The sequence below is a fragment of the Corynebacterium stercoris genome (assembly GCF_024160105.1).
GTDB classification, from domain to species: Bacteria; Actinomycetota; Actinomycetes; order Mycobacteriales; family Mycobacteriaceae; genus Corynebacterium; species Corynebacterium stercoris.
Genome location: NZ_JAMFTQ010000016.1, coordinates 1 through 50,876 on the forward strand (window position 1 = coordinate 1; position 50,876 = coordinate 50,876).

Genomic DNA, 50,876 nt, shown 5'->3' on the forward strand with positions numbered 1-50,876 from the left:
AACACGTGGCCTGGGTGCAAAACGAGCTCAATGAAACACCCCGCCAAATCCTCAACGGCGCAACCCCACGTGAGATACTCCACGAAGTATTCAAACGTGGCGCAAACACCGCATGACACCGCCATCGCCTTCTTCGTCTTGTTGGACTCCCACTTCAGCTCCTGGACCTTTTCGCGGGCCTCCTGGATGTCCTCGCGCAGCGCAGCGAGGTCGGTGCGACGGGCTGCTTCGTCGCCGTTCTCGACGGCGAAGAGGCGGTCGATGTTGTCCTCCGCGTTGGAGGTGTGCTCGACGGTCTCCGCGGCGTCGGCAAGCTGCTTGCGATGGGCGCGGACGGCGTTGTCGTCGCTCATGTCGATCGTCGACAAGCCCTGCGCTCCGTGGACCAGCTCGTTGAGGTCGAGGAAGCGGTCGCGCACCTCGACCCACTGCTTGCGCAGCTCGGCGTCGGCGAAAGCGGAGGAGAGCGAGTGCGCGCGGATGTCCACCTCGTCGAGGCGCTGGGCGAGGCGGACGTACTCGCCGGTGACCAGCTCGTAGTCCTCGCGGCCCTTCACCAGCTGGTTGCGGCGGCGGCCCTGGGCGCTGGCGAGGAGCATGCCGCCGGCCGTGGTGAGGCCAAAGCCGGCGCCGAGGCCGGCAATGGTCTTGGCAACGCGGTCGCCCTCCGCGTAATCCACTTGGTACTGGCCGATGGCGTCGGCGTCGAGCGCGAGGTGGGCGGACTTCATCAGGCCCGCGGGGATGTCGCCGGCCTTCACATCCGGTTTCATGGCGTCGAGGATGTCGTTCAGGCGGCCGTCGTCGGTAAACCCGAGTTCGTCGCCGATGTCGAAGCCGCTGTAGGCGAACGCCTGGCGGGGGTCGAGGCCAACGCCGATGATCACCACTCCCTCGCGGAACTCGCCGTCCGTGCCCTTGGATTGGTCGATCAGGTCGGGGTAGTGGTCGCGCGTGTACTCCTCGACGGTGTCCAGGATGTTCTCGTGGTTGGTGGCGAAGACCATGTAGTGGAAATCCGTGACGTACTCGGGCGCGTTGATGGTCTTGGCGTCGTCGATGAGGCGCTGGCGGTCGGCGCTGGAAAGCACCTCGTGCGGGTCGTCGATGGTGACCTGCGGCGCGGCCAGCTGCTGCGGCGTGGACTCGGCGAGGGTGGGGATCTCGGAGCTGACCCACCCGAGACCGCCGAAGGCGAGGCCGACCGCCGCGGCGATGGCCAGAATCGGCTTCACCTGCTTCTTGGTGACGGTGGCGGGTTCCTTCTTCGGATCCGTTGTGCTCAGCTCGCGTGCCATACCTCCAGCGTAGGCCTCTGGAGGGGGCGGTGGCGAGGGGAATTGCGCTGATGTTTCACGTGAAACATCGTGGGCAGGGAACGGCGAAGGCCGCCTCCCGGGGAAGGGAAGCGGCCTTGTGGGTTGCGGGGGAAGTGCGTTACTTCACCACGGTCGAGCCGGCGGTCTCGACCGATGTTTCACGTGAAACATTGGCGTTGTCGAGAGTGGCGTCGTCAAGCGAGGAGCCCTTGATCTTGCCGGCCGCGAACTTGTTCAGCATGAGGGCGATTGCGCCGTCGCCGGTCACGTTCGCCGCGGTGCCGAAGCTGTCCACAACGATGTAGGCCGCGATCATGAGGGAGACCATAGATTCATCGAAGCCCAGGTTGGCCTGCAGCAGGCCGACGGCAGCCATGATCGCGCCGCCCGGCACGCCCGGCGCGGCGATCATCATGATGCCCAGCAGGAGGATGAAGCCGAGGACCTGGCCGGCGGCGATGTCCAGGTTGCCCATGAACACGATCGCGAGGGCGTAGAGGGTGATCTTCATCATCGAGCCGGAGAGGTGGATCGTGGCGCAGAGCGGCACCACGAAGCCGGCGACATCCTCGTCGACCTTGTTTTTCAGGGTGGAGGCGTAGGTTACCGGGATGGTCGCTGCGGAGGAGGAGGTGCCCAGCGCGGTGAAGTACGCGGGCAGCATGTTCTTCAGCGCGACGAACGGGTTCACGCCCGCCACGACACCGGCGACGAGGTACTGGATCAGGATGATCACAATCGTCATTACGATGGAGAGCACCAGCACCGTGCCGAAAGCCGCCATGGTGGAGCCGAAGTTCTCGTTCATGCCCAGGTTGAGGAAGGTGCCGAAGATGTAGATCGGCAACAGCGGGATGACAAAGCTCGTGACCACCTTGAGGATGACTCCGTTGAGCTCATCCAGCACCGCCTTCATGTTGCGCGACGGCACCGCCGTCATGGCCACGCCGATTACGAATGCGAGCAGCAGTGCGGACATCACGGCGAACGGCGCGGGCATCTCGACGGTGAAGTACGGGCTCAAGCCGCCTTCCTCCGGGTTGTCCACGTTGGTGATCAAGCTCTTGCCGGCCAGCAGGGTGGGGTAGAGCAGCGAGGCGGTACCCCAGGCGATGAGGCCGGAGATGATGGTGGAGCCGTAGGCCACGCCGGCGGTGATGCCCAACCACTTGCCCGCGCCCTGGCCCAGCGACGCAATCGCGGGCGCGATGAGCGCGAAGATGAGCACCGGCACGAAGAAGCCGAGGAAGTTGGAGAACAGCCCGTTGAAGGTGACAAAGACCCGCGCGAGCCAGACGGGGAAGAACAGGCTGCAGACCCAGCCGGCGATGATCGCCAGCACGATCCAGAACAGCAGCGAGTTCAGGAATTTCGATTTCATGAGACGTACTTTCGGTGAACACAGGTGACAGGCAGCACGGCATAGACCAAGCCGTTCGCCTCATCTTTTCACTTCCGCACCAGGATGTGCGAACTTGATCCCATTAACACGCTGACGCGCAACACATCACATTTTTTACCCACCCGAGAGTATCGTTGGCATTGCCCATTTTTTTCCACTACGGATCGTTCGGCACGTTCCTGCCGATGGAGGAGACACCATGGCTCCGGTGACCTATGACCACGCAACGCGCATTTACCCAGGTGCGACGAACCCCAGCGTGAACAAACTCAACCTTGATATCGCGGACGGCGAGTTCTTAGTCCTCGTCGGACCCTCGGGTTCCGGAAAGTCCACGGCGCTGCGCATGCTCGCAGGTCTGGAGGACACAAATGAGGGCCGAATCCTCATCGGCGACAAGGACGTGACCAATGTCTCGCCGAAGGAGCGCGACATTGCCATGGTGTTTCAGAACTACGCCTTGTACCCGCACATGACGGTGCGAGAGAACATCGGCTTCGCGCTCAAGATCGCGGGAGTGGACAAAGCGGAGATTAACAAGCGCGTCGAGGAAGCGGCCCGCACGCTCGACCTCACTGAGTACCTGGACCGCAAGCCCAAGGCGCTTTCCGGCGGCCAGCGCCAGCGTGTGGCCATGGGCCGCGCCATTGTGCGCGAACCGCAGGTGTTCCTCATGGATGAGCCGCTGTCCAACCTGGACGCCAAGCTGCGCGTGCAGACCCGTACGCAGATTGCCAACCTGCAGCGTCGCATGGGCGTGACCACCGTCTACGTCACCCACGACCAGACCGAGGCACTGACCATGGGCGACCGCATCGCGGTGCTGAACTTCGGTGTCCTGCAGCAGGTAGGTACGCCGCGCGAGCTGTACGAGCACCCCAACAACGTCTTCGTCGCGGGCTTCATCGGCTCCCCGGCGATGAACCTATCCACCTTCGACATTGACCCGGTCTCCCGCACCGCGCGTACCGGCCAGGCAAGCATCCCCCTGGACGACGCCACGCTCGCCGCAGTCGCCCCGGAGGACAACGGCCAGATCGTGCTCGGCTTCCGCCCCGAGGCCCTAGAGATCGTCGACGCGAACACGGAGCACACCATCCCGGTGGAAGTTGACTTCGTGGAGGAGTTGGGCTCTGACTCCTACGTCTACGGGCACCTTGCCGGTGGCGGCTGGCACGAGGCCGGGGCAGACGAAGGCTCCGCCGGGCAGATCGTGGTTCGCACCCCACCGCTATCCGGAGTGCGCGAAGGCGAGGTCATTCACGTGCGCATCAAGGAGGGCGGCCTGCACGCCTTCTCCAAGGCCAGCGGGCAACGCATCTAGGTGCGCTAGCGCCCCCGGGGGACCACAAGTGGTTCACTAGCGAGGCCGGCATCGACGGGGGAGTTCGCATTCTGATCCAGGGGCTCACGCTGGCCGCCATCTTCATCATCGCCGGCATCGCCGTGTGGTTCTACGGGTGGGCGGGCAGCGCCGCCAAGCAGGGCGCCCCCTTCAGCGAGCTGGCGAGCGCGGCCGTGACCTCGACGTTCAGCTTCCTGCCGCGCACGATTGCAGCGGTGGCGATCGCCGCGGCCGGGTTCTTCGCGGCGACGCTGCCGCCGATCCAGTGGGCCGTGCCGCTCACACTGATCATCGTGCCGGCGCTGTGCATTTACCTGATCCGCATGGTCCTGGCGGGTGCCGTCGGGGACTCCCTCGGGGCGTAAGCTGGCACCCATGTCCCCGTTTGCAGTCATGAGCACCCTCAACATTGTCATCGGCATCCTCTTCCTCCTCGGTGCCGCAGTGTTTATCGCAATCGGTGTCTCCGCAGCCGTCGGCAAGCTGCCGGGCAATTCCGTGGTTGGCCTGCGGGTTCCCGAGGTACGCAAGCACGAATCGACGTGGGTGCAGGCCCACAGGGTGGTCGGCCCGTTCTGGATTCTCACCGGCTTCGCGTTGGCGCTCGGCGGCGCGTTCGCGTTCATCTCCCATGGCTGGCTCTGGGTCGCGCCCGTGATTGCCTTCGTCGCCGCGGTGGTGGCACTCTCCGTGGGCGGCAACTTCGGGGCGCGGGCTGCCGCGCTTGTCGACGAAGCAATTGAGGCCCAGGACGCCGACACCGCCGACGCGCAGCAGGCGCCACAGCCGCAGGTGAACCTGGACGCGCTGCGCAAGGCCGCCGGCAAGGCGGACGAGCAGCAGGGCGGAGCATAAATTTGCCCGACCGCTTGCACGCCCCCGCCGCTTGTCTTAGCGTTGTGGGCGTGACTTACTCTTCGACCCAGCACAGCAACTGGTGGTGGCGCGCGTAAACGGCGTGCCAGGTTAAGTCGACTTCACACAACCGGCCCGCCGGCTTGGAACAAACCCCAAGCACCGCGGGCCTTTTTGCTGGCAGTACCCTCGGTGCAGAACCTCAAACGAAGGACACCAAGGACAGCAGCGATGAGCAAACCCCCACCTCGCTTCACGCGCCACCAGGTGCGCTATCACGAGAACGCCTCCAGCCTCTTCGCCCACCTCGGCGGCACCGCCGCCCAGGACGCGGTGCTGCTGGAATCGGCCGACATCACCACCCGTTCCGGCCTGCAATCCGTCGCTGTCCTGCGCTCCTCCCTGCGCGTGACCTGCAACGGCAACCGCGTCACCATCGAGCCGCTCACCGCCTCCGGCGAGGTGCTCGCCACAGACGTCGCTACCCAGCTCGCCGAGTACGCGGTGGGGGAGCACGTCTACGAGTTCCCGGCACCCGTGCTTGCCGACGAACGCGAGCGCCTCACCGCCACGTCCACCGTCGAGGTGCTGCGAGCACTGACCACCAAGGCCGGCTACGGCAGCGCGGTTGGTGAGGACGCGGACTTCCCGATGCTGGCCGGCGGCTTCGCTTTCGACTACCTCGAGACGTTTGAGACCCTCCCGCAGGTTGCCGAGGGTCGCAACACCTACCCGGACTACCAGTTCGTGCTGGCGGAGGTGCTGCTGCGCATTGACCACCAGACGCAGACGGCGTACCTCGCGGGTGTGGATGCCGCGGGCGAGGGCATCGACCTTTCCGAGCTCGCGGCCGCCATCGAGGCCGCGGACCCGGACAACACCCACGCCTATGCGCCCGCTGACCACCCCGAGGCCACGCTCACGGCGGCGGCTGATGTGGACGACGCGGCGTTTCGGACGGACGTCGAAAAGCTCAAAAGCTCCATCACCAACGGCGACATCTACCAAGTGGTGCCGGCGCGCAGCTTCACTGCGGCGTGCCCGGACGCGTTCGCCGCGTACCAGCGCCTGCGCGAGACCAACCCTTCGCCGTACATGTTCTACGTGCGCGGCGTGGATCGCGAGGGTGAAGCGTACGAGCTGTTCGGCGCCTCGCCGGAGTCGAACCTGAAGTTCGACCATGACACGCGCGAGGTGCAGCTGTACCCGATCGCCGGCACGCGCCCGCGCGGCCTGAACCCGGACGGCAGCGTGAACCACGAGCTGGATACCCGCATGGAGCTGCAGCTGCGCACCGACGCGAAGGAGGTTGCGGAGCACACCATGCTGGTGGATCTGGCCCGCAACGACATGGCCCGGGTGGCCGAGCCCGGCACCCGCAAAGTCGCGGAACTGCTGCAGGTGGACCGCTACTCCCGCGTGATGCACCTGGTCAGCCGCGTGACCGCCACGCTGGCGGCGGACCTGGATGCGCTGGATGCGTACCGCGCGTGCATGAACATGGGCACGCTCACCGGCGCGCCGAAGCTGCGCGCCACCGAGCTACTGCGCGAACAGGAGGGCGTGCGCCGCGGCTCCTACGGCGGGGCGGTGGGCTACCTCACCGGCACCGGCGACTTTGATACCTGCATTGTGATCCGCTCCGCGTACGTCACCGGCGGCACCGCCACCGTGCAGGCGGGCGCGGGCGTGGTGCGGGATTCCAACCCGCAGGCGGAGGCGGATGAGACCCTGCACAAGGCCTACGCGGTGCTCAATGCCATCGCGTCCGCCGCAGGCAGCGAACTGGAGGTTGCGCGATGATTGTGCTGCTGGATAACCAGGATTCCTTTGTGTACAACCTGGTCGACGCGCTGCGCGGGTTCCGCGCGGCAGACAACGACATGGTGGTGTACCGCAACACCGTCACCGCCGACACCATCTTTGACGCCGACCCGGAGCTCATCGTGCTCTCCCCGGGCCCCGGCTACCCGGCCGAGGCAGGCTGCATGATGGAAGTCATCGAGCGCGCCCAGGGGCGCATCCCGCTGCTGGGCATTTGCCTCGGCTACCAGGCGCTCATCGAGTACTTCGGGGGCCGGGTGCGGCCGTGCGGGCCGGTGCACGGAGCGTCGGTAAGCATGCAGCTCTCCGACGCCGGCGTTGCCTCCCCGCTGTTCACCGGGCTCACGGAAGGCGGGGTGCCCGGTGTGCCCGGCCGCGACGTGCCGGTGGCGCGCTACCACTCCCTCGGCGCGACCGAGGTGCCGGAGGGCATGGAGGCGCTGGCCTGGACCGAAACTGAGATCGGCGAGGTGATCATGGCCGCGCGCAGTGCCGACGGCATGTCCATCGGCCTGCAGTTCCACCCCGAATCCATCCTGACCCCAGGCGGCCCGCTCATCCTCGAGCGCTGCGTAGATGAACTTCTTACGATGAACGCGAAGAAAGGCACCGACAATGGCGAGCGATAAATCCCTCGAGATCCTCCGACGCTTCCTGGACAACCCCGAGCCCACCCTCGAGGAGGCGGTGGAGGCGTTCACCCCGCTCACGGTGGGCGATTACGACGACGTGCACATCGCGGCGCTGTTGGCCACCATCCGCACCCGCGGCGAGACCTTCGCCGACATCGCCGGCGCCGCGCGCGCGTTCCTCAACGCGGGCCGTCCGTTCCCGGTGACGGGGGAGGGGATCATGGATTCCGCCGGCACGGGCGGCGACGGCGCGAACACCATCAACATCACCACCGCCGCCTCCCTCGTCGCGGCGGCGGGCGGGGTGAAGATGGTCAAGCACGGCAACCGCTCCGTGAGCTCCAAATCCGGGTCCGCCGACGTACTCGAAGCGCTGAACATCCCGCTGGACCTCGACCCGGACCGCGCGGTGCGCCAGTTCGAGTCCTCCAACTTCACCTTCCTCTTCGCCCCGGCGTACAACCCGGCGATCGCGTTTGTGCAGCCGGTGCGCAAGGCGCTCGGCGTGTCCACCCTGTTCAACACCATGGGCCCGCTGCTCTCCCCGGGCCGCCCGGAGCTGCAGATCATGGGCATTGCCAACCCGGCGCTCGGCCCGATGATCGCGGAGACCATGCGGGAACTCGGCCGCGGCCGTGCGCTGGTGGTGCACGGCGCGGGCACCGACGAGATCGCCGTCCACGGCGAGACCCTCGTCTGGGAGCTGGACCGCGAGGGCAACATCGAGCACTACACGCTGACGCCCGAGGAACTCGGCGTGGGCCGGCACTCGCTCGAGGACCTCCGCGGCGGCGACGGCACCGAGAACGCCGCGATGATGCGCGCCACCTTCGCGGGCGAGGGGCCGGACGCGCACCGCGACGCGATCACCGCCGCCGCCGGCGCCATGTTCTACCTCAACGGCACGACCGAGACCATCGCGGAGGGCGTGACGCACGCACGCTCGCTTCTCGACGACGGCACCGTGGCCAACTGGCTGCGCACCCACGAGGAGGCCGACTACAGTGCCTAACGCAACAGACGCATCTCGCTTGCCGACAGTTCTCGAGGGCATCGTCGAAGGCCGAAAGCGTCACATTGACGAAATCCGCCAGAGGGTCGCGCACGTGGATTTCGCCACGTTACCTAAATCGGAGCGGTCGCTGTACGACAACCTGGCGCGCCCGGGCACGAGCTTCATCATGGAATGCAAGTCCTCCTCGCCGTCGCTCGGCCTGATTCGGGAGCACTACGAACCCGGCGCGATCGCGCGCGTCTACTCCCGCTACGCCGCGGGCATCTCGGTGCTGTGCGAGCCGGACAAGTTCGGCGGCGATTACGACCACCTCGCCACCGTCGCCGCGTCCACGCACCTGCCGGTGCTGTGCAAGGACTTCATCATCGACGAGGTTCAGGTGTGCGCCGCGCGCTACTTCGGCGCGGACGCGATCCTGCTTATGCTGTCCGTGCTCGACGACGACGAGTACGCGCGCTTATCAGCATTGGCGGGGGAGTTGGGCATGGACGTGCTCACCGAAGTGATCGACGAGGATGAGGCCCGCCGCGCCACCGCGTTGGGCGCGAAGATTTTCGGTGTGAACCACCGCAACCTCCACGATCTCACGATTGACCTGGACCGCTCGGCGCGCCTCGCGGCGCTCGCGCCCGAGGGCGCCGTTGTGGTGTCGGAGTCCGGCATCCGTGACGTGCAAACGGTGCGCCGCCTCGGCGGGCACTCGGACGCGTTCCTCGTCGGCTCGCAGCTCACGAGCCAGCCGGACATTGACCGCGCCGCCCGCGAGCTGGTCTACGGCCCGAACAAGGTGTGCGGATTGACCAGCGTGAGCGCTGCCCAGGCCGCCAAGGCGGCGGGCGCGGTCTACGGCGGCCTCATCTTCGAGGAGGCGAGCCCGCGCAATGTTTCACGTGAAACATCGCGAAACATCATCGCCCACGAGCCGGGCTTGGCGTACGTGGCGGTCTCGCGCCGCACCGAAGGGTACTCGGAACTTTGCCTGCCGGGCGTCGAGGCCGTGCAGGTGCACGCTCCGTACCAGGGCAGCCTGAAGGCGGAGCTTGACCTTGTCGCGCGCGTGCGCACCGAACTCGCCGAGGCCGGTCTCGCCCACATCGAGGTGTGGCGCGCCGTGTCCATGACGCACCCTGACGGCCCGGTTGTGGCTGAGGGGCTGGTTGGAAGCGTCGACAAGCTTGTGCTCGATGCCCACGACGGCGGGTCCGGAAGCGCCTTCGAGTGGTCCGCGGTGCCGGAAGCGGTGAAGCGGCACGCGCTGCTCGCCGGCGGCATCGGCCCGGACAACGTCGCGGACGCGCTCGCCGTGGGCTGCCTCGGCGTGGACCTGAACTCCGGCGTGGAGTATCCCGCCGGCGCAGGCGTGTGGGCGGGTCGTAAGAACGCGGCCGCGATCAACCAAACCTTTACGATTATTGGCAACTACCACGAGTAACCACGACGGAGAACCCTGATGACCGACACCCCCGGCACCCAGGCGCAGCGCGGCAAGTTCCCGCTGCTGCCGGCCTACTACGGCGAGTTCGGCGGCCAGTTCGTCGCCGAAGCGCTGCTGCCAGCCCTCGACCAGCTGGAGCAGGCGTTTGTGGACGCGCTCGCCGATGAGGAGTTCATGGCGGAGTACCGCCGCCTCCTGCGCGACTACCTCGGCCGCCCCACCCCGCTCACCGAGTGCATGAACTTGCCGACGGACGGCGCCAACGCCCGCATCTTCCTCAAGCGCGAGGACCTCGTCCACGGCGGCGCGCACAAGACCAACCAGGTCATCGGCCAGGCGCTGTTGGCGAAGCAGATGGGCAAGACCCGCATCGTCGCAGAGACCGGAGCCGGCCAGCACGGCACCGCCACCGCGCTTGCCTGCGCGCTGCTGGACTTGGAGTGCGTGATCTACATGGGCAAGAAGGACATGGAGCGCCAGGAGCCCAACGTGTACCGCATGCGCCTCATGGGCGCGGAGGTCGTGGGCGTGGAGTCCGGCGCAGGCACGCTCAAGGACGCAGTAAACGAGGCGCTGCGCGACTGGACCGCGACCTTCCACACCACCCACTACCTGCTCGGCACCGCGGCGGGCCCGCACCCGTTCCCGGTGGTGCTCAAGGAGTTCCACCGCATAATCTCCACCGAGGCGCGCGCCCAGATGCTGGAGCGCACCGGCAGGCTGCCGGACGTCGTCGCTGCGTGTGTCGGCGGCGGCTCGAACGCCATCGGCATGTTCGCGGACTTCATCGACGACGAAGGCGTAGAGCTGGTCGGCGCGGAACCGGGCGGCGAGGGATTCGGCGTCGGCAAGCATGGTGCCGCGGTGAACGCCGGCACGGTGGGCATCCTGCACGGCACGAAGAGCTACGTCATGCGCGACACGGACGGCCAGGTGGAGGAGTCCTACTCCATCTCCGCCGGCCTGGATTACCCGGCGGTGGGCCCGGAGCACTCCTACCTGGCCAAGAGCGGCCGCGCGACATACGTGGCCGTGACGGATGAGGACGCGATCCGCGCGTTCCAGATGCTCAGCCGTTACGAGGGCATCATCCCGGCGTTGGAGTCCTCCCACGCGCTGGCGTACGCGCTCAAGCGCGCCGCCGAGCACCCCAAGGACGCGGAGCCGCTGCACATCCTCGTCTCCCTGTCCGGCCGCGGCGACAAGGACGTCGCGCACATCCGCCGCACGCTGGAGGAGAACCCGGACTGGGTGGTCCAGGATGACCGCCCGAACCACCGCGGCAACGTCACCGACGGCGCGGCCCCGGGCGGCGAAGAACCGCACGATGCCGAAATCACCGACGAAACCCTGCACGCCGAGGAGGCGAAGTAATGAGCCGTTTTGCCAGCCTGTTCCAGCGCCTCGAGGAGCGCGGCGAGGGCGCGTTCGTGCCCTTCCTCATGCTCTCCGACCCGTCCCCGGAGGACGCGCTGGAGATCATCACCACCGTCGTCGACGCCGGCGCCGACGCCCTGGAACTCGGCGTGCCGTTCTCCGACCCGGTCGCGGACGGCCCCTCGATCCAGCTCTCGCACGTGCGCGCCCTCGACGGCGGTGCGACGGTGGATAAGGCGCTGGAGCAGCTCCGCGTGCTGCGTGAGCGCTATCCGGACCTGCCGATCGGCCTGCTCAACTACGCCAACATGGCCTACGTGCGCGGCCTGGACCGCTTCTACGCAGAGTTCGCCGCAGCCGGCGTCGACGCTATTTTGCTTCCCGACGTTCCCGTCCGCGAAGCCGCGCCGTTCTCCGCCGCCGCGGAAGCCAACGGCATCGAGCCCGTGTACATCGCCCCGCACAAGGCCGCAGAGGCGACGCTCAAGGCCGTCGCCGAGCACTCCCGCGGCTACATCTACGCCGTCTCCCGCGACGGCGTGACCGGCAGCGAGAAGCAAGCGACCGTGGACGGCCTGCGCGAGGTGGTGGACGGCATCCGCACCTTCGGCGGCCCGCCGGTGATGCTCGGCTTCGGCATTTCCACCCCCAAGCACGTGTCCGACGCGATCGCCGCCGGCGCGGTCGGTGCCATCACCGGCTCCGCAATCAATAACATTGTGTCCAAGTACATCGAGTACACCCACCCGAACCCGGGCCGCGTCACCGACTGGGACGGTTTGAAGGCGGAGCTCACCGCCTACGTCCAGGAGATGAAGGCCGCGACCCGTAACCAGGAGGCTTAACACAATGACCTGCTCCCGCCGACTCTTCCTCGTCGGATCCGCCACCACCTTCGCCGGTGCCTTCCTCGCCGCCTGCGGGCAGGCGCCGAACGATGAGGTTGCCAAAACCGAGGTGCCGGTGGGCAGCGCCGTGATCCTGGACCGCGTCATCATCGCCCAGCCCACCGAGGGCAACTTCGTGGCCTACTCCGCGCAGTGCCCGCACCAGGCATCCAAGATCACCGTGGTCAAGGGCGACGTGGTGCGCTGCACCAAGCACGGGTCCGAGTTCAGCATTGTCGACGGCTCCGTCCTCCAGGGTCCCGCCGTGAACCCGATGATGGAGCTTAAACTTGTCGACGAAGGGGACACCGTCGCCGCCGCTACGAGCTAAGCCTCGCCTCTCTAAACCGCGCCTGACCTGCGGTAAGTGTGCGCTTCCTTGCTTGCGCACATGTCCACTACTCGCGTTTGATGAGATTTTATGAACGCGAATGAAACCATTGCAGTACCCACCCACGTGGACTTCCACGACGTTGAAGTAGAAACGCACGGCATGGGGGAGCGGCTCAACCGCCTCCGCGCCGCGGTCTTAGGCGCGAACGACGGCATCGTCTCCACCGCGGCGGTGGTGGTCGGTGTCGCCGGTGCCACCACCAACTCCCGCGAGATCATCACCGCCGGTGTGGCTGCACTCGTCGGCGGCGCCGTCTCGATGGCGCTCGGCGAGTACGTCTCGGTCTCCTCGCAGCGCGATGCCGAGAACGCCGCCATCGGCACAGAGCGCAAGCTCCACGCAGAGGATCCCGCCGCCGAGCTCAACCACCTCGTGCAGGCGTACAAGAACTCCGGCCTGAGCGAGGAGACCGCCATCGCAGTCGCCCGCGAGCGCACCGCGATCGACCCGCTGGCCGCCCACCTCGAGGTGCACTACGGCATCGACGAGGAAGATCTGGTCAGCCCGTGGTCCGCGGCGATCGCGTCCTTCCTCGCCTTCTTCGCGGGTGCGCTCATCCCGCTCATCACCATCATCCTGGCCCCGGCTGCGGCCCGGGTGCTCGTCACAGTCGTCATCACGCTCATTGCGCTCGCGGTGACGGGTTACATCTCCGCGAAGCTGGGCAACGCAAAACCGTGGCGCGCGGTGCTGCGCCTCGTCGTCGGCGGCGGGCTGGCGCTCGCGGTGACGTTCGGCGTGGGTTCCCTGCTGGGCACGAGCGTGGCGTAGCGGTCTTAGACTGGGCGCCATGCCGGGATTTCTCAAGAAGGTCGACCCGCTGCTCATCGGCATCATCGCGGCGACCATCATTGCGTTCATCGTCCCCGCGCGCGGCACGTTCGCGGACGTGTTCAGCGTGGCGACGAAACTCGCCATCGCGCTGCTGTTCTTCCTCTACGGCGCCCGCTTATCGACGAAAGAAGCCCTGCGCGGCCTCACCAACTGGCGGCTGCACCTCACCATCGTAGTGTTCACCTTCGTGGTGTATCCGCTCATCGGCCTGGGTATGCGGCCGTCGACCGCGATCATCTCGTCGGAGCTGTACCAGGGCATTCTCTTCCTCACGCTGGTGCCGTCGACGGTGCAATCCTCTGTGGCGCTGACCGGCATCGCCCGCGGCAACGTGCCGGGCGCGGTCGTCGCCGCCAGTATGTCGTCCCTACTCGGCGTGCTGCTCACGCCGCTGCTGGTAATGCTGCTGATGGGCGCGGGCGACGGCATCCACGTGGATACCTCAGTATTCATCGACATCTCCCTGCAGTTGCTGCTGCCGTTCGTCCTCGGCCAGCTGGCGCACAACTTCATCCCGCCGGTGCGAGACATTGCGAAGTCGAAGGCCACCAAGATCGTGGACCGAGGGTCTATCTGGATGGTCGTGTACTCCGCGTTCTCCCAAGGCATCGTCGCCGGCGTGTGGGGGGACGTCTCCGTGTGGGAGATTGTGTTCCTTGTCGTCTTCTCTGGCGTGCTGGTCGCAGCGATGTTGTGGGTGACTAAGTGGGTGCCGGAACGCCTCGGCTTCTCCTACGAGGACCGCGTGGCCATCCAGATGTGCGGCACGCAGAAGTCGCTCGCAACTGGCCTGCCAATGGCATCGGTGATCTTCGGCGGCGCCACCCTGGGCCTGCTCATCATCCCGCTCATGATCTACCACCTGGTGCAGCTGGTCATGTGCTCCGCTTACGTCTCCCGCCTCGCCGCGGCACCGCAGTAGGGTGTTTCACGTGAAACATTTCATCCGTCTCCACTACAGCGTCCCCGAGCTCGGCGGCGAGTTGCTGAACATCGCCGAGCTCGAGGAAGTCTCTGCGACCGAATGCACCATGGTGCGCATGATCGAGCTCGACCCGAACGAGACGATCACCGGCATCTACGCCGACGGCAAGGTTATCGGCCAAGCAAACGAACCGATGGGCAGCGTCCCGCATCCCGACATGTACGCCCAGTTCGAAGGAATCACAGCCACGCGCCTCAGCGAGGCCGAGTTCGAGGGCCTCTGGGAGGAAGCCCGCGCGAAGTTCCCGAGGTAGGTCTAGTCGCGCTAGAGCACCGCGTTCACTAGCAGCACGTAGAGTGCGGTGCCGCCGAGGATGGAAACGTCGGCACGCTTGCGCCACCACTGCAGTAGCAGCGTGAAAGCGAGCGATACCAGTGCCGCCGCGAGGCGGGCGGGGTCGGCGGCGGAGCTGACCAGGGTGTAGATCACCAGGACTGTCATCACGCCGACGGGCATGAGCATGCCGAGGAATTCAATGAACGGACTGCCTTTGAGCACGCGCAGCAGCGAGAAGGGAAGTGCGCGCAAAAGCACCGTGACAATGCAGGCGGGCACCAGGACGGCCAGCACCATGCCCAGGGTCACGCCCGCCGGCAAGCCGTAGGCGCCGGGAGTGGTGAGCACGCTCATCGGCGATGCCTCCACGTGAGCAGGCTATCCAGCTTCGGGGACCAGAAGCGCGCCAGCAGCACGGCGAAGTATGCGAGCAGGGCGACGATCACCATTTGGCCCGGGACCAGCACTGCCGCGATGAGCGCGAGCATTCCGGCGATCAGCGGGGCGGAGTAGTCGTTGGCGGACTGGAAGGAATCCCACGCCAGCCCCGCGAAGAGCGCGGTGAGGGCGAAGTCGAGCCCCTCTAAATCGGGTGGGAGCACGTATCCGGCGACCGCACCCACGATGCCGGCGAGGATCCAGGAGATCTGGATGAACCCGATGATCGTGAGCAGCCGCGGCGGCGTGAGCTTCACGCGGGCGTGGGCGGCCGAGCCGACGGCGTAGGCCTCATCAGTGAGCGCGTAGGTGGCGTAGGCCTCATCAGTGAGCGCGTAGGTGGCGTAGGCCGTCTGCAGGCCGGGACGCAGGATGTGGCGGGGGAACGTCAAGCCGTAGAAGATGTGACGGAAGTTCACCATGAAGGTGGTGAGCGCCGCCGTCCACACGCTCGCACCGGCGAGCACAAGGTCGAGTGCCAGGAACTCCATCGATCCGGCGAAAATCACCGTGGAGAAGATCGGTGTCCACCACCAGGCGAATCCGGCCTGCGTCATCAACAGGCCGAACGCCAAGCCCAGGGGTACCAGCCCGAGGCTGACCACCCACGCGTCCTGCAATCCCAGGCGTACTTCCGCCAATGTTTCACGTGAAACGGACACTTTTACGTCCCGCTAGTTGTCTTCGAGGTCCGCGGGGAACGTCGCGAAGAGCGGCAGGGGCATTGCTTGCCGACGCATCACCTCACCCCACAAGTCCGCCCCGCCCGGCGCGATCACGTCCGACGGCAGGGCAGGGGTGACGTACCAGTCGCCGCGGCGGATTTCCTCGTCGAGCTGGCCCGCCTCCCATCCGGCGTACCCGGCGAAGACGCGCATGCTTTCCAGATCGTCGGCAAGCTCGAAGGGCTCGGCGCCGAGGTCGATGTGGACGAGTTTGTTGGCCAGGCGCGTGAAGTACGGGTGGTTCGAAATGTCCACACCGAGCTTGGTCACGCCGACGCCGATGCCGGATTGCGGCGAGACCGGTCCGCCGACGTAGAGCGCCTGCGGGGAGGCGGCAAGGTCGGCCCACTGCGGCATGACGTTGAAGAGCGCGACTTCGCTGCGGCGGTTGAGCACCACGCCGATCGTGCCATCCACGTCGTGCTCAAGCACCAGTACGACGGTGCGGGCGAAGTCGGGCGCGAGCATGCCAGGTGCAGCGAGGAGCAGCATGCCGGGTGCGGGTTCCTCCCGCTCAAGGGCGTTGAAGAGCCGGTCCGCGTAGAAGTACTCAGGCATCTGCGTTCTCCTCCTTGGTCTCGGTGCCCGGGTGCTCCGCGCCTGGGCGCTCGGCGGCCCACCAGGCCTTGAGCTCGGCCACGGCTTCATCGTGGTCCAGCTCGCCGCGCTCCAGGCGCAGCTCCTTCATGTACTTCCACGCCTTGCCCACCTCGGGGCCGGGGGAGAGGCCCAGGATCTCCATGATCTCGTTGCCGTCCAGGTCCGGGCGCACGCGCGCGAGGTCCTCCTGGGCGGCGAGCTCCGCGATGCGCTCCTCCAAGTGGTCGTAGGTGCGCTGCAGGCGGCGCGCCTTCTTCGGGTTGCGGGTGGTGCAGTCGGCGCGCACGAGCTTGTGCAGCTGGGGGAGCAGGTCACCGGCGTCGGTGACGTAGCGGCGCACGGCGGAGTCGGTCCACTGGCCTTCGCCGAAGCCGTGGAAGCGCATGTGCAGGTACACCAGCTGGCCGATGTCCTCGATCATGTGCTTCGGGTACTTCAGGGCGCGCAGGCGCTTGCGGGCCATCTTCGCGCCCACCACCTCGTGGTGGTGGAAGCTCACGCCGCCGCCTTCCTTCACCGCGCGGGTGTCCGGCTTGCCGATGTCGTGGAGCAGCGCCGCCCAGCGCAGCTTCAGGTCGGGCTCCGCGCCAGGCTCCTCGAGCTCGGTGGCCTGGCGCAGCACCGTCAGGGAGTGGCGGTAGACGTCCTTGTGTTGCATGTGCTCGTCCTGCTCGAGCTGCAGCGCAGGCACCTCCGGCAGCACATGCTGAGCGAGCCCCGTCTGCACCAGCAGGTCGATGCCCTCCCACGGGCGCGCGCCGGCCATGAGCTTGTTCAGCTCCACCTGCACGCGCTCCACGGTGATGCGGTTGATCTCGTCCGCCATGTCCCGCATCGCGTCGAACACGCGCGGGGCCACCTCGAAGCCGAGCTGGGAGACGAAGCGGGCGGCGCGCAGCATGCGCAGCGGGTCGTCGCGGAAGCTCAGCTCAGGAGCCTGCGGGGTGTCCAGGCGCCGGTCGAGTACGTCCTCCAACCCGCCGACTGGATCGTGGAAGACGGGCTGCAACGCGCCGTCGGCAAGCGAAAGCTCCACCGCCATGGCGTTGCAGGCGAAATCGCGGCGCACCAGGTCGCCCTCGAGCGTGTCGCCGAAGGTGACCTCGGGGTTGCGCGTCACGCCGTCGTACAGGTCGGCGCGGAAGGTGGTGATCTCCACCTGCTGGCCCTGCTTCACCGCGCTGACCGTGCCGTATTCAATGCCCGTGTCCCAGGTCTTCTCGCCCCAGTCGTCGAGAATCTCGCGGATCGTCTCCGGCCGCGCCGAGGTGGTGAAGTCGAGGTCGTGCCCGATCTTGCCCAGCATCGCGTCGCGCACCGGCCCGCCGACCAGGTGCAGCGATTCCCCGCGCGCGGCGAAGGCGGCGGCGAGCGGCTCCAGGAAGGACTGGTGCTTTTCGACGTTCGCAGCCACCCGCGCCATCAACACAGCAGCCGCAATCGGATCGTCCGGCTGCGGAAGGTCGAAGACATCAGGGTAGGTCTCAGGCGTTGTCACGCGTCACACGATACCCGCCCGATTCGCGCCGGTTAAATACCACAACCGCACCCGAGCCGGATACGATAAGGCGAATGACGGACAACACACGGCCCGTTCCGGGCGCCTCTGCACCCCGGGACGCATCCCAGGGCGAGCAGAAGCGCCAGGGGGGCGGTGGCTCCGGGCGCTCCAGGCGGCGTCGCGGCGGGTCCGGCGGCGCGGGCCGCGGCGGCAGTAGCCGCGGCGGCAGTAGCGGTGGCGGCAACGCCGAGCGCACTGAGCGATCCGAGCGCTCCGAACATTCCAGCCAATCGAGCCACACCGGCGGCAATGGCGGCGGGTCCAAGCGTCGTCGCCGCCGCGGGCGCGGCAAGGGCCGCGGCCAGCAGGGCGCGAATCAGCATCAGTCGGGGAACTCCTCGCAGGCGTCGGCACGCAGCGGCAACCACCCCAACCGGCGCGGGAATAAGCCCACGCCGCGGCCGGCGCCGTCGTCGCGCCCCGGCTACCAGCACCGCCGCCCGGCGCAGTACGAGGACCAGTACGACTCCTCCATCGAAACCCGCGACGAGACATCCGCCGGCGGCCTCGTGGTCTCCGGCATGGCGGAGGCCGTGTCGCCCAGCGGGGACGTGGACCTCTCCCAGATCTACGCTGCGCTGATCGGCCGCCTGGACCGCCGCGGCCGCTTGCTTTGGTCGATGCCGAAGGGGCACGTCGAGGACGGGGAGCACCAGTGGCGCACCGCGGAGCGCGAGGTGTGGGAGGAAACCGGCATCCGCGGCGAGGCCTTCGACACGCTCGGCACCATTGATTACTGGTTCGTGTCGGACGGCGTGCGCATTCACAAGACGGTGCACCACAACCTGCTGCGCTACGTCGACGGCGTGCTCAACGACGAAGATCCCGAGGTCACGGAGGTGTCCTGGGTGCCCATGAGCGAGCTCATCGAGCGCCTCGCGTACGCCGACGAGCGCAAACTGGCCCGCATCGCCGTGGACCGCATGCCCGATTTGGCCAGAAAGGAAGCCGCAGCCGGAAGGGCCACCCCGCGATGATGGGCCACGCCCGCCGGGCGCTCACCGCCGCTGCCGCGCTCTGCGCCGCGGCCGGTCTCACCACCGCGCTGACTCCCGTCGTCGCGGCGCTGCCCGTCCCGGTCGACCCGACGAACTCCGAGGTCGCAGAGCAGTGGGCCAACCCCGCCGTCCGCCCCGGGGAGGGTGAGGAGGCGGAGCTCACGCTTATCGACGCTCCCTCCTCACCCGAAAACGGAATGTTTCACGTGAAACTTCGCGTGACCAACCGTTCCAAGGAGATCCTCGACGGCTTCTCGGTGACCCCGCGGCGCGGGCCTGCGACGGGCTCGGTGTGGGACCAACGGGTGGCAACGGTGGCGTCGATACGCGAATATGCCCTGATCGGCGAGCGCCGGGAGCTGAGCACCCAGCTGAACCCGGGGGAGGCGGTGGAGTTCACCCTCGACATCACGCCTGAGACGCTGCCGCTGCCCGGCACCGCCGCGTACCCGCTGCTGCTGCAGCTCACGGACTCCGAAGGCCGCACGCTGGACACCGAACGCTTCCACCTGGCAGTGCATCCCGACGGCACCGTGCTGCCCGAGGGCGCGCGCCCCGGCGGCCTGACCGCGCTCTATCCCATCAGCACGCCGGTGGACATCCTGCCGGGGGAGACCGGCGAGGCGCCCGAGGACCCGCAGCTCGTGCTCGCCTCCGAACACCTCGCGGAGGAACTCGCGCCGGGCGGGCGCCTGGACCAGCTCGTGGACACCTACCTCGCCGCGACTGAGAACCCCGAGGTGGGGCTGGCGACTTGTGCGGCGCTGGATCCCGCGCTGATCGACGTCGCCGACCGCATGACCCGCGGCTACATCGTCGCCGAGGAGCGCGCCCCGGCCGTGGAGGAGCCGAAGCGCCTGCGCGACAGCTGGGGCGACGACACCATGTCCCGCGGCACGCCCGGCACCGGTGCGGCAGACGCCGCGCGGTGGCTGGATAAGGTGCGCGACATTGCCGACGACGGCTGCACCGTGGCCCTGCCGTGGGCCAACGCGGACCTGAACGCCGTCGCCCGCACCGGAGACCCCTGGCTGATGCGCGAAGCAATTGAGCGCGGCCCGTTCACCCTCGGGCGCGTGCTGGGCACCACCGGCACCCTGAACACCGTGGTCCCGGGTACCGGCTACGTCGCAGAGGACACCCTCGGCGCGCTCGGGTGGGCGGACCACAGCCGCTCCACCATCCCGCAGGAGGGACTGAGCGGCTCGTGGGAGCGCGCCGTCGCCCACGCGCAGGGCGACGTTGCCGCGCCGGACACCGCTCGCGAGGGCCAGACTTCGCTGGAGCAGCGCGACCTCGCCGCCCCCGCCTGGGCAGCCGCCGCGCCGCCGGAAACCACCGTGCGCGTGCTCATGCCCGACGGCGCCGTGGACTCGGAAGCCCTGGCGGCACCCATCGACCCGGAGACCGGCCTCCCGGTTCCGCAGCTCCCGGCCGAGCGCTTCGCCTGGGTAGCGCCCGGCATCATGGCGGTGGGCTACCAGGATTCCCTCGCAGCCACGCTCGCGACCGTGAGCCCGCAGCCGGAGACAGCCGGTTATTCCAACGACGCTTTCCGCTTCGACTACGCGCTTGATTCGGACGCGGCGCGTACGACCAACGCCGCCGCCGCAGTGCAGCTCGCGGTGCAGAACGCCTGGGTGTACGAGGGCCAGCCCGACACCGAGCCCGTCTTTGTGAACCCGCCCGCCGCGTGGAGCGCCGACGCCGCAGCCGCGCTGCTGGGCACAGTCGCGGACCTCATCGCCGCCGGCGCGGCACGCCCGGTGACGTTCCCGAGCTACATCACGCCGCCGTCCGGGCCCGAGATCCCCGCCGCCACCCGCGTGGGCACCCAGTTCCCGGACCCGACCACGTACTCCGACTCCGAGATCCTCGCCGCCACGCAGCAGGCCCGCTTCATCAACGACCTCTCCGCGCTGCTCGTGCCGGATCCGTCGATCGCGCTGACCCGCTACGGCTTCACGCTGCCGCTGCGCCGCGACATCCTCACCGCGCTCTCACCCGCCGGCCGCCGCTCCATCGAGGGTTACAGCGACGCGGTGGCCGAAACCAGCGCGCGCCTCGCCGGCTCCCGCGAGACGCTCGGCGACCTGCGATCCGCCGTTACGCTCATCCCGCCGGGCAACGTGTACACGCGCACCAGCCCGACGAGCCCCCTGCTCATCGTGGCGCGCAACGGCATGCCCCTGCCGGTGGATACCTCGATCCGCTACTCCGCCACAGACGGCTCGCGCCTCAACGTGCCGGATAGCCTGCGCATTCCCGCCCGCGGCTCGGTCACCGTCCAAATGACGGCGGACCTGCCGCAGGACGCGCGCAGCGCCAACCTGCAGCTCTACCTCGCCGGCCCACAAGGCCACGCGATATCCCAACCCGTGGACATCTCGGTGCGCACCCCGCGCCTCGCGCTGCGCGGCTGGGTGCTCATCGCCGTCGGCGCACTCGTCGCCGCGCTCATGCTGCTCTACGCCGTGCGCAAACGGCGCGTGCGCACCTCACGCGGCGCACCTCCCACGGGGCCTCCGCTTTACGACGACAGCTAACAAGCCCACCCGCACTAGAAAAGCAGTGAAACGGAGACCGACGTGACCCAGCCGGATGAGACCCAGCCGCGCGCTGGCCTAAGGCGACGCATCGTCACCCCAGCCCCGCCCGCACCCGTCCCGGCCCCGCGCGCCAAGAAGCAGGCCCCGCCGGCCGAGGCATCTGCTGCCCCGGATCGTTCGCTGCTGACCACCAGCCCGAAGGGCGAGACCCTCACCCCGCCGGCGCCGGCGGAGACGGTGGCGGTGGGCGCGATGGGCGACGAGGGCTCCGAAGCCGCCACCCGCAGCGCCGTGGCCACGCTCGAGGCGACCCGCGGCCAGCGCACCGCGGCCGCCGCGGCAGGGGAGGGCGGCACCGGCGCCGAGGACAACGCGGAGGACGGCAACACCTCCAATGCCTCCGTCGTGCGCGCAACCGGCTCCATGGCGATTGCGACGCTGATCTCCCGCATCACCGGCTTCATCCGCACCGTGCTCATCGGCGCGGCGCTCGGCCCCGCGGTCGCCTCGGCGTTCAACACCGCGAACACGCTGCCGAACATCATCACCGAGATCGTGCTCGGATCAGTGCTCACCGCCCTCGTCGTGCCGGTGCTGGTGCGTGCGGAGAAGGAGGACCCGGACCGCGGCGAGCGCTTCGTGCGCCAGCTGTTCACGCTCACGCTCGCGCTGATGACGGTGGTGACGGTCCTCGCCGTCGCCGCGGCGCCGCTGCTGACCAGGTTGATCCTCGGCGGGGAGGGCAAGGTCAACCTCGTCCAGGCGACGTCGTTCGCCTACCTGCTGCTGCCGCAGATCTTCTTCTACGGCATGTTCTCCCTGTTCATGGCCATCCTGAACACCAAGGAGCACTTCCGGCCCGGCGCGTGGGCGCCGGTGGCCAACAACATCGTCTCCATCGCGGTGCTGTGCATGTACATGGCGCTGCCGGGAAGCCTGAACGCCGCAGCCCCGACGTCGGTTAGCAACCCGCACGTGCTGCTGCTCGGCCTGGGTACGACGGCCGGCGTGGTCGTGCAGTGCCTGATCATGCTGCCCGCACTGCGGAAGCTGGGTGTGAACCTGACGCCCCTGTGGGGGCTGGATGACCGCCTGAAGCAGTTCGGCGGCATGGCGCTGGCGATTATCACCTACGTGGCCATCAGCCAGGCGGGTTACTTCGTGACCACCCGCATCGCCTCACTGTCGTCTGAGGCGGCGCCGATTGTGTACCAGCAGCACTGGATGCTGCTGCAGGTGCCGTACGGCATCATCGGCGTGACGCTTTTGACCGCGATCATGCCGCGTTTGTCGCGCAACGCCGCCGACGGCGACGACGAAGCGGTGGTGCGCGACCTGACGCTGGGCACCAAGCTGACGTTCATCGCGCTGATCCCCATCATCGTGTTCATGACGGCGCTGGGCCCGGACATCGGCCACGCGCTCTTCGCCTACGGCGACTTCGACGCGGAGACCTCGCGCAACCTCGGCCTGACCATCAGCTTCGCAGCATTCACGCTCATCCCGTACGCGCTGGTGATGCTGCACCTGCGCGTGTTCTACGCGCGCGAGGAGGCGTGGACGCCCACGTTCATCATCGCCGGCATCACCGCCACCAAGATCGTGCTGTCCTACTTGGCGCCGATGGTTGCGGACCGCCCAGAGCACGTGGTGGTGCTCCTCGGCGCGGCGAACGGCTTCGGCTTCATCGCCGGCGCGCTCATCGGCGCGTTCCTGCTGCGCCGCAAGCTGGGCACGCTGCAGATGTGGACCATCCTGCACACCTCCGCGTGGGCGTTCGGCGCGGGACTGGCCGGCATCGGCGCGGTGTTCCTCAGCCGCTGGCTGGTGCGGGACGTAGCCGGCGTGGACATGGCCGAGTTCCTCGGCAACGCGGTGAACATGCCGTCCGTCGGCCTGCTCATCGAAGTGATGCTGCTGGGCATCATCTTCGTGGTGGTCACCGGCATTGTGCTCGCCCAATCCAAGCTCCCCGAGGTGCAGAACCTCGGCCGGGCGCTCGCCCGCATCCCGGGTCTGGGCCGCTTCATCACGCCGGACGAGGACCGCGCCATCGACACCGGTGAGGTGGACCCGCGCGACGTGTCCACCCAGTTCCTGGTTTCCGACACGTTCAACGCCTCCCCGGTGCCGCCGCCGATGTCCGCCGGTGTGGTCCGCGGCCCCAGGCTGGTGCCCGGCGCGAGCGTGTCCGACGGCCGCTTCCGCCTCATCCGGGACCACGGCGCCACCACCGGCGCTCGCTTCTGGCAGGCCCGCGAGGTGGCCACCGGCCGCCCGGTGGCGCTGACGTTCGTGGATACGTCCGGCGCTTCCCCGATGGCGCCGGCCAGCCCGCGCGAGGCGGCGATCGACGCCGCCGGCGTGGCGCACCGCACGAAGCAGCTGGCGGCGCTGAAGCACCCGGCGATCGCCGAGAACATCGAGGTGCTGTCCTACCGCACCGGCGCCCTGGTGGTGGCGGACTGGATCGAGGGCACCTCGGTGAAGGCGGTTGCCGAAAGCGGCCAGACGCTGCACACCGAGGCGGTGGCGAACGCGCTGGCGCCGCTCGCCGGCGCGCTCGTGGCGGCCCGCACCGCGGACGTGCCGCTGGGCCTGGACAACCGCCAGCGGCTGCGCATCGACACTGACGGCCGCGTGCGCCTCGCGTTCCCGGCGGTCCTGCCGAAGTCCTCCCCGCATGGCGACGCGAAGGCGTTCGCCGCGGCCCTTGCGCTGCTCACGGCCAACGTGAACTCCAACGCGCTGGATGAGCTAACCCGCAACACTCGCGCGCTGGTGGAGGCCGACGCGATTGACACGCAGGACTTCCGCGACATTCAACTGGCGCTGCGCCGGGAGGCGAACCTGCCGGGCACCGTCACCGACGTGGCCACGGACGCCGCCGCCGAGCCCGCCGAGCTGGTCAACCTCGGCGACACCGCCGCCACCCCGGAGGCCGAGGCGGCGCAGGACCCGGAGGCGCTGCGCGGCGGCTTCGGCAGCCGACGCTACGGCCTGGTCACCCTCGCGCTGCTGTCCTTCGTGGCGGTGGTCGCTGTGATCATCATCGCGGCGCTGACCACGTACCTGGTGGGCGTGTTCTCCAGCGAGGACTCGGAGAGCCCGGTGAAGCCGGATTCCATCCAGAGCACCGAGAAGGCCACCGACCCGACCGCGCAGCAGCCAGGCCGCCTGCCCGTGATCATCGGCCCGCTGCAGGCCGAATCGGTGACCCTGGAGAACGAGGTGGGTGCAAACCCGGCCGCGCCGGCTGAGGGCAGTGTGGCAGACATTATCGACGGCGACGCCTCCACCACCTGGGCCACCCCGCGCGGCACCCTCGTGGTGCTGCGACCGACCCACGAGATGCCCGGCGGCTTCACCCTCGAGCACCTGCTCGTAGACACCGTCTCCGAAGGCGGGCCGTACAAGGTGTTCGGCTTGCCGGAGGGCCACACCGGCGGCGACGTCGGCGAGCTGACATCGCTTTCCGACGACATGCCGCTGCTCGCCGAGGGCACCTTCCACGGCGGCCAGAACAACATCGACGTGCAGGGCGAGAGCTTCACCAACATCAAGCTCGAAGCCGTGCTGCTGTACCTGCCGGCGCGCTCCGACGCCAAGGACGGCGTGGGCACCGCGACGCTGCGCGAGGTCTCGGTGATCGGCTTCACTGATCGTCGTTAAGCGAAAAAGCTCCTCAAGTGGCGTGCGATGCGCACTGAAATGCGCACGCGCGCCCTCCCCAACGGCCAGCCTGCCCGGCATAGTTGAACCCGTACGCATTCGAGGGGGATACCGGGGGAGACACCTATGCCGCACCGCACCGACACGCAGCTCGCGCACGACTACATTGCGGGCGATACCCGCGCCTTCAACGTGATTGTGCTGCGGCACCGCCAGCGCATGTACTACGTGGCCCGCAACTACGCGCGCAACGAGCACGACGCGCAAGACATCGTCCAAGATGCGCTCTTCCGCGCCTCGCGAAACATGCACACCTACCGCGGCGAGGCGAAGCTGAGCACCTGGCTCCACCGCACCGTGACCAACGCCGCGCTGGACCACCAGCGGCGCATGGCGCGCCGCGCGCCCGCGATCAGCTTCGACGACGGCGACGTGATGGGCCAGGAGAAGAACCGCTTCCTGGCGCACGACCCGACCGACACGCTCGAGCAATTCCTGGAGCTGCGCAAGGCCGTCGCCACCTTGCCCGCCGCACAGCGCAGGGCACTGCTGCTTATCGACGTCTACGGGCTGACCGTCGAGCGCGCCGCCGACCACCTCGGGGTGAAACCCGGCACGGTGAAATCCAGACGTCACCGCGCCCGGGAAACCGTGGCCGCGGCGCTCGCCGAGGTGGGTTAATCGGCGGAAATCGGGTCTGGCGCTAACCCAAGTAGACTGAAGCGCTATGACGAACCCCGGCTTTATCACCCTCGGCGCGACCCAGAACGAGGACGCCGCAGCAGCACCCGCCACCTCCAGCGATGAGGTACACGACCTGATCATCGTGGGCTCCGGCCCCTCCGGCTACACCGCCGCAATCTACGCCGCGCGCGCCGAGCTGAAGCCGCTGGTGTTCGAGGGCTACGAGTACGGCGGCGAGCTGATGAACACCACCGAGGTGGAGAACTTCCCCGGTTTCAAGCAAGGTGTGATGGGCCCGGACCTGATGGAGAACATGCGCGACCAGGCCGAGCGCTTCGGCGCCGATTTGCGTTCTGAGCTGGTTGATCGCGTCGACCTGTCCGGCGACGTGAAGAAGGTCTACGTCAACGACGAGGAGTACCGCGCGAAGGCCGTCATCCTGGCCACCGGCGCCGCGCCGCGCCACCTCGGCGTGCCGGGCGAGGTCGAGCTGACCGGCCACGGCGTGTCCACCTGCGCGACGTGCGACGGCTTCTTTTTCAAGGACCACCACATCGCTGTCGTCGGCGGCGGCGACTCCGCGATGGAGGAGGCCACCTTCCTGAGCAAGTTCGGCTCGAAGGTGACCATTATCAACCGCTCCCAGAACTTCCGCGCGTCCAAGATCATGCTGGAGCGCGCGCGTGCCAACGAAAAGATTGAGTTCCTCGAGGACACCATCGTCGAGTCCGTGATCGACGGCGGCGGCAAGGTCGCCGGCCTGAACGTGCTCAACGTGGTTACTGGCGAAAAGAGCGTGCTGGATGCGACCGCGATGTTCGTCGCCATCGGCCACGACCCGCGCTCCGGCTTCCTGGACGGCCAGGTCACGGTGGATGAAGGCGGCTACGTGGTTGTCGATGAACCCTCCACCCGCACCAGCGTTCCCGGCGTGTTTGCCTGCGGCGACCTGGTGGACAAGACCTACCGCCAGGCCATCACCGCGGCCGGTTCCGGCTGCCGCGCCGCGCTCGACGCGCAGCACTACCTCGCCGCGCTGGACGCCGGCGATAACTAGAGTGTGGGTATTCACCACAACGTCAACAACTGCGTATTAACGGAGGAATACATGACTGCCCCGATCGACGTCACCCAGACCACCTTCAAGTCCGAGGTCATCGAGTCCGATGTTCCGGTGCTGGTGGATTTTTGGGCGGAGTGGTGCGGCCCGTGCCGCAAGCTCGGCCCGATTCTGGACGAGATCGCAGCTGAGAAGGCAGGCGCCGTGAAAGTGGCCAAGGTCAACGTGGACAACGAGCGCGCCCTGGGGGCCATGTTCCAGGTCATGTCCATCCCGACGGTGCTGCTGTTCAAGGACGGCAAGCAGGTCGATGAATTCGTTGGCGTGCGCCCGAAGAGCGAGATTCTCAAGCGGGTGGAGGCCCAGCTCTAAACAAGCGGTCGTACACTAGCTCAGAGGACAGGTTGAGGTAGAAGGGAAGCGTGCACCGTGCGAGACACTCTTCGGGTCGGTGATTCCAGCGCGCGTGTGGCAGAGGTGCGCACGGCGCTCGCCCGCATCGGGATGCTCGACGGGTACGAGGGAAACATCGAGGACTTCAAGTCCCGGAGCTTCTCCAAACAGGAAATGCTTTTCGACGAACCTTTGGCCGACGCGCTGCGCTTCTTCCAGCAGTCCCGCGGCATCGTGCCGACGGGAGCGATCGACGACCTGACCCTGCGCGAACTGCGCGAGGCGTCCTACCGTCTGGGCGCCCGCGTGCTGAGCTACAACCCAGCACAGCAAATGGTCGGCGACGATGTCGGCGAGCTGCAGAATCAACTGCACGAACTGGGCTTTTACCAGAGCCGGGTGGACGGCCGCTTCGGTCCGGACACCCACCAAGCGCTGGCGAACTTCCAGCTCGACACCGGCCTCGAGGACGACGGCGTCTGTGGCCCGGATACGCTGCGCGCGCTGAGCCTGCTGGGCCGCCGCATCACCGGCGGTTCCGCCGCGAACATCCGCGAGCGAGAGAACGTGCGCCAGGCAGGGCCGAACCTCTCCGGCAAGCGCGTGGTAATCGACCCCGCCCTGGGCGGCAAAGACCGGGGCGAGCAGGTCAACGGCCGCTACGGTGAGATCGACGAGGAAGCAATCCTGTGGGATCTGGCCCAGCGCATCGAGGGCCGCATGGTTGCAGCCGGCATGGAGACCATCATCTCGCGCCCGCGCGGCGACAACCCCTCGGTAAAATCGCGCGCCGATCTGGCGAACAGCTTCGGCGCCGACCTGGTCATTTCCCTCAAGCTCGACCGCTACGCGAACGAGAAAGCCAACGGCGTGGCCACCTTCTACTTCGGCTCCGAAAACGGGTCCTCCTCCCTGGCCGGCGAGACGCTCTCCGGCTACATCCAGCGCGAGATCGCCGCCCGAACCGACCTGCAGAACTGCCACAACCACGGCCGCACCTGGGAGATGCTGCGCATGACGCAGATGCCCACCGTCGAGGTGGTGGCAGGGTACGTGACCAACCCGACCGACGTCGCGGTGCTCACCGACCCGAAGCAACGCGACGCGATTGCCGAGGCCATCGTCGTGGCCGTCAAGCGCCTCTACCTGCTGGAAATGGACGACCAGCCGACCGGCACCTACAGCTTCACTGACCTGCTGCGCGAAGAACTGGCGTAACTCAGACGCTGTAGCGCGTGGTGCGGGTCTCGCCCGTGCGGGTGACAATCCCGGCATCCACGAGTTTCCGCAGTGCCCGGTACGCTTGCTGCGTGCTCAACCCCGCGGCTTTCGCGACATCGCTGCTGGCTAGTTCGGTTTCCGCCGTGCGGAGCGCCTCGAGTGCCTTCGTCTCGTTCTCGGAGAGATCGGCGTGCGGTTCCGCTGGGGGCAAGCTCGCATTTCCCCAGGGCAGTGAAGCGACGACGCCGTGCTCGTGGGAGCCGTCGAAACGCACGGCAGTGCCCGGCAGCCCCGCGCCGGCGCCTTGGGTGAGGCTGGTGTGGGCGATGGCGGTGGTGAGGTAGAGCGAGCGCGGCGCGTACGTGGACGCGCCGGCTGCTGCCGCGCCCAGGTCCACGCCGCGCGGTGCCGCACCCGGGCTTGCCACCCTGGCGCCATCCTGATCGAGCGCCACGTGCACCGGACCGGGGAGGAAATAGTCGCGGTGGAGGAGGGCGTTGATGACCAGCGGAAACGCAGCACCGAAGAGCTCGGCGTTGCGGTGGAGCTCCCCCAGCATCAGCGCGAGCGGGGCACTGCTGCGCCAGGTGCGCGGCGCTTCCCGACGATCCGCCACAACCACCTGGTGGTAGGGCAGGTGCCGTCGCACCGCGTCTGCCGTGCCGAACAGCGCGATCGCGCCGAGAGCCACCGGTTCCGCAGAGTCATCAAGGAAACCGAGCGTGCGCACCAGGCTCGCATCGTCCAGGTTTCGCAAGCGCGGATCGGTGCACAGCTGGCGATACGCGTCGATGGCCTCGGGGTCCAAGTCGTCGGCGGAAGGGCCTGCGGCGGGGGTGAGGGCCCAATCGACGCCGTGCGCGTCGCGGTAGCGGGTGAAAAGGTACGCCGGCTCCATGCCGACGCACTCGGCGATGCCTTGGGAGTTCAACCGTCGCGTGCGGTACACGCCCCACGTGGTGCCCACCGGCGTTGGCTGGGCGGCAACGGTGATGGCGACGACCTCTCGGCCGTCGATGTCGACCACGGCCACCTCCACGGGAAGACCGGGGGAGGTATAGCGGTAGACTACGGAGGCGAGCAAGGCCGGGTCGGTCCGATCCCCGTGGAATGGGTGGCATCCGCTCACGGTGCCGTCACGATCCACACCGACGAGCAGGGTCCCGCCCTCCGCGTTGGCGAGGCACGCCATGGTTTCAATCACACGGCGCTCGTTGATGTACGCGGCGGAGACGCGGCGCGCGAACACGACCGAAAGCCCCTCACCGGCTGCAAGTAGGTGCCGCACAACCATTCCATCCATACACGTGAGTGTAACTGATTGATTGGATGGAATCCGACCGATGTAATTAACGGGCGGAGTAATTAACGCGCCGGAATCTCTGCAAGTAGCTCGGCGATCTCGTGCGCAGTGAGAAGATCGAACTGCGGCGGTAGCGCCAGCCGCAGGCGGGGGATCACAAGGTGGTCTACGTGGACTTTGAATCCCGCGGACTCCAGGATTGAAATTTCAGTCAACCCGATTGCGGGGGCCTGCTCGGCCAGCTCCCGGCACGCAGCGGAAGTGCCTTCGGTAGGGATGTCGTCGCGGAGACCGAATACCTCGAGCGCCGCCACACCCGCCGCGGTTGCGGCGCCGATGACGGAATCGAGCAACACCGATTCCCAGCCGCGGCGGCGCACCGCGGCGTCGATGTGCAGGCTGGTCACCAGCCACGCATCGGCGCTTACCGGAGCGGTGGGCATGCGGACAGCTCCGGGCGCGTCGGCGGCGGGGCAGAACAGCACGGTGGCCAGCGCGCGGGAGCCTTCGCCGACATCGTCGACCGCGCCGTCGACGATAGAAAAGCCGATCGGGTCCTGGCGGTAGGCGAGTGCCACCATCCAGGCTTCTTTGTCGATCTCTGGGTTCGTCTCGTCGACACCGGTGGTCAGCGGGTCGAACTCCCAGAACACTCCGGATGCGGTGCGGGGGTGCAGGTGGCCGAGCTCCCCGGCGCGCAGCGCAACCACGTGGGCGTGCGCGTCGCGGCGCGGGTTCGCGTCCCGGTGCGCGGCCACGGCCCGGGCTACCCCTCGCCCTCGATGAGAGCCATGATGCGCTCGAAGTCGTCGCGGTCGCCGAACTCGACCACGATCTTGCCCTTGCGCTTGCCCATAGTCACGGACACCTTTGTATCCCAGACATCGGAAAGTCGCTCTGCGGCGGAGCTCAAAAACTCGGGTTGGGGTTTGGGCTCGCGCGTCGGCTTCTCGGGTGCAGCCCCGTTCTTATTTAGTAACGTGACGGCCTCTTCGGTCGCGCGGACGGACATGCCCTCGGCGACGATCCGGTCTGCGAGGTGTTGCTGCGCCGACTCGGTGGCGTCGCCAAGCTTGATGCCCAGCAGCGCGCGGGCGTGGCCGGCGGAGAGCACGCCGGCTGCGACGCGGCGCTGCACCGGCACCGGCAGGCCTAGCAGGCGGATCGCGTTGGTGATGGCGGGGCGGGAGCGGCCGAGACGATCTGCCAGCTGCTCCTGGGTCACGCCGAACTCCTCGAGCAGCTGCTGATACGCGGCAGCCTCTTCGAGCGGGTTGAGCTGGACGCGGTGGATGTTCTCCAGAAGCGCGTCGCGCAGCATGTCCTCGTCGGAGGTCTCGCGCACGATTGCCGGGATGTGCTTCAACCCCGCCTTGGACGCGGCGCGCCAGCGGCGCTCACCCATGATGAGCTCGAAGCCGTCGCGGGTATCGCGTACGACGATGGGCTGCAGCAGGCCGAACTCACGGATCGAGTGGACCAGCTCTTGGAGCTCGTCCTCGTCGAAGACCTGGCGCGGCTGCTTCGGGTTGGGGATGATCTGGCCGAGCGGAATCTCCTGGTAGCGGGCACCCACCGGCACCGGCTGCATCACGTTCTCGCGGGTGGCGGCAACAGTGGGCGCGCCGGTGACCGTCGGGGCGCCCGCTACTTTGCGGGGCGCACCGGCAACCTGCGGCGCACCCTTCGGCGCGCGCGGCTTCGGATCGCGATCGCGGTGGTCGCCGCTGGGTCGCTTCTCGCTATCGTCGTCACGCTTCGCCCCGAAGATCACATCGGAAGCGCCGCCGCCGATGCCGCCGGTCTTGCCGGAGGAATCCATCTCCGCCGGCGCGGAAGGGATCAGCGCCGCGAGTCCGCGGCCGAGGCCGCCCTTGCGATCCTGTGCCATGGTTTCTACTCCTCGTTCCTCTCGGCGCCGTCCAAGTCGGCGTACACCTCGGGGCTCACACCGATCGGGCCGGTGGTGGGGTGCGGCTGGTAATCGCCGCGCTCCGCCAACTCGCGGGCGGCGTCGAAGTACGCGAGCGCGCCGCGGGACGAAGGATCGTACTCAATCACGGTCTGGCCGTACCCCGGTGCCTCGGACACCTTGACCGAGCGCGGAATCACGTTTTTCAGCACCACCTCGCCGAACTGGCTGCGCACCTCGGAGGCAACCTCGGAGGCGAGCTTGGTGCGGGCGTCATACATCGTCAGCAGCACGCCGGAAATGTGCAGGTTGTGGTTCAGGTGCTCGCGGATCATGCCGATGTTGCCCAACAGCTGGCCCACGCCCTCCAGCGCGTAGTACTCGCATTGAATCGGAATCAGCACCTCGTCGACGGCGTTCATCGCGTTGATGGTGAGCAGGCCCAGCGACGGCGGGCAGTCCACAAACACGTAGTCGAAGCCGTGTTCCTGAAGGAAACCCCGGCGAATCGCGTCGTGCAGGCGGTACTCGCGGCGCACCATGGAGACCAGCTCGATCTCCGCGCCGGCGAGGTCAATCGTCGCCGGGATGCAGTAGAGATCCGGGTTGTCCGGGTTCACCTGCATCGCGTCGGCCGGCTCCGCGTGGCCGATCAGCACCTCGTAGCTGCTCACCGTGCCGGAGGTGTGCTCAGCACCGAGCGCCGTCGAGGCGTTGCCCTGCGGATCCAGGTCAATCACCAGCACGCGCATCCCCTGGCGCGCAAGCGAGGCGGCCATGTTCACGCTGGTCGTCGTCTTGCCCACGCCGCCCTTCTGGTTGGCGACGGTGATCACACGCGGCTCATCCGGCTTCTTCAGCATCTACTTCCTCACAATCCGGATCAGCGTCGTCGGCTGCGCAAGCACGCCCACGCCAGCCTGGAAAATTTCCGCGTCCACACCCCCGGCCGCAGCGATCTCCTTCGCGTCGCGCTGGAGCTCTTCGCTTACCGACGCCCCCTTCATCGCCACCATGGCACCACCCCGGCGCACTAGCGGCAGCGACCACCCGGCGAGCTTGCCCAACGGGGCGACCGCGCGAGACGTCACCGCGTCGAAGGTGCCCTTCTGCTGCTCCTCCGCGCGGCCCCGGACCACCGTCACATTGTCCAGGCCGAGCTCTTCCTTGACCTCCTTGAGGTAGGTGGAGCGCTTCAGCAGCGGCTCGATGAGCGTGACCTTCAGGTCCGGGCGCGCAATCGCCAGCGGCACGCCCGGCAGGCCCGCGCCGGAACCGATATCGGCGACAGAGAGTCCCTCATCGAAGGCTTCCGCGATCACCGCGCAGTTGAGCACGTGGCGGTCCCACAGCCTGTCCACTTCTTTCGGGCCGATGAACCCGCGCTCGGCAGCGGTGGTGGCGAGGGAATCGCGGTAGGCCTGCGCCAGCTCGAGGCGCTCGCCGAACACCTCCCGGGCGGTGGCTGGAACCTGCTCTGACACGGCTGTGCACTCCTTCAAGCTGGGGATTTCCTCGCGGCGATTGGGCACCGCGAGAGCTACATCCCGATGTTAGTAAACCCGGCCGTTAAAGCACGAACACCCCGCACAGCCGGACGGCTGGTACGGGGTGTGCTGTACGACGTAGAGAGGAACGTCGCACCGTTAAATCGAAAAGCTACTTGCCCTGCTTGCGCTGCTTTTTCGTGCGCTTGTCCACGGTGCGGGCGCCGACGACCGGTGCCGAAGCGCGCTTCGCCTCGATCTTGGCGGCCTCCTCCTCGGCCTCTTCCTTGTCCATCTTGTCGTAGACGATCTTGGTCTGGAAGAAGGTCCAGATGTTGTTGGACAGCATGTAGACCAGAAGGCCGATGTGCCACATGAAGCCGGTGGCCACGATCATGATCGGCATGATCCACAGCATCATGTTGTTCATCATGCCCATCTGGGCTTCCATCATCTTCGCCTGCTCACCCTGCGGGGCGGCGACCTTGCCGGACGCGCGGCGCTCGTTCTGGCGGTTGATGGAAATGCGGGCGTTGAGGTGGATCATCACCGCACACAGCAGGACAAACGGCAGGCAGACCGCGATGATGTGGCCGCGGGTGAGGTCCACGCCGGTGAACGCAGCCCACGCCTCTTCCGGCATGGACATGTAGGCCGAGAGCGGCACGCCGAAGAAGGTGGCGTCCAGGAAGGACTGCACGTCCGACGGCGGGAAGGCGTAGTTGGCGATGTTGCGGTTCTCTTCAATCGACAACCCCGGCTGGTTCGGGCCGGCGGTGCGGTTGAACGAGCGCAGCACGTGGAACAGGCCCAGGAAGATCGGCATCTGCACCAACGGCACGATGCAGGAGGCGAGCGGGTTGGTGCCCATCTCCTTGTAGAGCTTCTGGGTCTCCTGGGCCATCTTCTGCTGGTCGTTCTTGTACTTATCGCGGATCTCCTGCATCCGCGGCTGCATCTCCTGCATGCGGCGCATGGAGCGCATCTGGTTCACCATGGGGCGGACCAGGAAGATACGGACGGTACACGTCAGCAGCACAATCGCCAGCACCCAGGAGATGCCGGAGGTCTTGGGGAGGATGAGCCCGACTGCCTCGTGCCAGAACCTGAGCACCCAGGAAATCGGCCAGTAGACGAAATTCAGCACTTTGCGGTGTTACTCCTCATCTTGTGGTTCAGCCGCTTCCATACTCCCCGGCACCGGGTCATAGCCGCCGGGGTGCCACGGCCCGCACTTGCACACGCGCGCAGCGGCCATGAGCCCTCCGCGCACCGCGCCGTGCCTGGCCACCGCCTCGAGCGCGTAGGCGCTGCACACCGGCATGAAACGACAGGTCCCACCCATCTTAAGGGGGGAAAGGTACTTTTGGTAACCGCGCACCAGCCCCACCATCGCCTTTGCGGCCGGGCCTTGGGCGGGCGGGATCTCGGCACCGAGGAAGTTGTAGTACGCCATTGCTACTTCTTCGTCTTCCTGAGCGCCTTATTCAACGCGTGCAGGTAGTCCCGCTCAAGCTCCGCGCTGGTTGCGGCCGCCGCCGCCGGCAGGGCCCGCACGACAACATCGTGCTGGGGCGAGAGCGTATCGACGTTCGCCCGCAGCACCTCGCGAAGTTTCCGCGACACTGCGTGCCGCGTGACGGCGTTGCCGACCTGCTTGGACACAACAAGTCCGAAGCGCGGCCCGCCCCGGGTGACCGGCGGGTCCTCCTGGGCCGGGTCGTGCGCGTGAACATGAACCATTAACGTGCGAGACCCCGCCCGCGAGCCGCGCCTCATGGTGCGCCGGAAGTCGGCGGACGAGGCGAGCTTGTGCGGACGGGGTAGCACGTAGTTGCTCCTGGTTTGGTGGAGCGAGGCGCGGTGGCGCAGCTTATGCGCTGAGCTTTGCGCGGCCCTTCTTGCGGCGTGCAGAGACGATCGCGCGGCCGGCGCGGGTGCTCATGCGGTGGCGGAAGCCGTGCTTACGGGAACGACGGCGGTTGTTCGGCTGGTAGGTCCGCTTGGACACTTCAGGCTCCTTAGACGAGTGTTGCGAACGGCCAGCGGGCAGATGCGGCGCAGCCGCTTCCGCCCTCCCGGGAAAACGGCCGTCCCAGGTGTGGAAAGTTGATGTGAGATTGCGGAGTGGTGTTCGCATGCACCGCCCCGCTGACTCGCCTCGCGCCGTACGTTGGCGCCGGGGCGGCCCGGTCCACTGCGTGGGTGGTGCTCTCAAGCACACCAGTTGGCACTGATGTGACAGACCATGACAGATTACGTGAGGCCAACCGCCCTCGACAAATCGTTGAGAGATTTTCGGTCGCGCCGCTCACTGAGGGTGGGGGACTGGTACCCCCGGAATTACAACACTGTGCTTTTGCGCAGGTGGGGCGACGAAACGCCGACGCGTGCTGGGTCAAAGGAACCCAGTCTGGTGACACGTCAAAACCTGTGTTCGAACGGCGCAGTTATCCACAGGGGTGCGCACAGGAGTTTTCTAGACACCGCGAGGCCAGACGCGGTAACAATTGTTTCATCACGCAAATTCACAACAGCTCGGTTCACCGGCCTGTGGATAACTGTGAAGTAGTAGTTGAGACTTTGGGGTGGAACGGCAGTATCCGCGCAGCTCAGAGAGTTATCGGCGATTAGTTCACTTTGTCCACAGTTTCCCACACCCCTGTGGATAACTTTTCACGTGAGAATTTTCACACCTGTGGATAACTCTGTGGAATGACAGGTAAGAGGCCGTCACGGCGGCAGCGAAACTGTGGATCGGCTGTCAGATAGTTTGTAGTTTTAACGGAAGGGAGCACCTGTGGCGGACCCGCAGCTCGAGGCGCTCTGGCGAGACATTGTCACGGAGATCCTGCAGCTCTCGGAGCGGCCGAATTCCTCCGTGCCAACCCTCACCCACCAGCAGCGCGCCTACCTGCAGCTGGTTAAGCCGGTCGCGCTCGTCGACGGCTATGCCATCCTCTCCACCCCGCACGCCGCGGCGAAGACGGTGGTGGAAGAGTCCCTCGCCCCGCACATCGCGGTGCTGTTGCAGGCACACCTGGGCCAGCCGTGCACGTTGGCGGTCTCGATTGCAGCACCGGAAATGGCGCCGCCGCCTGCGCAGCCGCCAGCGGCTGAGGCGCCCGCCGCGGAACCGGACGAGGCTCCCGCGGACCAGCAGGTGCTCGACTGGAGCACGACGCAGTCGCCGCACATGCGCTCCACCACCGCCGCGACCACCGGCTTCCCGGTCAGCGGGGATCAAATCCCGATGGGCCTAGACGAGTTGGCGGCGATGCACGCGCGGCAAACACACGCTCACCCGACGGTGCCGCAGCGCATCCCCCGCGAGAAACCGGCGCACGACCCGGACCGCGAGGCGAGCCTGAACCCGAAGTACACCTTCGAGAACTTCGTCATCGGTTCCTCGAACCGCTTCGCCAACGGCGCCGCCGTGGCAGTGGCGGAGAACCCTGCCCGCGCCTACAACCCGCTGTTCATCTGGGGCGGCTCGGGCCTGGGCAAGACCCACTTGCTGCACGCGGCCGGCAACTACGCGCGCGTGCTGCAGCCGGGGCTGCGCATCAAGTACGTATCCTCGGAGGAATTCACCAACGATTACATCAACTCGGTGCGCGATGACCGGCAGGAATCCTTCAAGCGTCGCTACCGCAACCTGGACATCCTCATGGTGGATGACATCCAGTTCCTCGAGGGCAAGGAAGGTACGCAGGAGGAGTTCTTCCACACCTTCAACGCGCTGCACCAGCAGAACAAGCAGATCATCCTGAGCTCGGACCGACCGCCGAAGCAGCTGACCACGCTGGAGGACCGCCTGCGCACCCGTTTCGAGGGCGGGCTGATCACGGATATTCAGCCGCCAGACCTGGAGACGCGCATCGCGATTCTGCTGAAGAAGGCTGCCGCGGACGGCACGCAGGTGGATCACGCGGTGTTGGAACTCATCGCGTCCCAATTCGAGTCCTCGATCCGCGAACTCGAGGGCGCGCTCATCCGCGTCTCGGCGTACTCCTCGCTGATCAACGAGCCGATCACGATGGAGGTGGCGCAGGTCGCGCTGCGCGACATCCTCCCGGACGAGTCGGACGTGAACATCACCGGCGCCGCGATCATGGAGTCCGCCGCCGAATACTTCCGCGTGTCGCTCGACCAGCTCACCGGCTCCGGCAAGACGCGCAACGTGGCGCACGCGCGCCAGATCGCGATGTACCTCTGCCGCGAGCTCACGGACCTGTCGCTGCCGAAGATCGGCGACGAATTCGGCGGCAAAGACCACACGACGGTCATGTACGCGGATCGCAAGATCCGCAAGGAGATGACGGAGAACCGCGGCACGTACGACGAGATCCAGGAGCTCACCCAATTGATCAAGAACCGCGCGAGGACCCGCTAGGAACTTTTCGCTTTCCGACGTTTGCCAAGGTGGCGCCCACATTCTGGGCGCCACCTTTTTGTTCTCCACAGAGTTATCCACATCTGTGTAATTACGCGTGTGTAGTTCGATGAGATGAGTCACAAATGAGCGTCGGCAAGCGAAAGTGCCCGGTGGGGACAACTCGGGCGCCGGCTGTGGACGCGCGGGGGAGAACTGCGGTGCAATTGTGGGATTCTGCGCGGCGGAAAAAGTTATCCACAATGAGGGCTGGTTATCCACAAGTTATCCACAGCCCGAATCACACGGCGACTCGCCGAGGTGAGCACCGCCGACAGTGCGCTTTCCACAGATTCCACAACACCTACTGTTGTTACCGGCTTTATTACTTGTAATTCCTCCGGAGAAACAGGGTGTGTGCACAACTCGGCCAGCGGCGCACCGAGCGCGGTGCCGAGCGCTGCGGGGTGCTGGAAACCGGGCGGCGAAGGCGTTAGAGAAACCGGGCCAGTTTGCCTAGAGTGAGAGAGGTCAAATTCCAAGAATCGTTGAGCGAGGAGCAGCGCGCGCCATGGCAGACAGCATCGGTGACAACGCCGTGTCATTCCGTGTCCACAAAGAGGACCTGGCCGACGCGGTCGCATGGGTCGCGCGCAGCCTGCCCACCAAGAACACCCAGCCCATCCTGCGTGCGGTGGTGATCACCGCGGACGACAACGGCTTGGAATTCGCCGGCTTTGACTACGAAGTGTCCACCCGCGTGCGCATCGGCGCCGAGGTGGACCAGCCGGGCCGCATCGCTGTGGCCGGCAAGCTGCTCGCCGACATCGTCGCCGTGATGCCGAACAAGCCGGTCGAGGTCTCTGTCGAGGGGTCGACGCTGAGGCTGCGCGGCGGTTCCGCCAAGTTCGATCTGCCGCTGATGAGCCTCGACGACTACCCGCAGCTGCCGACGCTGCCCGAGGTGACCGGCCGGATCTCGCCTTCCGCCTTCAACGGCGCCGTCACCCAGGTCGCCTCCGCCGCGGGCCGGGACGACACGCTGCCGATGCTCACCGGCATCCACATGGAGATCTTCGGCAACCACCTGAAACTCACCGCCACCGACCGTTTCCGCCTGGCGCTGCGCACCCTGGAGTGGGAGCCGGCCGTAGATGACGTGCAGGCGAAGCTGCTCATCCCGGCGAAGACGCTGCTGGATAACGCCCGCACGCTGGATACGCACATCGACGAGCCGGTGGAGATCGCGGTCGGCGGCTCCGGCAACGTCGGCGCCGAGGGCCTCTTCGGCCTGCACACCGGCAACCGCGAAACCACCACGCGCATGCTCGACGCGGACTTCCCGAACGTGGCGCCGCTGCTGCCGAAGGCGCACACCTCCATCGCGACGGTAGAGATCGCCCCGCTTTTGGAATCCATCAAGCGCGTCTCCCTCGTCGCGGACCGCAACGCGCAGATCCGGCTGCACTTCCGCGAGGGCGAGCTGGCGCTGTTCGCCTCAGGCGCCGATTCCGGCGAGGCCCAGGAGACCATCCCCGCGGCGTTCACCGGCGCGGATGAGCTCCTCATCGCCTTCAACGCCGGCTATCTGCGTGACGGCCTGGCCGTGATCGGCACCGAGCGCGTGCTCTTCGGCTTCACCGAGGCATCCCGCCCGGCGATCATGATCCCGGAGCCGGAGGAGCTGCCGGAGGCCAACGCGGACGGCACGTTCCCCACCCCGGAGACCCACTTCACGTACCTGCTCATGCCGGTGCGCCTGCCGGGCTAAACGGTGCCACGGCGTGTACGTCGCAGAGCTTGACCTGCGCGATTTCCGCTCCTGGCCCGAGCTGCACCTCGAGCTCGAACCCGGCGTCACCGTTTTCGCGGGCCGCAACGGCCACGGCAAGACCAACATCGTCGAGGCGGTGCACTACACCTCCGTGCTCGGCAGCCACAGGGTGTCGGGGGACGGGCCGCTGATACGGGCGTCGGCACGCAATGCGCGGATCTCCGCGACCACGGTGAACGAGGGGCGCGCGCTGACCACGCACCTGCTCATCAACGCCCAAGGTGCGAACCAGGCGCAGATAAATAGGACGCGGCTGAAGTCGCCGCGGGAGCTGCTCGGCGTGCTGCGCACCGTGATGTTCTCGCCGGAGGATCTGCGTCTGGTCAACGGCGAGCCGTCTGAGCGCCGCCGCTTCCTCGACGACCTCGCCGCGCTGCGCACCCCGCGCCTCGGCGGCGTGCGGGCGGATTACGAGAAGGTGCTGCGCCAGCGCAACGCGCTCTTGCGCACGTCGTCGATGGCGCTGCGCCGCGGCTACGCGGACGAGGCCGGGGCGAGCGCGCTGACCACGCTCGACGTGTGGGACGCGCAGCTCGCGGGCTACGGCGCGCAGCTCATCGCCGGCCGCCTCGCGCTCATCGATGCGCTTGCAGACCGCATCACCGAGTCCTACGCCGTCGTCGCACCCGAATCGCGGCCGGCATCGGTCCACGCGAAGACCACGCTCGACGCGGCGGTGCGAGAGCTCGGCGGCGAGTCCGTGCGCGACCCCGCAATCTTCGAGGCCGCCATGCTCACTGAGCTGGGCAGACGACGCCGCGAGGAGATCGACCGGGGCACCACGCTCGTCGGCCCGCACCGCGACGACCTGGTGCTCATGCTCGGCGAAACCCCCGCGAAGGGCTACGCCTCCCACGGCGAGACCTGGTCCTACGCGCTCGCGCTGCACCTCGCGGAATACGCCCTGCTTGCCGACGACGGTTCCGACCCCGTCCTCATCCTCGACGACGTCTTCGCCGAGCTCGACGCCAAGCGCCGCGAGCGCCTCGTCGGCGTGGCGGAGGCCGCGGAACAGGTCCTGATCACCGCCGCGGTCGGCGACGATCTGCCCGGCAACCTCGACGACGCCGTGAGCGCCCGCTACGCCGTGACCATGGAGGACGGGGTGAGCAGCGTTGAGCGATCTGGTGACTAACACCTTCGAAACCTGGCGCGAGATGGCGCGCCGCCGCGGCGTGCGCCTGCCGGATCTCAGCCGCCAGGGCACGTCCGTCGTCCCGCGCCGCAGCGTGGGTAAGGGTGCTGGTGCGCTCGGTTCCGCGCCGAGCGGTGCGCAGGTTCCGGGGCTTTCGCTTCTCGACGGCGGGGTTTCGGGCGCCACTGGGCGTTCCCCGCGTCCTGCTCGCGGCCGACCGACCGGCCTCGACGGACGTGCACTGCCGAAACCCAACCGCGTGACGTCCTTCGGCGCGCTCGTCGGCAAGGAAATCCGGCAGCGCGACTGGACCGAGCAGATGGCCTACGGCTGGGTGATGGGGAACTGGGAATCCCTGGTCGGCGCGAAGATTGCGCAGCACACGACGGTGGAGATGATCAAGGGCGGCGAGGTGCACATTTCCTGCGACACGACGGCGTGGGCCACGCAGCTGAAGTACATGCAGTCGACGGTGCTGCGTGCGGTTTCGGAGAAGGTCGGGCCCGACGTGATTACGAAACTGCACGTGTACGGGCCGAAAACGAAGTCGTGGCGGCACGGGCCCCTGCACGTCAAGGGCCGCGGGCCCCGGGACACGTACGGGTAAGGGTTTCGGGTGCGGGATTGGCACCTGTGGCGGGGATGCCTTTGTCTTTTATTGAAATGCGTCACATTGTTGATTCCGCGGATCTATGTGTGGGTCGCGCACATTGTTCCGCCGAATCCCATATGTAGCGCATTGTGAGAAAAGGTCATGCGTCGAAAAACAGGCGTGACGCGGCCTCTCGCGCGATTGGTCGCTTCCGTAGTTAGCCCCTACTAGGTGTAGAATGGGACGGGTTAAACCGCCTCAGAGCGCCGTTATCGCGCCGGGGCCGTAACTGAGAAGAGGAGCATCCGTTCACCGTGGCTGAGCAGCAACCGCATTACGACGCCTCATCGATCACCATCCTCGAGGGCCTCGAGGCTGTCCGCAAGCGCCCGGGCATGTACATCGGCTCCACCGGCGCGCGCGGCCTGCACCACTTGGTGTGGGAGGTCGTGGACAACTCGGTGGATGAAGCCATGGCGGGCTATGCGGACCGCGTCGATGTCAGACTTCTGGCAGATGGCGGCGTGGAAGTCGTGGACAACGGCCGCGGCATCCCGGTGGAGATGCACCCGTCTGGCGCCCCGACCGTGCAGGTGGTTATGACGCAGCTGCACGCCGGCGGCAAGTTCGACTCGGAGTCCTACGCGGTCTCGGGTGGTCTGCACGGCGTGGGTATCTCCGTCGTCAATGCTCTGTCCACCCGCGTGGAAGCGGACATCAAGCGCGAGGGCAAGCACTGGTACCAGAACTTCGAGAACGCGGTGCCGGACCCGCTGGAGGAGGGCGGCAACGCGCGCGGCACGGGTACGACGATCCGCTTCTGGCCGGACCCGGAGATTTTTGAGACGGTCGAGTTCAACTACGACACGATCGCCCGCCGCCTGCAGGAGATGGCCTTCCTGAACAAGGGCCTGACCATCACGCTCAAGGATGAGCGCGTCACCGACGAAGAGCTCGAGCTTGAGGCCATCGCCGAGGAGGGCGACACCGCCGCGGCGCTGGACGGCGATTCTTTCGACGATGACACCGTGACCCAGTCCGCCATGGAGGTGGACGAGGACGGCGACGGTAACCCGGTCGAGCCGGGCGATGAGGTGGCGCCGTCGACGAAGAAGAAGCGCGAGAAGAAGGTCACCTACCACTACCCGGACGGCCTGATCGATTACGTCAAGCACCTGAATAAGGGTAAGACGGCGATCCACCCGACGATTGTGGGCTTCGAGCAGAAGGGCACGGAGCACGAGGCGGAGATCGCCATGCAGTGGAACGGCTCCTACAAGGAGTCGGTGCACACCTTCGCCAACACCATCAACACGCACGAGGGCGGCACCCACGAAGAGGGTTTCCGTGCGGCGCTGACCACGCTGATGAACCGCTACGCCCGCGAGCACAAGCTGCTCAAGGACAAAGAGCCGAACCTCACCGGCGACGACTGCCGCGAGGGCCTCGCCGCCGTCATCTCCGTGCGCGTGGCCGATCCGCAATTCGAGGGCCAGACGAAGACCAAGCTCGGCAACACCGAGATCAAGGGCTTTGTGCAGCGCGCGGTGAACGAGAATTTGGCGGACTGGTTCGACGCGAACCCCGCCGAGGCGAAGACCATTGTGAACAAGGCGGTGCAGTCCTCCCAGGCGCGCCAGGCGGCACGCAAGGCGCGTGATCTCGTGCGTCGTAAGTCTGCGTCCGACCTCGGCGGCCTGCCGGGCAAGCTGGCGGACTGCCGCTCGAAGGACCCGGCGAAGTCCGAGCTGTTCATCGTGGAGGGTGACTCCGCAGGCGGTTCCGCAAAGGCCGGCCGCAACTCGCTCTACCAGGCGATTCTGCCGCTGCGAGGCAAGATCCTGAACGTGGAGAAGGCGCGCATGGACCGCGTGCTGAAGAACGCCGAGGTCCAGGCCATCATCACCGCGCTGGGCACCGGCATCCACGACGAGTTCGACATTGCCAAGCTGCGCTACCACAAGATCGTGCTCATGGCCGATGCGGACGTGGACGGCCAGCACATTGCGACGTTGCTGCTCACGCTGCTGTTCCGCTTCATGCCGCAGCTGATCGAGGAAGGCCACGTGTACCTGGCCAACCCGCCGCTGTACAAGCTGAAGTGGCAGAAGGGCGAGCCGGGCTTCGCATTCTCCGACGCGGAGCGCGACGAGCTGCTCGCCGAGGGCCTCGAGGCGAACCGCAAGATCAACACCGGCGACGGCATCCAGCGCTACAAGGGTCTCGGCGAGATGAACGCGAAGGAGCTGTGGGAGACCACGCTCGACCCGGAGACCCGCATCCTGCGCCGCGTCGACGTCGAGGACGCGCAGCGCGCCGACGAGCTCTTCTCCATCCTCATGGGCGACGACGTGGCTGCGCGCCGCAGCTTCATTACCCGCAAGGCGAAGGACGTGCGCTTCCTCGATGTCTAAGTCGCCCCTGGTCATCGCGCCGCCGGAAACGTTCCCCGCGGCGGATGCCAGCGCGCCGCGACAGCTCGTGGTTGTCATGCCCGGCATGGGCATGGAGGGCCGCTACTACCGCCCCATTGCGCAGGCGCTTGCCGACGCCGGCTTTCCCACCGCCATCGGCGAACTCCGCGGCCAGGGCCGCAGCCCGCAGAAGGCGACGCGCGCGAACCAGTGGGGCTACCACCACGTGGCCTCCGAGGACTTCCCGCAGACCATCATCGAGGCAAAGCGAGCTTTAGCGCTTGCCGACGATCACTCGGTGATCCTCCTGACCCACTCCATGGGCGGGCAGGTCGGCGTGCTCTTCATGGCGCGCCCCGAGGCGCGCGAGTTGAACGTGGTGGGTCTCCTCGGCGTGGGCGCCGGCAGCCCCTGGTACAGGGCGTTCCCGTGGCGCGACCGGCTGAAGTACGGCCTGGGCATCCAGACCATCTGGGCGTTCACCCAGCTCATCGGCTTTTGGCCGGGCGACAAGGTGAAGATCGGCGGTACGTGGGGCCGCCACCCGCGCACCTACATCAACGAGTGGGCGCGCATGAACCGCGCAGGTAAGCGTGGCGAGCTGGCCGGCGCCGACATCGACTACGTCGCGGCGATGGGCGAGATCGAGGCACCGGTGGTGCTCACGCGATTCACCAACGACCGCGACTGCACCGTCGCTTCCGCCGAAAAGCTGGCCGAGCCGGTCGCCAGTGCGCGTGTCGAGGAGCTCGACGGCGGGCTCGGGCACAACAAGTGGGCGCGCGAGCCGGAGATCGTCGTCAAGCGAATGCTCGAATTCGCGGAATCGCTCTAGCGCGCGTACTTCTCTACGATCTCGCCGAGCTCCGGCAGCACCGGGCCGACGATCTTGCCGGCCTTGCCGCGCATGGTGGAGTACATTTTCTGGATCGCGCCGGGGGCTTGGTTGACGGCCTTGTCGCCGGCGTCGAGCAGTGCGTTGACCACGTCGTCCTCGCGGCTGGAGAGGTAGCCGCCGAAGGTGTTCGGGGCCGCGACGTTGTCCGTGTCCACGCCCTGGTAACCGTCCCAGAACGGCTGCAGTTCGTCGACAATCTGCGGCATGCCCATGTTGATGGCCTTCGACACGGCATCAGCATCCGCTTTCTTCGCGGTGCCGATGGCGGCCTTGATGGTCATGCCGGTCAGGCCGGACTGGTTCTCAATGGTCTTCTCCACCAGTGCGGTGAGGTCGGCGACGACGCTCTCGCGGGTACCGGCATTGAGGAGGTTCTTCACGTTTGCATTCGTATCGGTCATGCGCGCCGAGTCTACCTGCGGAATGAGAAAAGCGGCCCGCGCTAGAAAGCTCGGTCCGCTTCGGGGTGTCGTAGTTCTTCCACCACAGCACCCTCATGAGTCACACAAGCCACTGCAACCACAACGGCCCCAACAGTAACACGCGTTACAGGTGGGGTCTATTCGGGGGTACGCCCCGGGTTAGTTGGTGCGCTCGGCCAGCCTGGCCTGCATGTTCTTCGCCTGTTCAAGCCACACGTCGACAGGGAAGATGCGGTCGCCTTCAGAGGAGCCGGGGAGGAAATCGAGGCCGTAGAACGCGGCGGAGTCGTCGACGAGCTGGCGCAGGGTTGGGGAAGCGTCGATAAGCAATTGGAGCGCAACCAGCGGGATCGCGATCCCGAGCGCGATGCTCAGCGGGGCGCTGCCGGTGTACGCGCTGCCGAGCGGGGTCTGGGCCGGGACGTCGATGGAGGGGTCGTTCGGGTCCATCCAGTAATCGTGCTTGGACGAGCCGAGGCTGGAGCCGCTGGACAGCTCGAAGATGCCTGCCTGGGCGTTGGCCGGGGCGGCGAGGGGGAGGGTCAGCGCCACGGCGGTGGCGGCGGCGAGGGCGCGGGTGCGAGTCATGGGGATAACTGTAGGCGACTACCCGTCTGCCCACCGCAGGTACACATCGCGCGCGATGGCGGCGAAGTCGGTGTTGTGGCTGGTGAGGGGCTTGAGGTGGAGGATTGCGTCGTAAAGCGAAAGCCCTGCTTCGCGCTCCGAGCCGCACACGGGGACGCCGTGGATCCGCGCGCCGGGGACGGCGGCGCAGGCGGCGAGGGCGGGGAAGGAGCGGATGCGGACCTTGTACGCGGCGCAGAACTCGTCGGCGATGGCGAGGAGCTGCTCGGGGGAGAGCGCGCGGGTCATGGGCGGGCCTGGCGAACGCGGGCTTCGGTCGCGCGGTACTCGGGGATGAGGTCGCGGGCGAGGGCGGTCACGGCGGCGTCGTCGAGAAGCCGGGATGCGGCGGCGACCACGGCGCGGCGGGCGGCCTCCTGCTTCGAGCACCCCCAGGCGGCGGCGAGGAGCACGAGCGCCTTGTCCTCGTCTGCGGTCAATCTCAGCGTCATAGCCATACCACTGTGATACCACTGCCGCTCCGGGATACGGCGCTCACGGGGGCTAGAATGCTTGGGGACGACTCGGAGAAAGGCAATCAATGAGTGATGACACGCTGAATGGTGACGGATTCGACCGGATCCATCCCATCGATATCAACGACGAGATGCAGACCAGCTACATCGATTACGCCATGAGCGTGATCGTGGGCCGCGCCCTGCCCGAGGTGCGCGACGGCATGAAGCCGGTGCACCGCCGCGTGATTTACGCCATGTACGACGCGGGCTTCCGCCCCGAGCGCTCCTACGTGAAGAGCGTGAAGGCCGTCGGCGAGACGATGAGTAACTACCACCCGCACGGCGACAGCGCGATCTACGACACCCTGGTGCGCATGGCCCAGCCGTGGTCCATGCGCTACCCGCTGGTGGACGGCCAGGGCAACTTCGGCTCCCCGGGCAACGACGGCCCGGCCGCTATGCGTTACACGGAGTGCAAGCTCACGCCCATCGCCATGGAGATGGTGCGCGACATCCGCGAGAACTCCGTGGACTTCATCCCGAACTTCGACTCGAAGACGCAGGAGCCGACGGTGCTGCCGTCGCGCGTGCCGAACCTGCTGATGAACGGCTCCAACGGCATCGCCGTCGGCATGGCCACCAACATCCCGCCGCACAACCTCACCGAGCTGGCGGAGGCGATCTACTGGATCCTGGACAACCCCGACGCGGACGACAAGACCACGCTCGACGCGGTGATGCAGCACGTCAAGGGCCCCGACTTCCCGACGGCCGGGCTCATCGTCGGCGACACCGGCATCAAGGACGCTTACACCACGGGCCGCGGCTCCATCCGCATGCGCGGCCGCACCGAGATCGAAGAGGTGGGCAAGCGCCAGGTCATCGTGATCACGGAGCTGCCGTACCAGGTCAACCCGGATAACTTCATCCACTCCATCGCGGAGCAGATCAACGCCGGCAAGCTCGCGGGCATCTCCGACATCGACGACGAGTCCTCGGACCGCATCGGCATGCGCATCGTGATCACCCTGAAGCGCGACGCGGTGCCGCGCGTGGTGCTGAACAACCTATACAAGCACTCCGCGCTGGAGACGAACTTCTCCGCCAACATGCTGAGCATTGTCGACGGCGTGCCGCGCACGCTGCGCCTGGACCAGATGCTGCGCTACTACGTGAAGCACCAGATCGAGGTCATCGTCCGCAGGACGCAGCACCGTCTCGACGAAGCCGAGAAGCGCGCCCACATCCTGCGCGGCCTGGTCAAGGCGCTCGACGCTTTGGACGAGGTCATCGCGCTGATCCGCAGCTCCGCCACGGTGGATGAGGCCCGCACGGGCCTCATGCGCCTGCTCGATGTGGACGAGATCCAGGCGAACGAGATCCTGGCGATGCAGCTGCGCCGCCTGGCCGCCCTGGAGCGCCAGAAGATCGTCGACGACCTCGCCGAGATCGAGCGCCAGATCGCCGACTACAAGGACATCCTGGCCAAGCCGGAGCGCCAGCGCGCGATCGTCGGTGAGGAGCTCAAGGAGATCGCCGACAAGTACGGCGACGAGCGCCGCACCAAGATCGTCGCCGCGACCGGCGACGTCACCGAAGAAGACCTCATCGCCCGCGAGAACGTGGTGGTCACCATCACCTCCACCGGCTACGCCAAGCGCACCAAGGTGGATTCCTACAAGAGCCAGAAGCGCGGCGGCAAGGGCGTGCGCGGCGCCGAGCTGAAGCAGGACGACGTGGTGAAGAACTTCTTCATCTGCTCCACCCACGACTGGATCCTCTTCTTCACCAACTTCGGCCGCGTATACCGCCTCAAGGCGTACGAGCTGCCGGAGGCGGGCCGCACCGCCCGCGGCCAGCACGTGGCCAACCTGCTGGAGTTCCAGCCGGAGGAGAAGATCGCCCAGGTGATCCAAATCCAGTCCTACGAGGACGCCCCGTACCTGGTGCTTGCTACTCGCGACGGCCGCGTGAAGAAGTCCCGCCTCACCGACTACGAGTCCGCGCGCTCCGCCGGCCTCATCGCCATCAACCTCAACGAGGGCGATGCCCTTATCGGCGCCGCACTCGCCGCCGATACCGACGACTTGCTGCTGGTCTCCGAGCAGGGCCAGGCGATCCGCTTCACTGCCGACGACGAGCAGCTGCGCCCAATGGGCCGCGCCACCGCCGGTGTGAAGGGCATGCGCTTCCGCGGCGACGACCAGCTGCTGGCCATGACCGTGGTCAAGGAGGGCGACTACATCCTTGTAGCCACCTCCGGCGGCTACGGCAAGCGCACCCCGATCGAGGAGTACAACGTCCAGGGCCGCGGCGGCATGGGCGTGATGACGTTCAAGTACACCCCGAAGCGCGGCAAGCTCATCGGCGCCCTCGCGGTTGACGAGGAGGACCAGATCTTCGCCATCACCTCCGCCGGCGGCGTGATCCGCACTGAGGTGAACCAGATCCGACCGTCGTCACGCGCCACGATGGGCGTGCGCTTGGTGGATCTTGCCGACGGCGTCGAATTGCTCGCGATTGACAAGAATGTCGAGGACGAGGGCGAGGAAGAGGCAACCGCAGTCGCAACCGGCCAGAAGACCATCGAGGAAGCCCAGGAGGCCACCGGGTCCGCCACGGGCTCCGCGGGTGCGTCGGCGGGTGCGTCGGGTGACGGCGCTGGCGACTTCAAGCTCGGTGTTTCCGGCGAGCAGTGGGACGACGACGACCCGATCACCGAAGGCATCACCAACGCGTCCGAGGACGAGGAGTAACCCATGGCTGCACGCAAGGTGGCCGTGAAGCACATCTCGGTCGGCTCCGTGTTCAAGGTGGCGACGATTCTGTCGCTCATCGGGTTCGTCGCCTGGATGATCGGCGCCACCATCGTGTACTACGGCCTCGAGCGCGCCGGGGTTGTGGAGTCGATGAACTCCCTCATCGGCGGCGTGGGCGGCGACCAGGTGATCGACATGACCCTGGTGCTTTCCGGCGCCGCGCTGCTGGGCCTCATCGGTGTGGTGTTCACCGCCGTCATGGCACCGCTGATGACAGTGATCTACAACTCCATCGCCGACCTCGTCGGCGGGATCGTGTTCACCATGTCGAACCGCGTGAAGTGACGCTGACCAGGCGATTTGGTGCGGGATAGCAACCTGAGTAAGGTTCTATCTCGTGCTAAGGGCCTATAGCTCAGTCGGTTAGAGCGCATCGCTGATAACGATGAGGTCGCAGGTTCGATTCCTGCTAGGCCCACTGCAACTAGTCTAGACTGGTTGTGGCACGGGGCATTAGCTCAGTTGGTAGAGCACCTGCTTTGCAAGCAGGATGTCAGGAGTTCGATTCTCCTATGCTCCACAAAACAGAAACCCCTGGTTGATTGTGACCAGGGGTTTATTCTTGCTTGTCCTACTCGCCGAGAAGGTCGGTGATGAGCGCACGGACTTTGGCGTCGATGTCGTCGCGGACCAAGCGCATGCGCTCGCTGCCTTCGATGCCGCGTTTCGACGGTTCGTCGGTAAGCCAACGCTCCAGCGTTCCCCGTGCGTCGGAAGGCATTTCCAGTTGTGCTTCCTCGCCGATGAGGATGACGCGGTCTGCGGTGCGCAGCAGTTCAGGGGAGATGGGCTTGGGGTGCCCTGCCGACATGTCGGCGCCGACCTCGGCGAGTGCTTTGATCGATTCCGCGTTGAGGGACGTGCCCGGCTGCGTGCCTGCGGAGGAGACGTCGATGCGGCCGCCCGCGTGCTTGGCTGCCAACGACTCGGCCATTTGGGATTTGCCGCTGTTGCGGACGCAGATGAACAGGACCTGGGGAGTGGGTTGCATGGGTGCGGGACCTTTCTAGGAGGATGGGGTGGTTGCTGGCTGGGTGGCGGGCAGCGTTGGGTCGCTTGGGAAGAGTTTCGGGCCGAGCCAGCGCATGGCGTACACGAGGCCGACGAGCACTGGGATTTCGATGAGCGGACCGATGGTGCCTGCGAGTGCCTGGGCTGATGTGGCGCCGAAGGTGCCGATCGAGACGGCAATCGCTAGTTCGAAGTTGTTGCCCGCCGCCGTGAAGGAGACGGAGGCTGCCTGCGCGTAGCCCATGCCGGAAGCTTTGGACACGACCAGCGCGATGGCGAACATGCCGACGAAGTAGCACAGCAGCGGCAGGGCCAGCGTTGCCACGGTTAAGGGACGAGCTACGATCTCCTTGCCTTGCAACGAGAACAGCAAAACGATGGTGTAGAGCAGGCCGATCAACGCGAGCGGCGAGATGGCTGGCAGGAAGGTGTTCTCGTACCAGGTGCGCCCACGAGTCTTTTCGCCGATGATTCGGGACGCGAAACCCGCGAGGAGGGGGATACCGAGAAACACGAGTACCGACCCGACGATGGACCAGAACGAGAACTCTGCCGAGGTGACGGGCAGCCCCAGCCAGCCGGGAAGAACTTGCAGGTAGAACCACCCGAGCACCCCGAACATGGCCACCTGGAAAACGGAGTTGATGGCGACGAGTACCGCCGTTGCCTCTCTGTCGGCGCAGGCGAGATCGGACCACACGAGGACCATGGCAATGCAGCGCGCGAGGCCGACGATGATCAACCCGGTGCGCAGTTCAGGCTCGTTCGGGAGGAAGATCCAGGCGAGCGCGAACATGAACGCCGGGCCGACGATCCAGTTCAGGACGATCGACACGGCCATCAACCGCTTATCCGTTGCGATTTCGAGCGTTTTATCGAAGCGGACCTTGGCAAGCGGCGGATACATCATGACGAGCAAACCCAGCGCAATGGGGATGGAAATCCCGCCGACCTCAGCGCGCTCCAGCACCTCTCCGAGCTGCGGCTGAAGCGTCCTGGTTTTCGTTCCGCTTATTGAACGCCCAACGGTTGGGCGTGTGATTGTTGATAGTAGGCGTCTTCCATCTCTTGTGGGGTGATGTATCCCAATGACTCGTGCAGGCGGTGG

General features: G+C 66.9%; 49 protein-coding genes and 2 tRNA genes. 30 read left to right on the forward strand and 21 right to left on the reverse strand.

What is annotated here, in order from left to right; translation table 11 throughout:
• Together M5J20_RS09635 and M5J20_RS09640 are read right to left on the reverse strand one after the other, a co-directional pair.
• A partial coding sequence (locus tag M5J20_RS09635; RefSeq protein ID WP_253579051.1) for a hypothetical protein occupies window positions 1–1,298 on the reverse strand: 1,298 nt, incomplete at its 3' end.
• A 139-nt stretch (window positions 1,299–1,437) separates the two neighbouring features.
• A complete protein-coding gene (locus M5J20_RS09640) occupies window positions 1,438–2,700 on the reverse strand; it encodes a dicarboxylate/amino acid:cation symporter (protein ID WP_253579053.1) in 1,263 nt (420 codons plus the stop codon).
• Between the two features lie 220 nt (window positions 2,701–2,920).
• Between M5J20_RS09640 and M5J20_RS09645 the strand changes: the two genes are divergently transcribed.
• From M5J20_RS09645 to M5J20_RS09705, 13 genes are all read left to right on the forward strand, one after another.
• Window positions 2,921–4,045 carry an ABC transporter ATP-binding protein gene (locus M5J20_RS09645; protein WP_253579055.1) on the forward strand — a complete coding sequence of 375 codons (1,125 nt, stop codon included), beginning with the start codon at window positions 2,921–2,923 and terminating at the stop codon, window positions 4,043–4,045.
• A gap of 122 nt (window positions 4,046–4,167) precedes the next feature.
• Window positions 4,168–4,431, forward strand: a complete 264-nt coding sequence (locus M5J20_RS09650) for a hypothetical protein (RefSeq protein WP_253579057.1) — start codon at window positions 4,168–4,170, stop codon at window positions 4,429–4,431.
• Between the two features lie 10 nt (window positions 4,432–4,441).
• Window positions 4,442–4,921 (forward strand): SdpI family protein, encoded by a 480-nt coding sequence (locus M5J20_RS09655; RefSeq protein WP_253579059.1) that lies wholly within the window; start codon window positions 4,442–4,444, stop codon window positions 4,919–4,921.
• A 231-nt stretch (window positions 4,922–5,152) separates the two neighbouring features.
• The gene (locus M5J20_RS09660; protein WP_253579060.1) at window positions 5,153–6,724 is read left to right on the forward strand and encodes an anthranilate synthase component 1; all 1,572 of its coding nucleotides are present in this window, start codon (window positions 5,153–5,155) and stop codon (window positions 6,722–6,724) included.
• Window positions 6,721–7,374 (forward strand): glutamine amidotransferase-related protein, encoded by a 654-nt coding sequence (locus M5J20_RS09665; protein WP_253579062.1) that lies wholly within the window; start codon window positions 6,721–6,723, stop codon window positions 7,372–7,374. The genes M5J20_RS09660 and M5J20_RS09665 overlap by 4 nt, the downstream gene beginning before the upstream one ends.
• Window positions 7,361–8,389 carry an anthranilate phosphoribosyltransferase gene (gene trpD, locus M5J20_RS09670; RefSeq protein ID WP_253579064.1) on the forward strand — a complete coding sequence of 343 codons (1,029 nt, stop codon included), beginning with the start codon at window positions 7,361–7,363 and terminating at the stop codon, window positions 8,387–8,389. Before M5J20_RS09665 ends, trpD begins: the two co-directional genes overlap by 14 nt.
• A complete protein-coding gene (gene trpCF / locus M5J20_RS09675) occupies window positions 8,382–9,824 on the forward strand; it encodes a bifunctional indole-3-glycerol-phosphate synthase TrpC/phosphoribosylanthranilate isomerase TrpF (protein WP_253579066.1) in 1,443 nt (480 codons plus the stop codon). The genes trpD and trpCF overlap by 8 nt, the downstream gene beginning before the upstream one ends.
• A gap of 18 nt (window positions 9,825–9,842) precedes the next feature.
• Window positions 9,843–11,201: a tryptophan synthase subunit beta gene (gene trpB, locus M5J20_RS09680; protein ID WP_253579069.1), complete on the forward strand. Its 1,359-nt coding sequence runs from the start codon at window positions 9,843–9,845 to the stop codon at window positions 11,199–11,201.
• Window positions 11,201–12,049 (forward strand): tryptophan synthase subunit alpha, encoded by an 849-nt coding sequence (gene trpA / locus M5J20_RS09685; protein WP_253579071.1) that lies wholly within the window; start codon window positions 11,201–11,203, stop codon window positions 12,047–12,049. The genes trpB and trpA overlap by 1 nt, the downstream gene beginning before the upstream one ends.
• A gap of 4 nt (window positions 12,050–12,053) precedes the next feature.
• On the forward strand, window positions 12,054–12,422 hold the full coding sequence (locus tag M5J20_RS09690; protein ID WP_253579073.1) for a Rieske (2Fe-2S) protein: 369 nt from the start codon (window positions 12,054–12,056) through the stop codon (window positions 12,420–12,422).
• A gap of 90 nt (window positions 12,423–12,512) precedes the next feature.
• On the forward strand, window positions 12,513–13,256 hold the full coding sequence (locus M5J20_RS09695) for a VIT1/CCC1 transporter family protein (RefSeq protein ID WP_367614953.1): 744 nt from the start codon (window positions 12,513–12,515) through the stop codon (window positions 13,254–13,256).
• Between the two features lie 19 nt (window positions 13,257–13,275).
• A complete protein-coding gene (locus M5J20_RS09700; RefSeq protein ID WP_253579075.1) occupies window positions 13,276–14,241 on the forward strand; it encodes a bile acid:sodium symporter family protein in 966 nt (321 codons plus the stop codon).
• A 10-nt stretch (window positions 14,242–14,251) separates the two neighbouring features.
• Complete coding sequence (locus M5J20_RS09705; RefSeq protein ID WP_253579077.1) at window positions 14,252–14,557, forward strand: hypothetical protein; 306 nt, start codon at window positions 14,252–14,254, stop codon at window positions 14,555–14,557.
• An 11-nt stretch (window positions 14,558–14,568) separates the two neighbouring features.
• Here M5J20_RS09705 and M5J20_RS09710 read toward each other — a convergent pair whose 3' ends face one another.
• The 4 genes from M5J20_RS09710 to M5J20_RS09725 are packed head-to-tail and all read right to left on the reverse strand — an operon-like array spanning window position 14,569 to window position 17,766.
• Window positions 14,569–14,934: a branched-chain amino acid transporter permease gene (locus tag M5J20_RS09710; protein ID WP_253579141.1), complete on the reverse strand. Its 366-nt coding sequence runs from the start codon at window positions 14,932–14,934 to the stop codon at window positions 14,569–14,571.
• The gene (locus tag M5J20_RS09715) at window positions 14,931–15,680 is read right to left on the reverse strand and encodes an AzlC family ABC transporter permease (protein WP_253579079.1); all 750 of its coding nucleotides are present in this window, start codon (window positions 15,678–15,680) and stop codon (window positions 14,931–14,933) included. The genes M5J20_RS09710 and M5J20_RS09715 overlap by 4 nt, the downstream gene beginning before the upstream one ends.
• 12 nt (window positions 15,681–15,692) lie before the next feature.
• Window positions 15,693–16,301, reverse strand: coding sequence for a YqgE/AlgH family protein (locus tag M5J20_RS09720; RefSeq protein WP_253579081.1), 609 nt, complete (start codon window positions 16,299–16,301; stop codon window positions 15,693–15,695).
• On the reverse strand, window positions 16,294–17,766 hold the full coding sequence (locus M5J20_RS09725) for a CCA tRNA nucleotidyltransferase (protein WP_253579143.1): 1,473 nt from the start codon (window positions 17,764–17,766) through the stop codon (window positions 16,294–16,296). The genes M5J20_RS09720 and M5J20_RS09725 overlap by 8 nt, the downstream gene beginning before the upstream one ends.
• Window positions 17,767–17,915: 149 nt before the next feature.
• Here M5J20_RS09725 and M5J20_RS09730 point away from each other — a divergent pair, with 149 nt between their 5' ends.
• The 7 genes from M5J20_RS09730 (at window position 17,916) to M5J20_RS09760 (ending at window position 28,478) form a co-directional block, all read left to right on the forward strand.
• A complete protein-coding gene (locus M5J20_RS09730; RefSeq protein WP_253579083.1) occupies window positions 17,916–18,881 on the forward strand; it encodes an NUDIX hydrolase in 966 nt (321 codons plus the stop codon).
• Entirely contained in the window at window positions 18,878–21,448 is a 2,571-nt protein-coding gene (locus M5J20_RS09735) for a hypothetical protein (protein ID WP_253579085.1), read from the forward strand. The genes M5J20_RS09730 and M5J20_RS09735 overlap by 4 nt, the downstream gene beginning before the upstream one ends.
• Before the next feature lie 42 nt (window positions 21,449–21,490).
• The gene (locus M5J20_RS09740) at window positions 21,491–25,123 is read left to right on the forward strand and encodes a murein biosynthesis integral membrane protein MurJ (protein ID WP_253579087.1); all 3,633 of its coding nucleotides are present in this window, start codon (window positions 21,491–21,493) and stop codon (window positions 25,121–25,123) included.
• Window positions 25,124–25,249: 126 nt separating this feature from the next.
• Window positions 25,250–25,804 (forward strand): RNA polymerase sigma factor, encoded by a 555-nt coding sequence (locus M5J20_RS09745; RefSeq protein ID WP_253579088.1) that lies wholly within the window; start codon window positions 25,250–25,252, stop codon window positions 25,802–25,804.
• A gap of 46 nt (window positions 25,805–25,850) precedes the next feature.
• Window positions 25,851–26,864 carry a thioredoxin-disulfide reductase gene (gene trxB, locus M5J20_RS09750; RefSeq protein ID WP_253579090.1) on the forward strand — a complete coding sequence of 338 codons (1,014 nt, stop codon included), beginning with the start codon at window positions 25,851–25,853 and terminating at the stop codon, window positions 26,862–26,864.
• Window positions 26,865–26,915: 51 nt separating this feature from the next.
• Window positions 26,916–27,239 (forward strand): thioredoxin, encoded by a 324-nt coding sequence (trxA, locus tag M5J20_RS09755; protein ID WP_253579092.1) that lies wholly within the window; start codon window positions 26,916–26,918, stop codon window positions 27,237–27,239.
• A 57-nt stretch (window positions 27,240–27,296) separates the two neighbouring features.
• Window positions 27,297–28,478 (forward strand): N-acetylmuramoyl-L-alanine amidase, encoded by a 1,182-nt coding sequence (locus tag M5J20_RS09760; RefSeq protein WP_253579094.1) that lies wholly within the window; start codon window positions 27,297–27,299, stop codon window positions 28,476–28,478.
• A gap of 1 nt (window position 28,479) precedes the next feature.
• Here M5J20_RS09760 and M5J20_RS09765 read toward each other — a convergent pair whose 3' ends face one another.
• The 9 genes from M5J20_RS09765 to rpmH form a co-directional block, all read right to left on the reverse strand.
• Complete coding sequence (locus tag M5J20_RS09765) at window positions 28,480–29,784, reverse strand: RNA-binding domain-containing protein (RefSeq protein WP_253579096.1); 1,305 nt, start codon at window positions 29,782–29,784, stop codon at window positions 28,480–28,482.
• 62 nt (window positions 29,785–29,846) lie between these two features.
• Window positions 29,847–30,542 (reverse strand): hypothetical protein, encoded by a 696-nt coding sequence (locus M5J20_RS09770; protein ID WP_253579098.1) that lies wholly within the window; start codon window positions 30,540–30,542, stop codon window positions 29,847–29,849.
• Window positions 30,543–30,550: 8 nt separating this feature from the next.
• Window positions 30,551–31,675 carry a ParB/RepB/Spo0J family partition protein gene (locus M5J20_RS09775; RefSeq protein ID WP_253579100.1) on the reverse strand — a complete coding sequence of 375 codons (1,125 nt, stop codon included), beginning with the start codon at window positions 31,673–31,675 and terminating at the stop codon, window positions 30,551–30,553.
• A gap of 5 nt (window positions 31,676–31,680) precedes the next feature.
• The gene (locus tag M5J20_RS09780; protein ID WP_253579102.1) at window positions 31,681–32,559 is read right to left on the reverse strand and encodes a ParA family protein; all 879 of its coding nucleotides are present in this window, start codon (window positions 32,557–32,559) and stop codon (window positions 31,681–31,683) included.
• A complete protein-coding gene (gene rsmG / locus M5J20_RS09785) occupies window positions 32,560–33,180 on the reverse strand; it encodes a 16S rRNA (guanine(527)-N(7))-methyltransferase RsmG (RefSeq protein WP_253579105.1) in 621 nt (206 codons plus the stop codon).
• Window positions 33,181–33,355: 175 nt separating this feature from the next.
• Window positions 33,356–34,330 carry a membrane protein insertase YidC gene (gene yidC, locus M5J20_RS09790; RefSeq protein ID WP_253579107.1) on the reverse strand — a complete coding sequence of 325 codons (975 nt, stop codon included), beginning with the start codon at window positions 34,328–34,330 and terminating at the stop codon, window positions 33,356–33,358.
• Between the two features lie 9 nt (window positions 34,331–34,339).
• A complete protein-coding gene (yidD, locus tag M5J20_RS09795; RefSeq protein ID WP_253579109.1) occupies window positions 34,340–34,639 on the reverse strand; it encodes a membrane protein insertion efficiency factor YidD in 300 nt (99 codons plus the stop codon).
• 2 nt (window positions 34,640–34,641) lie between these two features.
• Entirely contained in the window at window positions 34,642–35,013 is a 372-nt protein-coding gene (rnpA, locus tag M5J20_RS09800) for a ribonuclease P protein component (protein WP_253579111.1), read from the reverse strand.
• 43 nt (window positions 35,014–35,056) lie between these two features.
• Window positions 35,057–35,194, reverse strand: coding sequence for a 50S ribosomal protein L34 (gene rpmH / locus M5J20_RS09805; RefSeq protein ID WP_234947890.1), 138 nt, complete (start codon window positions 35,192–35,194; stop codon window positions 35,057–35,059).
• Window positions 35,195–35,983: 789 nt separating this feature from the next.
• On the opposite strand from rpmH, the gene dnaA reads away from it, so the two are divergent.
• The 6 genes from dnaA (at window position 35,984) to M5J20_RS09835 (ending at window position 44,368) form a co-directional block, all read left to right on the forward strand.
• Window positions 35,984–37,579, forward strand: a complete 1,596-nt coding sequence (dnaA, locus tag M5J20_RS09810) for a chromosomal replication initiator protein DnaA (protein WP_253579113.1) — start codon at window positions 35,984–35,986, stop codon at window positions 37,577–37,579.
• A gap of 550 nt (window positions 37,580–38,129) precedes the next feature.
• Window positions 38,130–39,329, forward strand: coding sequence for a DNA polymerase III subunit beta (gene dnaN / locus M5J20_RS09815; RefSeq protein ID WP_253579115.1), 1,200 nt, complete (start codon window positions 38,130–38,132; stop codon window positions 39,327–39,329).
• 13 nt (window positions 39,330–39,342) lie between these two features.
• Window positions 39,343–40,527: a DNA replication/repair protein RecF gene (gene recF, locus M5J20_RS09820; protein ID WP_253579117.1), complete on the forward strand. Its 1,185-nt coding sequence runs from the start codon at window positions 39,343–39,345 to the stop codon at window positions 40,525–40,527.
• Between the two features lie 22 nt (window positions 40,528–40,549).
• Window positions 40,550–41,134: a DciA family protein gene (locus tag M5J20_RS09825; protein ID WP_253579145.1), complete on the forward strand. Its 585-nt coding sequence runs from the start codon at window positions 40,550–40,552 to the stop codon at window positions 41,132–41,134.
• A 299-nt stretch (window positions 41,135–41,433) separates the two neighbouring features.
• The gene (gyrB, locus tag M5J20_RS09830; protein WP_253579119.1) at window positions 41,434–43,533 is read left to right on the forward strand and encodes a DNA topoisomerase (ATP-hydrolyzing) subunit B; all 2,100 of its coding nucleotides are present in this window, start codon (window positions 41,434–41,436) and stop codon (window positions 43,531–43,533) included.
• On the forward strand, window positions 43,526–44,368 hold the full coding sequence (locus tag M5J20_RS09835) for an alpha/beta fold hydrolase (RefSeq protein ID WP_253579121.1): 843 nt from the start codon (window positions 43,526–43,528) through the stop codon (window positions 44,366–44,368). Before gyrB ends, M5J20_RS09835 begins: the two co-directional genes overlap by 8 nt.
• Here M5J20_RS09835 and M5J20_RS09840 read toward each other — a convergent pair.
• From M5J20_RS09840 to M5J20_RS09855, 4 genes are all read right to left on the reverse strand, one after another.
• The gene (locus M5J20_RS09840) at window positions 44,365–44,832 is read right to left on the reverse strand and encodes a DUF6918 family protein (RefSeq protein ID WP_253579123.1); all 468 of its coding nucleotides are present in this window, start codon (window positions 44,830–44,832) and stop codon (window positions 44,365–44,367) included. The two genes, M5J20_RS09835 and M5J20_RS09840, sit on opposite strands and share 4 nt — an antisense overlap.
• A gap of 180 nt (window positions 44,833–45,012) precedes the next feature.
• A complete protein-coding gene (locus tag M5J20_RS09845; protein ID WP_253579125.1) occupies window positions 45,013–45,441 on the reverse strand; it encodes a hypothetical protein in 429 nt (142 codons plus the stop codon).
• Between the two features lie 18 nt (window positions 45,442–45,459).
• The gene (locus tag M5J20_RS09850; protein ID WP_253579127.1) at window positions 45,460–45,729 is read right to left on the reverse strand and encodes a TetR family transcriptional regulator; all 270 of its coding nucleotides are present in this window, start codon (window positions 45,727–45,729) and stop codon (window positions 45,460–45,462) included.
• On the reverse strand, window positions 45,726–45,938 hold the full coding sequence (locus tag M5J20_RS09855; RefSeq protein ID WP_253579129.1) for a CopG family transcriptional regulator: 213 nt from the start codon (window positions 45,936–45,938) through the stop codon (window positions 45,726–45,728). Before M5J20_RS09855 ends, M5J20_RS09850 begins: the two co-directional genes overlap by 4 nt.
• 83 nt (window positions 45,939–46,021) lie before the next feature.
• Between M5J20_RS09855 and gyrA the strand changes: the two genes are divergently transcribed.
• The 4 genes from gyrA (at window position 46,022) to M5J20_RS09875 (ending at window position 49,277) form a co-directional block, all read left to right on the forward strand.
• Window positions 46,022–48,694, forward strand: coding sequence for a DNA gyrase subunit A (gyrA, locus tag M5J20_RS09860; RefSeq protein ID WP_253579131.1), 2,673 nt, complete (start codon window positions 46,022–46,024; stop codon window positions 48,692–48,694).
• Window positions 48,695–48,697: 3 nt separating this feature from the next.
• On the forward strand, window positions 48,698–49,042 hold the full coding sequence (locus M5J20_RS09865; protein ID WP_253579133.1) for a DUF3566 domain-containing protein: 345 nt from the start codon (window positions 48,698–48,700) through the stop codon (window positions 49,040–49,042).
• Window positions 49,043–49,101: 59 nt separating this feature from the next.
• Window positions 49,102–49,175: transfer RNA gene (locus M5J20_RS09870), tRNA-Ile, on the forward strand.
• A gap of 29 nt (window positions 49,176–49,204) precedes the next feature.
• Window positions 49,205–49,277, forward strand: a tRNA-Ala gene (locus tag M5J20_RS09875).
• A 51-nt stretch (window positions 49,278–49,328) separates the two neighbouring features.
• Here the strand turns inward: M5J20_RS09875 and M5J20_RS09880 are convergent.
• Together M5J20_RS09880 and arsB are read right to left on the reverse strand one after the other, a co-directional pair.
• Window positions 49,329–49,748, reverse strand: coding sequence for an arsenate-mycothiol transferase ArsC (locus M5J20_RS09880; protein WP_253579135.1), 420 nt, complete (start codon window positions 49,746–49,748; stop codon window positions 49,329–49,331).
• Between the two features lie 15 nt (window positions 49,749–49,763).
• Window positions 49,764–50,783 (reverse strand): ACR3 family arsenite efflux transporter, encoded by a 1,020-nt coding sequence (gene arsB / locus M5J20_RS09885; RefSeq protein ID WP_367614957.1) that lies wholly within the window; start codon window positions 50,781–50,783, stop codon window positions 49,764–49,766.
• Window positions 50,784–50,876 lie beyond the last annotated feature (93 nt).

Excerpts from the sequence above, each read along its gene's own strand:
- M5J20_RS09640 (WP_253579053.1), bottom strand. The coding sequence starts at position 2,700 with ATGAAATCGAAATTCCTGAACTCGCTGCTGTTCTGGATCGTGCTGGCG.
- M5J20_RS09645 (WP_253579055.1), top strand. The coding sequence starts at position 2,921 with ATGGCTCCGGTGACCTATGACCACGCAACGCGCATTTACCCAGGTGCG.
- M5J20_RS09655 (WP_253579059.1), top strand. The coding sequence starts at position 4,442 with ATGTCCCCGTTTGCAGTCATGAGCACCCTCAACATTGTCATCGGCATC.
- M5J20_RS09660 (WP_253579060.1), top strand. The coding sequence starts at position 5,153 with ATGAGCAAACCCCCACCTCGCTTCACGCGCCACCAGGTGCGCTATCAC.
- M5J20_RS09665 (WP_253579062.1), top strand. The coding sequence starts at position 6,721 with ATGATTGTGCTGCTGGATAACCAGGATTCCTTTGTGTACAACCTGGTC.
- trpD (WP_253579064.1), top strand. The coding sequence starts at position 7,361 with ATGGCGAGCGATAAATCCCTCGAGATCCTCCGACGCTTCCTGGACAAC.
- trpB (WP_253579069.1), top strand. The coding sequence starts at position 9,843 with ATGACCGACACCCCCGGCACCCAGGCGCAGCGCGGCAAGTTCCCGCTG.
- trpA (WP_253579071.1), top strand. The coding sequence starts at position 11,201 with ATGAGCCGTTTTGCCAGCCTGTTCCAGCGCCTCGAGGAGCGCGGCGAG.
- M5J20_RS09690 (WP_253579073.1), top strand. The coding sequence starts at position 12,054 with ATGACCTGCTCCCGCCGACTCTTCCTCGTCGGATCCGCCACCACCTTC.
- M5J20_RS09695 (WP_367614953.1), top strand. The coding sequence starts at position 12,513 with ATGAACGCGAATGAAACCATTGCAGTACCCACCCACGTGGACTTCCAC.
- M5J20_RS09700 (WP_253579075.1), top strand. The coding sequence starts at position 13,276 with ATGCCGGGATTTCTCAAGAAGGTCGACCCGCTGCTCATCGGCATCATC.
- M5J20_RS09710 (WP_253579141.1), bottom strand. The coding sequence starts at position 14,934 with ATGAGCGTGCTCACCACTCCCGGCGCCTACGGCTTGCCGGCGGGCGTG.
- M5J20_RS09720 (WP_253579081.1), bottom strand. The coding sequence starts at position 16,301 with ATGCCTGAGTACTTCTACGCGGACCGGCTCTTCAACGCCCTTGAGCGG.
- M5J20_RS09725 (WP_253579143.1), bottom strand. The coding sequence starts at position 17,766 with ATGGCGCGGGTGGCTGCGAACGTCGAAAAGCACCAGTCCTTCCTGGAG.
- M5J20_RS09730 (WP_253579083.1), top strand. The coding sequence starts at position 17,916 with ATGACGGACAACACACGGCCCGTTCCGGGCGCCTCTGCACCCCGGGAC.
- M5J20_RS09735 (WP_253579085.1), top strand. The coding sequence starts at position 18,878 with ATGATGGGCCACGCCCGCCGGGCGCTCACCGCCGCTGCCGCGCTCTGC.
- M5J20_RS09745 (WP_253579088.1), top strand. The coding sequence starts at position 25,250 with ATGCCGCACCGCACCGACACGCAGCTCGCGCACGACTACATTGCGGGC.
- trxB (WP_253579090.1), top strand. The coding sequence starts at position 25,851 with ATGACGAACCCCGGCTTTATCACCCTCGGCGCGACCCAGAACGAGGAC.
- trxA (WP_253579092.1), top strand. The coding sequence starts at position 26,916 with ATGACTGCCCCGATCGACGTCACCCAGACCACCTTCAAGTCCGAGGTC.
- M5J20_RS09765 (WP_253579096.1), bottom strand. The coding sequence starts at position 29,784 with ATGGATGGAATGGTTGTGCGGCACCTACTTGCAGCCGGTGAGGGGCTT.
- M5J20_RS09775 (WP_253579100.1), bottom strand. The coding sequence starts at position 31,675 with ATGGCACAGGATCGCAAGGGCGGCCTCGGCCGCGGACTCGCGGCGCTG.
- M5J20_RS09780 (WP_253579102.1), bottom strand. The coding sequence starts at position 32,559 with ATGCTGAAGAAGCCGGATGAGCCGCGTGTGATCACCGTCGCCAACCAG.
- yidD (WP_253579109.1), bottom strand. The coding sequence starts at position 34,639 with ATGGCGTACTACAACTTCCTCGGTGCCGAGATCCCGCCCGCCCAAGGC.
- dnaN (WP_253579115.1), top strand. The coding sequence starts at position 38,130 with ATGGCAGACAGCATCGGTGACAACGCCGTGTCATTCCGTGTCCACAAA.
- M5J20_RS09825 (WP_253579145.1), top strand. The coding sequence starts at position 40,550 with ATGGCGCGCCGCCGCGGCGTGCGCCTGCCGGATCTCAGCCGCCAGGGC.
- M5J20_RS09835 (WP_253579121.1), top strand. The coding sequence starts at position 43,526 with ATGTCTAAGTCGCCCCTGGTCATCGCGCCGCCGGAAACGTTCCCCGCG.
- M5J20_RS09840 (WP_253579123.1), bottom strand. The coding sequence starts at position 44,832 with ATGACCGATACGAATGCAAACGTGAAGAACCTCCTCAATGCCGGTACC.
- M5J20_RS09845 (WP_253579125.1), bottom strand. The coding sequence starts at position 45,441 with ATGACTCGCACCCGCGCCCTCGCCGCCGCCACCGCCGTGGCGCTGACC.
- M5J20_RS09850 (WP_253579127.1), bottom strand. The coding sequence starts at position 45,729 with ATGACCCGCGCGCTCTCCCCCGAGCAGCTCCTCGCCATCGCCGACGAG.
- M5J20_RS09855 (WP_253579129.1), bottom strand. The coding sequence starts at position 45,938 with ATGGCTATGACGCTGAGATTGACCGCAGACGAGGACAAGGCGCTCGTG.
- gyrA (WP_253579131.1), top strand. The coding sequence starts at position 46,022 with ATGAGTGATGACACGCTGAATGGTGACGGATTCGACCGGATCCATCCC.
- M5J20_RS09865 (WP_253579133.1), top strand. The coding sequence starts at position 48,698 with ATGGCTGCACGCAAGGTGGCCGTGAAGCACATCTCGGTCGGCTCCGTG.
- M5J20_RS09880 (WP_253579135.1), bottom strand. The coding sequence starts at position 49,748 with ATGCAACCCACTCCCCAGGTCCTGTTCATCTGCGTCCGCAACAGCGGC.